This window comes from Pseudomonas sp. xss_2 (genome assembly GCF_043104195.1).
Taxonomy (GTDB): domain Bacteria; phylum Pseudomonadota; class Gammaproteobacteria; order Pseudomonadales; family Pseudomonadaceae; genus Aquipseudomonas; species Aquipseudomonas urmiensis.
In genome coordinates this window covers 1-57455 of the sequence record NZ_JBICKL010000056.1, presented here as the reverse complement: position 1 = coordinate 57455, position 57455 = coordinate 1, and the positions used below count along the sequence as shown (strand labels likewise).

Annotated in this window: 48 protein-coding genes and 1 pseudogene (1 of these 49 running past the window's edge); 28 read left to right on the top strand and 21 right to left on the bottom strand. The window is 62.2% G+C overall.

The window, feature by feature from the left end; all coding sequences use genetic code 11:
- Nucleotides 1-1074, bottom strand: partial view of a bifunctional alpha/beta hydrolase/class I SAM-dependent methyltransferase gene (locus tag ACF8K2_RS13590; protein ID WP_392465257.1) — the 5' portion only. 684 nt of this gene lie to the left of the window's left edge; the window shows 1074 of its 1758 coding nt (coding positions 1-1074); it begins with the start codon at nucleotides 1072-1074; the stop codon falls past the left edge of the window.
- A gap of 43 nt (nucleotides 1075-1117) precedes the next feature.
- Complete coding sequence (locus ACF8K2_RS13585) at nucleotides 1118-1723, bottom strand: CDP-alcohol phosphatidyltransferase family protein (RefSeq protein ID WP_186554279.1); 606 nt, start codon at nucleotides 1721-1723, stop codon at nucleotides 1118-1120.
- Between the two features lie 224 nt (nucleotides 1724-1947).
- Between ACF8K2_RS13585 and ACF8K2_RS13580 the strand changes: the two genes are divergently transcribed.
- Both ACF8K2_RS13580 and ACF8K2_RS13575 read left to right on the top strand, forming a co-directional pair.
- A complete protein-coding gene (locus ACF8K2_RS13580) occupies nucleotides 1948-2130 on the top strand; it encodes a type II toxin-antitoxin system HicA family toxin (protein ID WP_392465255.1) in 183 nt (60 codons plus the stop codon).
- Between the two features lie 46 nt (nucleotides 2131-2176).
- Nucleotides 2177-2584: a type II toxin-antitoxin system HicB family antitoxin gene (locus ACF8K2_RS13575; RefSeq protein WP_392465254.1), complete on the top strand. Its 408-nt coding sequence runs from the start codon at nucleotides 2177-2179 to the stop codon at nucleotides 2582-2584.
- A 22-nt stretch (nucleotides 2585-2606) separates the two neighbouring features.
- On the opposite strand, the gene ACF8K2_RS13570 is transcribed toward ACF8K2_RS13575, so the two are convergent.
- Nucleotides 2607-3491 (bottom strand): LysR family transcriptional regulator, encoded by an 885-nt coding sequence (locus ACF8K2_RS13570; protein ID WP_392465253.1) that lies wholly within the window; start codon nucleotides 3489-3491, stop codon nucleotides 2607-2609.
- A gap of 77 nt (nucleotides 3492-3568) precedes the next feature.
- Between ACF8K2_RS13570 and ACF8K2_RS13565 the strand changes: the two genes are divergently transcribed.
- Nucleotides 3569-4333 carry a sulfite exporter TauE/SafE family protein gene (locus ACF8K2_RS13565; protein ID WP_392465251.1) on the top strand — a complete coding sequence of 255 codons (765 nt, stop codon included), beginning with the start codon at nucleotides 3569-3571 and terminating at the stop codon, nucleotides 4331-4333.
- Here ACF8K2_RS13565 and ACF8K2_RS13560 read toward each other — a convergent pair.
- Nucleotides 4323-4637 (bottom strand): putative quinol monooxygenase, encoded by a 315-nt coding sequence (locus ACF8K2_RS13560; RefSeq protein WP_186554274.1) that lies wholly within the window; start codon nucleotides 4635-4637, stop codon nucleotides 4323-4325. The two genes, ACF8K2_RS13565 and ACF8K2_RS13560, sit on opposite strands and share 11 nt — an antisense overlap.
- Nucleotides 4638-4816: 179 nt before the next feature.
- Here ACF8K2_RS13560 and ACF8K2_RS13555 point away from each other — a divergent pair, with 179 nt between their 5' ends.
- The 3 genes from ACF8K2_RS13555 to ggt all read left to right on the top strand — a co-directional run bounded on the left by ACF8K2_RS13555 (nucleotide 4817) and on the right by ggt (nucleotide 8207).
- Nucleotides 4817-5407, top strand: coding sequence for an NAD(P)H-dependent oxidoreductase (locus tag ACF8K2_RS13555; RefSeq protein WP_186554273.1), 591 nt, complete (start codon nucleotides 4817-4819; stop codon nucleotides 5405-5407).
- Nucleotides 5408-5507: 100 nt separating this feature from the next.
- Entirely contained in the window at nucleotides 5508-6410 is a 903-nt protein-coding gene (locus ACF8K2_RS13550; protein WP_392465250.1) for a LysR family transcriptional regulator, read from the top strand.
- A gap of 129 nt (nucleotides 6411-6539) precedes the next feature.
- Nucleotides 6540-8207, top strand: a complete 1668-nt coding sequence (gene ggt, locus ACF8K2_RS13545; protein ID WP_186554271.1) for a gamma-glutamyltransferase — start codon at nucleotides 6540-6542, stop codon at nucleotides 8205-8207.
- A gap of 99 nt (nucleotides 8208-8306) precedes the next feature.
- Here the strand turns inward: ggt and ACF8K2_RS13540 are convergent, their stop codons facing one another.
- From ACF8K2_RS13540 to ACF8K2_RS13530, 3 genes and pseudogenes are all read right to left on the bottom strand, one after another.
- Nucleotides 8307-9020, bottom strand: a complete 714-nt coding sequence (locus ACF8K2_RS13540) for a methyl-accepting chemotaxis protein (protein WP_392465268.1) — start codon at nucleotides 9018-9020, stop codon at nucleotides 8307-8309.
- 141 nt (nucleotides 9021-9161) lie between these two features.
- Nucleotides 9162-10091, bottom strand: a pseudogene (locus tag ACF8K2_RS13535) (methyl-accepting chemotaxis protein); the annotation flags it as partial.
- A gap of 338 nt (nucleotides 10092-10429) precedes the next feature.
- On the bottom strand, nucleotides 10430-11323 hold the full coding sequence (locus ACF8K2_RS13530; RefSeq protein ID WP_186554269.1) for a neutral zinc metallopeptidase: 894 nt from the start codon (nucleotides 11321-11323) through the stop codon (nucleotides 10430-10432).
- Nucleotides 11324-11521: 198 nt separating this feature from the next.
- Here ACF8K2_RS13530 and pcaH point away from each other — a divergent pair, with 198 nt between their 5' ends.
- Entirely contained in the window at nucleotides 11522-12241 is a 720-nt protein-coding gene (gene pcaH, locus ACF8K2_RS13525; protein ID WP_186554268.1) for a protocatechuate 3,4-dioxygenase subunit beta, read from the top strand.
- Between the two features lie 11 nt (nucleotides 12242-12252).
- A complete protein-coding gene (gene pcaG, locus ACF8K2_RS13520; RefSeq protein WP_392465248.1) occupies nucleotides 12253-12858 on the top strand; it encodes a protocatechuate 3,4-dioxygenase subunit alpha in 606 nt (201 codons plus the stop codon).
- Between the two features lie 77 nt (nucleotides 12859-12935).
- Here pcaG and ACF8K2_RS13515 read toward each other — a convergent pair whose 3' ends face one another.
- The 5 genes from ACF8K2_RS13515 to ACF8K2_RS13495 all read right to left on the bottom strand — a co-directional run bounded on the left by ACF8K2_RS13515 (nucleotide 12936) and on the right by ACF8K2_RS13495 (nucleotide 18317).
- Nucleotides 12936-13373: a cupin domain-containing protein gene (locus ACF8K2_RS13515; RefSeq protein ID WP_392465247.1), complete on the bottom strand. Its 438-nt coding sequence runs from the start codon at nucleotides 13371-13373 to the stop codon at nucleotides 12936-12938.
- A 103-nt stretch (nucleotides 13374-13476) separates the two neighbouring features.
- Nucleotides 13477-14382, bottom strand: coding sequence for a LysR family transcriptional regulator (locus ACF8K2_RS13510; RefSeq protein WP_186554265.1), 906 nt, complete (start codon nucleotides 14380-14382; stop codon nucleotides 13477-13479).
- 60 nt (nucleotides 14383-14442) lie between these two features.
- A complete protein-coding gene (gene trmA / locus ACF8K2_RS13505; RefSeq protein WP_392465245.1) occupies nucleotides 14443-15528 on the bottom strand; it encodes a tRNA (uridine(54)-C5)-methyltransferase TrmA in 1086 nt (361 codons plus the stop codon).
- Nucleotides 15525-16820, bottom strand: a complete 1296-nt coding sequence (locus ACF8K2_RS13500; RefSeq protein WP_392465243.1) for an NCS2 family permease — start codon at nucleotides 16818-16820, stop codon at nucleotides 15525-15527. The genes trmA and ACF8K2_RS13500 overlap by 4 nt, the downstream gene beginning before the upstream one ends.
- 276 nt (nucleotides 16821-17096) lie before the next feature.
- Complete coding sequence (locus ACF8K2_RS13495) at nucleotides 17097-18317, bottom strand: MFS transporter (RefSeq protein WP_368972150.1); 1221 nt, start codon at nucleotides 18315-18317, stop codon at nucleotides 17097-17099.
- A 416-nt stretch (nucleotides 18318-18733) separates the two neighbouring features.
- Here ACF8K2_RS13495 and ACF8K2_RS13490 point away from each other — a divergent pair, with 416 nt between their 5' ends.
- Genes ACF8K2_RS13490 through ACF8K2_RS13480 form a run of 3 tightly spaced genes read left to right on the top strand, consistent with a single transcriptional unit; the run spans nucleotide 18734 to nucleotide 21356 of the window.
- Entirely contained in the window at nucleotides 18734-20176 is a 1443-nt protein-coding gene (locus ACF8K2_RS13490) for a cytochrome ubiquinol oxidase subunit I (protein WP_392465240.1), read from the top strand.
- 3 nt (nucleotides 20177-20179) lie between these two features.
- Nucleotides 20180-21187, top strand: a complete 1008-nt coding sequence (gene cydB / locus ACF8K2_RS13485; protein WP_186554260.1) for a cytochrome d ubiquinol oxidase subunit II — start codon at nucleotides 20180-20182, stop codon at nucleotides 21185-21187.
- 13 nt (nucleotides 21188-21200) lie between these two features.
- Nucleotides 21201-21356: a DUF2474 domain-containing protein gene (locus ACF8K2_RS13480; protein WP_186554259.1), complete on the top strand. Its 156-nt coding sequence runs from the start codon at nucleotides 21201-21203 to the stop codon at nucleotides 21354-21356.
- A 45-nt stretch (nucleotides 21357-21401) separates the two neighbouring features.
- Here ACF8K2_RS13480 and ACF8K2_RS13475 read toward each other — a convergent pair whose 3' ends face one another.
- A complete protein-coding gene (locus ACF8K2_RS13475; protein ID WP_392465238.1) occupies nucleotides 21402-22526 on the bottom strand; it encodes a methyltransferase in 1125 nt (374 codons plus the stop codon).
- Nucleotides 22527-22624: 98 nt separating this feature from the next.
- Entirely contained in the window at nucleotides 22625-23329 is a 705-nt protein-coding gene (locus ACF8K2_RS13470) for an autoinducer binding domain-containing protein (RefSeq protein WP_392465236.1), read from the bottom strand.
- 205 nt (nucleotides 23330-23534) lie between these two features.
- Between ACF8K2_RS13470 and ACF8K2_RS13465 the strand changes: the two genes are divergently transcribed.
- A complete protein-coding gene (locus tag ACF8K2_RS13465; RefSeq protein WP_392465234.1) occupies nucleotides 23535-24311 on the top strand; it encodes a ferredoxin--NADP reductase in 777 nt (258 codons plus the stop codon).
- 88 nt (nucleotides 24312-24399) lie between these two features.
- On the opposite strand, the gene mscL is transcribed toward ACF8K2_RS13465, so the two are convergent.
- Entirely contained in the window at nucleotides 24400-24819 is a 420-nt protein-coding gene (gene mscL, locus ACF8K2_RS13460) for a large-conductance mechanosensitive channel protein MscL (RefSeq protein ID WP_186554255.1), read from the bottom strand.
- 177 nt (nucleotides 24820-24996) lie between these two features.
- Between mscL and radA the strand changes: the two genes are divergently transcribed.
- The 8 genes from radA (at nucleotide 24997) to ACF8K2_RS13420 (ending at nucleotide 36212) form a co-directional block, all read left to right on the top strand.
- Nucleotides 24997-26364, top strand: coding sequence for a DNA repair protein RadA (gene radA, locus ACF8K2_RS13455; protein WP_186554254.1), 1368 nt, complete (start codon nucleotides 24997-24999; stop codon nucleotides 26362-26364).
- Nucleotides 26365-26436: 72 nt separating this feature from the next.
- A complete protein-coding gene (locus ACF8K2_RS13450; RefSeq protein ID WP_186554253.1) occupies nucleotides 26437-26940 on the top strand; it encodes an RNA polymerase sigma factor in 504 nt (167 codons plus the stop codon).
- A 68-nt stretch (nucleotides 26941-27008) separates the two neighbouring features.
- Nucleotides 27009-28010 (top strand): FecR family protein, encoded by a 1002-nt coding sequence (locus ACF8K2_RS13445; RefSeq protein ID WP_392465232.1) that lies wholly within the window; start codon nucleotides 27009-27011, stop codon nucleotides 28008-28010.
- A gap of 207 nt (nucleotides 28011-28217) precedes the next feature.
- Nucleotides 28218-30887, top strand: a complete 2670-nt coding sequence (locus tag ACF8K2_RS13440) for a TonB-dependent hemoglobin/transferrin/lactoferrin family receptor (RefSeq protein ID WP_392465266.1) — start codon at nucleotides 28218-28220, stop codon at nucleotides 30885-30887.
- 83 nt (nucleotides 30888-30970) lie between these two features.
- Nucleotides 30971-31588 (top strand): heme acquisition protein HasA, encoded by a 618-nt coding sequence (locus ACF8K2_RS13435; protein WP_186554250.1) that lies wholly within the window; start codon nucleotides 30971-30973, stop codon nucleotides 31586-31588.
- A gap of 169 nt (nucleotides 31589-31757) precedes the next feature.
- The gene (locus tag ACF8K2_RS13430; RefSeq protein ID WP_392465230.1) at nucleotides 31758-33521 is read left to right on the top strand and encodes a type I secretion system permease/ATPase; all 1764 of its coding nucleotides are present in this window, start codon (nucleotides 31758-31760) and stop codon (nucleotides 33519-33521) included.
- A gap of 5 nt (nucleotides 33522-33526) precedes the next feature.
- Nucleotides 33527-34873: an HlyD family type I secretion periplasmic adaptor subunit gene (locus ACF8K2_RS13425; protein WP_392465229.1), complete on the top strand. Its 1347-nt coding sequence runs from the start codon at nucleotides 33527-33529 to the stop codon at nucleotides 34871-34873.
- A gap of 4 nt (nucleotides 34874-34877) precedes the next feature.
- Nucleotides 34878-36212 carry a TolC family outer membrane protein gene (locus ACF8K2_RS13420; RefSeq protein WP_392465228.1) on the top strand — a complete coding sequence of 445 codons (1335 nt, stop codon included), beginning with the start codon at nucleotides 34878-34880 and terminating at the stop codon, nucleotides 36210-36212.
- Between the two features lie 108 nt (nucleotides 36213-36320).
- On the opposite strand, the gene ACF8K2_RS13415 is transcribed toward ACF8K2_RS13420, so the two are convergent.
- Both ACF8K2_RS13415 and ACF8K2_RS13410 read right to left on the bottom strand, forming a co-directional pair.
- On the bottom strand, nucleotides 36321-37838 hold the full coding sequence (locus ACF8K2_RS13415) for a nucleobase:cation symporter-2 family protein (protein WP_186554246.1): 1518 nt from the start codon (nucleotides 37836-37838) through the stop codon (nucleotides 36321-36323).
- A 260-nt stretch (nucleotides 37839-38098) separates the two neighbouring features.
- Nucleotides 38099-38467, bottom strand: a complete 369-nt coding sequence (locus tag ACF8K2_RS13410) for a PilZ domain-containing protein (RefSeq protein WP_392465225.1) — start codon at nucleotides 38465-38467, stop codon at nucleotides 38099-38101.
- 165 nt (nucleotides 38468-38632) lie between these two features.
- On the opposite strand from ACF8K2_RS13410, the gene ACF8K2_RS13405 reads away from it, so the two are divergent.
- From ACF8K2_RS13405 to yjiA, 3 genes are all read left to right on the top strand, one after another.
- Nucleotides 38633-40699 (top strand): carbon starvation CstA family protein, encoded by a 2067-nt coding sequence (locus ACF8K2_RS13405; RefSeq protein ID WP_186554244.1) that lies wholly within the window; start codon nucleotides 38633-38635, stop codon nucleotides 40697-40699.
- Nucleotides 40700-40716: 17 nt separating this feature from the next.
- Complete coding sequence (locus ACF8K2_RS13400) at nucleotides 40717-40914, top strand: YbdD/YjiX family protein (protein WP_392465223.1); 198 nt, start codon at nucleotides 40717-40719, stop codon at nucleotides 40912-40914.
- Nucleotides 40915-40991: 77 nt separating this feature from the next.
- Nucleotides 40992-41969 (top strand): GTPase, encoded by a 978-nt coding sequence (gene yjiA / locus ACF8K2_RS13395; protein ID WP_392465222.1) that lies wholly within the window; start codon nucleotides 40992-40994, stop codon nucleotides 41967-41969.
- Nucleotides 41970-42124: 155 nt separating this feature from the next.
- Here the strand turns inward: yjiA and glyA are convergent, their stop codons facing one another.
- Nucleotides 42125-43378, bottom strand: a complete 1254-nt coding sequence (gene glyA, locus ACF8K2_RS13390) for a serine hydroxymethyltransferase (RefSeq protein ID WP_392465221.1) — start codon at nucleotides 43376-43378, stop codon at nucleotides 42125-42127.
- A gap of 304 nt (nucleotides 43379-43682) precedes the next feature.
- Nucleotides 43683-47513 (bottom strand): EAL domain-containing protein, encoded by a 3831-nt coding sequence (locus tag ACF8K2_RS13385; protein ID WP_392465220.1) that lies wholly within the window; start codon nucleotides 47511-47513, stop codon nucleotides 43683-43685.
- A 250-nt stretch (nucleotides 47514-47763) separates the two neighbouring features.
- On the opposite strand from ACF8K2_RS13385, the gene ACF8K2_RS13380 reads away from it, so the two are divergent.
- The 3 genes from ACF8K2_RS13380 (at nucleotide 47764) to gdhA (ending at nucleotide 51739) form a co-directional block, all read left to right on the top strand.
- Nucleotides 47764-48171: a hypothetical protein gene (locus tag ACF8K2_RS13380; RefSeq protein WP_312151429.1), complete on the top strand. Its 408-nt coding sequence runs from the start codon at nucleotides 47764-47766 to the stop codon at nucleotides 48169-48171.
- Nucleotides 48172-48427: 256 nt separating this feature from the next.
- On the top strand, nucleotides 48428-50095 hold the full coding sequence (ettA, locus tag ACF8K2_RS13375) for an energy-dependent translational throttle protein EttA (RefSeq protein WP_186554239.1): 1668 nt from the start codon (nucleotides 48428-48430) through the stop codon (nucleotides 50093-50095).
- Nucleotides 50096-50398: 303 nt separating this feature from the next.
- On the top strand, nucleotides 50399-51739 hold the full coding sequence (gdhA, locus tag ACF8K2_RS13370; RefSeq protein ID WP_186554238.1) for an NADP-specific glutamate dehydrogenase: 1341 nt from the start codon (nucleotides 50399-50401) through the stop codon (nucleotides 51737-51739).
- 107 nt (nucleotides 51740-51846) lie between these two features.
- Here the strand turns inward: gdhA and ACF8K2_RS13365 are convergent, their stop codons facing one another.
- On the bottom strand, nucleotides 51847-53700 hold the full coding sequence (locus ACF8K2_RS13365) for a DUF4105 domain-containing protein (RefSeq protein WP_392465219.1): 1854 nt from the start codon (nucleotides 53698-53700) through the stop codon (nucleotides 51847-51849).
- Between the two features lie 77 nt (nucleotides 53701-53777).
- Entirely contained in the window at nucleotides 53778-54266 is a 489-nt protein-coding gene (locus tag ACF8K2_RS13360; protein ID WP_186554236.1) for a DUF3015 domain-containing protein, read from the bottom strand.
- A gap of 256 nt (nucleotides 54267-54522) precedes the next feature.
- Here ACF8K2_RS13360 and ACF8K2_RS13355 point away from each other — a divergent pair, with 256 nt between their 5' ends.
- Nucleotides 54523-56961 carry a Lon protease family protein gene (locus tag ACF8K2_RS13355; protein WP_392465217.1) on the top strand — a complete coding sequence of 813 codons (2439 nt, stop codon included), beginning with the start codon at nucleotides 54523-54525 and terminating at the stop codon, nucleotides 56959-56961.
- Nucleotides 56962-57124: 163 nt separating this feature from the next.
- The coding region (locus tag ACF8K2_RS13350) for a hypothetical protein (RefSeq protein WP_392465216.1) at nucleotides 57125-57455 on the top strand (331 nt) is incomplete at its 3' end.

Below are 57455 nucleotides of genomic sequence, written 5' to 3'. Positions count from 1 at the left end.
GTTGCGGTAGACGTAATCAAGCGTGCTGCCGGAGTCGAAGCCTGTGGCGAAGCCCAGCTTCACCCCTTCGGACAAGCCCTGGCCTAGACGCAGGCCAGCGCGGGTGGCGCGCCAGTACAGATCGCGAGGCGAGTTGCGCGGCAATGGCGCTGCCAGGCTTTCGGCTTCGGCGCAGCTGGCGCCGGTCTTGTCGGCATCGAGCAACGAGGGCGCCGCCACTGGCGAGGCAAAGCAGTGCTCGACGAAGCGGCTGATCCGCGCCAGGGCATGGGCGCGATCCCGCTCGCCGAGGGTGTCATGGAAAAAGCCGGGCAGCACATGCAGCTCTTTACGCGCGCTGCCCAGGCGTTGGAAGAACAGCTCTTGAGGCTTGCGCTCAACCACCAGATCAGCGCCGGAGACCAGCAGCTGGGTCGGTAGCTGGATCGCCTGGGCGTCGGCCACCACGCGGTCGGCCGCCTCATAGAGACCCAGCAGCATGGTCACTGAGATCGGCCGGCTGATCAGTGGGTCGGCCACATACGAGGCGACTCGCTCCGGGTCGTGGGTGAGCAGGCGTGGCTTGACGTAGCTGTTGACGAAGAAGTTGCCGCGCAGCGCTTTCAGCAGTTTCAGGCCAGGCCGGGCGAAGGGCACGTAGAGCTTGACCTTGAACGCTGGCGAGGCGAGCACCAGGCAGCGGACCTTGGGTGCGTAGTCGTGGGCCCAGGTGGCGATCAGGACTGCCCCGACACTCTGCGCCAGCACCACCATGTCTTGCTCTTCGATGCCGTGGCTGGCGTGAATATGCTCGATGAAGGTCTGCACGTCGCGCACGCTGCAGGCAAAGCCCGGGCTGTCGCCACGCGCCCCGGGCGACTGGCCATGGCCACGGGCGTCCCAGGCGAAGAAGTCGTAGCCCGGCATGTCCAGCTCATCGACCAGGTGGGCCAGGCGCCCACCGTGTTCGTGGCCGCGATGGAACATCACCACGGCGCGTCGTGGCTGATGCTCGTTACGCGTGGCGGGCCAGTAACGGTAATGCAGCTCGACGCCGTCATGGGTAGTGAAATGCAGCGATTGCGCTTGGCGCATGGCGAAAATCCTTGTCCGGCAGCAATGAGGGCAGCGAGGGGGCTCAGCGGGCTTCAGCCAACCCGCGACGTACCCGGTTGTAGAGGGTATAGAGCGACAGCAGCGCAATGACCAGCAGCAGGCCGTTGATCCAGGTCGGGCTGAGCAGGCCGAAGGCCACCCCAGCACCCAAAACGCCGAAGGCAAACGCCCGATCGCTCTTGCCCATCGGCCCGTCATAGCGCCGCGAAGCGCCGGCCAGCGGCCCCATCACCCCGGCGTATTCGCAGATCAGCGCGCTGATCACCACCAGCACCACCAGGGTTGGCGACACGCCAGCCAACAGCGCGAAGGGCAGGTACAGGGCGGCATCGGCGATCACGTCGCTGAGCTCGTTGAGGTAGGCGCCGAGCTTGGATTGCTGGCCGAACTCACGGGCGAGCATGCCGTCCACGGCGTTCAGTGCCATGCGCAGCAGCATCCATAGCGGAATCAGGACGAATAACCAGGTGACGTGCGCGAGCCAGGCCAACAGCACGCCCAGCAACACTGAAACCACTGCAGCACAGACGGTGACCTGGTTGGCAGTGACGCCGCGCTCGTACAGGCGCTGCACCGAAGGGCGCAGCAAGGCCTGAAAGCGTGGTTTTAGTTGATAGATGGAGGGCACTTGAAATTCCTTTTCGGGGTGCTCATCGAAGACGAAGCAGTAGGGATTGTGAGAAATCGGCCTATTAACAGCAAGTTTGATTTTTCTTACAAGCCCTGAGGTATAGAGCTATGGGTAATGCCGAGCCCGCCGCTCGTCGTCTTGAGTATGCATGGTGTGTACTGCGCTTTGTTCTTGTTAATTTAGGTGTGTACCATACACACTAACTGCCCAAGGAAGAATCAATGCGCAGTAGGGATGTGATCGAACTTATTGAGGCGCACGGGTGTTATCAGGTCGAGGTGAAGGGCAGTCATCATCAATTCAGACACCCCGTGAAGCGAGGCAGGGTTACGGTTCCCCATCCTAAAAGTGAGCTACCCAAAGGCACAGTGCACAGCATCTTGAAACAAGCAGGTTTGAAGTAGGGGCAGGCCCAAGGTCTGCAGGCTCGAAAATTTACGGAGAGGCGCAATGAAATTTCCGGTTGTGATGCACAAAGACGTTGAGTCGGACTACGGTGTGATCGTGCCCGATGTACCTGGCTGTTTTTCAGCAGGTGCGAGCGTTGCACAAGCGCTGGAGAATGTTCAGGAGGCCCTCGCACTGCATTTTGAAGGGCTGGTGGCCGATGGGGAGGCATTGCCGCAAGCGCAGGAAATCGATCTACATGTCGCAAATCCAGATTATGCCGGCGGGGTGTGGGCGGTAGTGGATTTCGATGTCACACCGTATCTCGGTAGGGCTGTACGGTTTAACGCCACGTTGCCGGAAAACCTCTTGCAGCGTATTGATGAGAAAGTAAAACGTGATCATCGCTATGCTTCACGTTCTGGCTTTTTGGCTTCGGCCGCATTGCGCGAGCTGGCACTGGCCCATTGATTTGCAACGATTGCAACGCTGCTTACCGCTTCACCAGGCGTTCAACCAGCTTTGTGGCAAACCCCGGTAAGGCAGCGAAATCTCGCGCGCACAGCTGCAACCGGCGATTGGCCCAATCTTCGCCTAGCGCCACCCAGCGAAGTGGCAATACGGCCTCCCAGCGGCGCACCGAAGCCAGCGGTACCACGCTCACCCCTGCGCCCCCAGCGACCATGCGAATGACCCCGTCGAAGCCCTCGGCGCGGACGCGTACCTGCATGCGCAGGCCCTGACGCAGGGCCTGCTCCTCCAGGTGCAGGGCCAACGCGCTTTGGCTGCCAAGGGCCACATGGCCGTGGGCGAGGCTGTCGCTGAAGCTGGGGGCGTGCTGCTCGGTCAGGGGATGCCCGAGTGGCATGATCAATACCAGCGGGTCGTCGCGAAAAGGGCGGGTTTGCAGATGCGCGCAGGGCGCGGCGGTTGAGATGATACCCAGCTCGGCCATGCCCTGAGTGATCGCCTGGACGATGCGCAGGCTAGGCAGCTCCTGGACTTCGACACTGACAGCGGGGCAGTCCACCAGGTAGGCGGCGAGCAGTTCGGGCAGATACTCGGTGAGCGCGGCGGTATTGCACAACAGGCGCACCTGGCCTTGCTGGCCTTGAGCGTATTGCGCCAGGTCGTACTGCAGTCGGTCGACCTGCTGGGCGATCAGCCGCGCATGCTGGAACAAGGCCTGGCCCGCTGGGGTCGCTTGCACGCCACGGCGGTTGCGCTCGAGCAGGGCGATACCGAGCGACGCCTCCATCGCTCGAATGCGCGCGCTGGCCGCAGGCAGCGACAGGTGGCTGCGCTGCGCGCCAGCGGTGATATTGCCGCACTCCAAGGTGTGCTGGAACAGCTTGAGGTCAGTCAGATCGAAATGCATGTGCCTCTGTCCTGGCAAGAGCCTGGCTGAGTATATGGCAGATTTTCAGGCACTGGCCGCCGCGGCAGTATTCGCCCATGGATACTTTGCTCGCGTTCTACAACGACATAGGCCCGGCACTTTCGCTGCTGGTGCTGGTGACTTTTCTTCTGGCTGGTACGGTGAAGGGCGTGATCGGCCTTGGCCTGCCAACGGTCGCCATGGGCCTTTTAGGTCTGGCTATGCCGCCGGCGCAGGCTGCGGCGCTGTTGATCGTGCCGTCGACCTTGACCAATCTCTGGCAGCTGGCAACCGGTGGGCACCTGCGGGCGCTATCACGGCGGCTGGCGGGCATGCTGCTGATGATCGTGCTGGGCACGCTGCTGGGCAGTGTCTGGTTGGGCATAAACAGTGGGCCGTGGGCGGCGCATGCCTTGGGTGGGGCGCTACTGGTGTATGCGCTGTATGGCCTGGTAGGGCCGGGCTTTCGCATCGCAGCGCCACGTGAGCGCTGGCTGGGGCCATTGTGTGGGTTGCTGACCGGTGTGCTGACGGCCGCCACCGGCGTCTTCGTCATGCCCGTAGTGCCGTATCTGCAAGGCCTGGGCTTGTCGCGAGAAGAAATGATCCAGGCCCTGGGCCTGTCGTTCAGCGTCTCGACCCTCGCCCTGGCAGTGGGCCTGAGCGGACAGGATGCCCTGGGTGGGCAGGCGTTGGGCGCTTCGCTGGTGATGCTGGCGCCCGCCTTGCTGGGTATGTTCGCTGGCCAGTGGCTGCGCCAGCGGATCAGCGCCCAGCTCTTCAGGCGCTGTTTTTTCATTGGCCTGTCAGTGCTGGGCGGGCATCTGCTGGTTAACGGCTAGCCGACGACGGGCTGAGCATTTCGATCATTTGGATATCGAAGTCGCGTTCCAGGTAGTCCATGCGCTGGGCGAAGAACTGCTGCATGTGCGGTAGGGCCGAGTGCACATCCAGCGCAGCCTTGTCGGCCCACACCTCGAAGAACACGAACAGGCTCGGGTCCTGCTGGTCACGCAGCATGTGGTACTCGATGCAACCAGGCTCCTGGCGGCTCGGTTCGACATAGCCACGGAACAGTTGCTCGAAGGCTTCTGCCTTCTCTGGGCGGGTCTTGGCTTTGAGGATAAAGGCGTATTGCTCACTCATGGGTTGGGCCTCTGAAGAAAGTGGTACGCCGATTTTAAAGCAACAATCAGAGTGCCATTTGTGAATTGCAGGCAAATGTATTTTGCTCCGCCCCTGCTGTTTCCCCCGCTCGCGAGCCCCTAATCTGCCGTCATCCCATTCGGTCGCCAGATCGACCCAGACACATTTAGAGGCCCACCATGAAAAAGATTCTCCTGCTCAATGGCGGTAAACGCTTTGCCCATTCCGATGGCCGTCTGAACGAAACCCTGCACGACCTGGCGCTCGCCTACCTGGACCGCGCCGGATACGACGTCAAGCAGACCTTCATCGATGGCGGCTATGACATCCAGGAAGAAGTCGAGAAGTACCTGTGGGCCGATGTGGTGATCTATCAGATGCCAGGCTGGTGGATGGGCGCGCCGTTTACCGTCAAGCAGTACATCGATGAGGTGTTCACCGCAGGTCACGGCAGCCTGTACGCCAGTGATGGCCGCACCCGCTCCGATGCTTCGCAAAAGTACGGCAGTGGTGGTCTGATCCACGGCAAGCAGTACATGCTCTCGGTCACTTGGAACGCCCCGCAGCAGGCTTTTGACGATCCGAGCGACTTCTTCGAAGGCAAGGGCGTGGATGCGGTGTACTTCCCGTTCCACAAGGCCAACCAGTTCCTCGGCATGACCGGCCTGCCGACCTTCCTGGCAGTGGATGTGATGAAACGTCCCGATGTGCCGGCGACCATGGCAGCCTACGAGGCGCATCTGGCCAAGGTGTTCGGCAAGGCCAACTGATGCGCTGATTGCTGAGGGGGCTGCACGGGCCCTCAGATCGCTTGCAGGGGGAGGCTCAACCGGCTATCTATCATCGCGTCATTCAAGTGCAGGCCGCCAAGTGAAAACCCGTTCAGAAGAACTCCAGGTATTCGTCACCGTCATCGATTGTGGTTCGATCTCCGCCGCCGCCGAGCAGATGGGCCAGACGCCGTCGGCGGTCAGTCGCACCCTGTCGCGCCTGGAAGGCAAACTTGGCACCACCTTGGTCAACCGCACCACCCGGCGCATGGACCTGACCGAAGAGGGCCGTTTCTTCCTCGAACGCTCGCGGACCATCCTCGAACAGATGGACGAGATGGAAGAGCGCCTGTCGATGAACCGGCAAACCCCTTCGGGCCGGCTACGCATCAATGCCGCAGCACCGTTCATGCTGCATGCCATCGTGCCGTGGATCGGCGAGTTCCGTCAGCAGTACCCCGGTATCGAGCTTGAGTTGAATACCGACGATTTGATCATCGACCTGCTGGAGCAAAGCACCGACGTGGCCATTCGCATTGGCGAGCTGGCCGACTCCAGCCTGCATGCACGCTCGCTCGGCTGCAGCCCGATGCAGATCCTGGCAAGCCCGGCGTATCTCGAGCGCCATGGCACGCCGCTCAGAGTCGAGGATCTGCACCAGCATTGCCTGCTCGGCTTCAGCCAGCCTGAGGTGCTCAATCAATGGCCGCTACGCCATGCCGAAGGCGATCGCTGGACGATCCGCCCCAGCCTGATCGCCTCCAGTGGGGAGACCCTGCGCCAGCTGGCGCTATCAGGTGAGGGCATCGTCAGCCTGTCGCACTTCATGACCCATGAAGACATCCGCGCCGGGCGCTTGCAGGTGCTGCTGAACGAGGCCAACAACGGCTATCGCCAGCCGATCCATGCGGTGTACTACCGCAACACCCAGCTGGCGCTGCGCATTCAGTGCTTCCTCGACTTCATCCAGCACAAGCTGGCGGGGTACGCCTGCTCTGCGTAATGGAAAAAACAGTGTTCTGAACGCGACAGTTTTGGCTGATTGGCGTCGTAATGCTCCTGGGTTGTTTGCTTAGTCGAAACGCTTCGGCCTTAATGACTGATCAACAAAAACAACACCAAGGAAGCGCACATGCGTCTTGTCATGTTCCAGTCCATGGCCCTCGGGGCCGCGATCCTGAGCTGTTCGTCGGCCTTCGCCGTCACCCTGGAGGGCGGCGCGGTGGCTGCCCCCGATCAATATGGCGCACAGGTGGCCGCCGATATCCTGAAAAAAGGCGGTAACGCCGTGGATGCCGCGGTAGCCACGGCCTTTACCCTGGCGGTGACCTACCCCGAGGCCGGCAACATCGGCGGCGGTGGCTTCATGACCCTGTTCGTCGATGGCAAACCGTACTTCCTCGACTACCGCGAAGTGGCGCCCAAGGCGGCGACACGCAACATGTACCTGGACGACAAGGGCGAGGTGATCGAAAACCTCAGCCTGGTCGGCGCCCGCGCAGCTGGCGTGCCCGGCACGGTGATGGGCCTGTGGGAAGCACATCAGAAGTTCGGCAAGCTCAAGTGGAGCGAACTGCTCACCCCCGCCATCGGTTATGCGCAAAACGGCTTCAAGATCGCCCAGAAGCAGTATCAGTACCGCGACGATGCCCAGGGCATGTTCAAGACCGCGACCAACTTCAATGACTACTTCGGCAACATGAAGGTCGGCGAGCTGTTCAAGCAGCCAGAACTGGCACAGACCCTCGAACGCATCGCCGACAAGGGTGTCAGCGAGTTCTACCAAGGCAAGACCGCCGACCTGCTGGTGGCGCAGATGCAGGCCGACAAGGGCCTGATCACCAAGGACGATTTGAAGGACTACAAGGCGCTGTGGCGCGATCCAATGGCCATCGACTGGCGCGGTAATGTGGTCTATACCGCACCGCCGCCAAGCTCTGGCGGCGTAGCTCTGGCCCAGCTGCTGGGGATCAAGGAAAACCGTGCCGCCGATTTCAAGGGCGTGGAGCAGAACTCGGCGCGCTACATCCACTTGCTGGCCGAGATCGAGAAACGCGTCTTCGCCGACCGCGCCGACTACCTGGGCGACCCGGCCTTTACCAAGGTGCCAGTGGACAAGCTGATCGCCAAGGACTACCTGGCCAAGCGCGCCGAACAGGTCAACCCCACTGCCATATCCGCGACCGACAAGGTCCGTCCAGGGCTGGAGCCGCACCAGACCACCCACTTCTCGATCGTCGATAAACAGGGCAACGCGGTGAGCAACACCTACACCCTCAACCTCGACTACGGCAGCGGTGTAGTGGTCAAGGGTGCAGGCTTCCTGCTCAACGACGAGATGGACGACTTCAGCGCCAAGCCGGGTGCAGCCAATGCCTTTGGCGTGGTCGGCGGCGAGGCCAACGCGATCGCTCCGGGCAAACGCATGCTGTCGTCGATGAGCCCAAGCCTGGTGACGCGCGACGGCAAGGTGACCCTGGTGATCGGCACCCCGGGGGGATCGCGGATCTTTACCTCGATCTTCCAGGTGATGAACAACCTGTATGACTACAACATGCCGCTGGACAAGGCCGTGGCCGCGCAGCGCGTGCATCACCAGTTGCTGCCCAAGGACACTATCTACTTCGACAGCTACGCGCCGCTCACTGGTGCGGTGGCTGAGGAGCTGAAGAAGATGGGCTATGTGCTGGAGGATCAGGGCTGGGAAATGGGCGATATCCAGGCGATCCGGGTGACGGGCGAGAAGATCGAGACCGCTTCGGATCCGCGTGGGCGCGGCGAGGGTCGGGTGGTCAAATAGAGCCCTTTAGGCAGGGCTGAAGTTATCGCGGGACAAGCCCGCACCTCCAGGGTCACACGACCCCTGTAGGTGCGGGCTTGTCCCGCGATGGGTTCGACGTCAGACGCGGAACTGGCTGACCAGCATCTGCAAGTGACCGCCCAGACGCGCCAGCTCAACGCTGGAGGCCGCGGTTTCATCACTGGCCGAAGCGGTCTGTTCCGAGACATCGCGCACGTTGAGAATGCTGCGGCTGATCTCTTCAGCCACGGCGCTCTGCTGCTCGGCAGCGGCAGCGATCTGTTGGTTCATCGACTGGATGTTCGACACCGTACGCGTGATGTTCTCCAACGAACCACCGGCTTTGCGCGCCAACTCGACACTGCTTTCAGTCAGGTTGCGGCTGCCGAGCATGGCATTGGCCACCTGCTGGGTGCCGTTCTGCAGGCTGGCGACCAGCTCTTCGATCTCTTCGGTAGACTTCTGGGTGCGCTGCGCCAGACCGCGCACTTCATCGGCGACCACGGCAAAACCACGACCCGCCTCACCGGCACGAGCAGCTTCGATGGCCGCGTTGAGGGCGAGCAGGTTGGTCTGTTCGGCGACCGACTTGATCACGTCCATGACGCTGCCGATCTTCTGGCTTTCCTGCTGCAGCAGGTTCATCGCTTCGGTGGAGCGGTGCACTTCTTCGGCCAGGCGTTCGATCTGGCTGATGGCTTCGCCCACCACCCGATCGCCCGCGCGCGCTTCGTCGTCGGCACCGGTGGCGGCGTGCGAGGCTTGCTCGGCGTTACGTGCCACTTCCTGCACGGTCGCGGCCATTTCATGCATGGCGGTCGCTACCTGGTCGGTTTCGACTTTCTGGCTGTTGGCGCCGGCGCTGGTCTGCTCGGTCACCGCCGACAGCTCTTCAGCGGCGCTGGCAATCTGGGTAACGCCATCGCGAATACCACCGATCAGCTCGCGCAGCGTGGTGCCCATGCGGCCGATGCTCTGTTGCAGCACGCCCAGCTCGTCACGGCGGGTGACGCGCAGATCGTGGGTCAGGTCGCCACCGGCGATGCGCTCCACGGCTGCCATGGTCTCACGCAGAGGGCGAGTGATCTGCCGGGTAATGATGACTGCTGCCAAGACACCCACCAGCAGCGCCAGCAAGGTGGCGATGATCTGCATGCTGCGGGCTTGGGCGCTTTCGATGTCGCGGCGCTCGATCTGGATCTTGTACAGCGCGTCGCTGCGCTTGACGATGTCGGCACCCTGTACAGTCATTTCGGCACGCGCCACGGCGATCGCGGCGACGGCGTCGCGGTACTCGCGCACAGCGGTCCGGTAGGCCTGCACACTGTCTTCGAACTGTTGCACGCGGGCGCTTTCGTTAGGCAGTTGGCGCTTGAGGTTGTCGACTTCTACCAGGGCCGCATCGAGCTGACGCAGGGCAGCCTGTTCGCTGGCGGCATCGCTGTCGGCAATGTAGCCGCGCACGTCTACTCGGACCTGGGCCAGTTGCTGGCGGGTTTTGCTGATGACCTGGTACTGGGCAAAGCGCACGCTGTCGTTTTCACCTTGGGCGAGCACGTCACGGCTGATGCTTTCAAGGATTTCATCGGCCTTGCTTGCCGCCTTGTTCATGTTCTCGCGATTGGCGAGGGTGGTCTTGTAGCCAGCCCGCATCTTGCTCAGCGAGGTCTTGTAGTCGCTGATGATCGCGCCCAGCTCATTGAGCAGCTTGACGTTCTCGGGGCTCTTGAAGGTAGTCGCCAGGTGCTGCTGCTGGGCGCTGAAGGCATCCAGCTTGGCCTGGGTGTTGGCCGCAGCGGTATCGTCGCCGTTGGCGATCATGTACTGCAGGCGCGCCACGCGCAGGTCGGTCAGGTCTTTATTGAGCTGACCGATGTCGCCCATCCAGTTACTGCGGTCGATCAGGCTGCCCAGGCTGTTCCAGCCCGTCAGGGCCAAGAGGCCGGTCAGCAGCAAGACCAGGCCAAAGCCCAGTCCGAGTTTGAGGTTGACGCTGATGTTGGCAAACCAGCTGTTCATGCACGCTCTCCAGAAAATGATTTCGCTCACTTGATCTGAATCGCTGGGCGTTATTCTTCCTGAGTGCCCGCTGATTCGTGCAGGAGTTATCGGCAAGATTGGCTGGAGCTGAAACGCTTTTTCCGCAGAATTGTAACCCTATGAAAACGTTTGCGTTTTCATCGGCAACTTCGCGGGTTTTCCCGCGAAGCAGTAGGCAGGGGTTAGAGGCTACGCGCGGTAAAGGTATCGCAGCGGTTCACATCGCCATTGGCAAAGCCGGTCTTGAACCAGCGCACACGCTGCGCCGAGGTGCCATGGGTGAAGGAGTCCGGCACCACGCGGCCTTGGCCCTGCTGTTGCAGGCGATCATCGCCAATGGCATTGGCGGCGTTCAGCGCCTCTTCGATGTCGCCAGGTTCGAGCCAGTTCAAGCGCTTCTGCGCCTGGTAGGCCCACACCCCCGCCAGGCAGTCAGCTTGCAGCTCCTGGCGGACCAGCAAGCCATTGTCGCCCTCCATTTTCTGCCCGCGCTGGCGCGCGGCCTGTACCTGCGAAGAGACGCCCAGCAGGGTCTGCACGTGGTGGCCGATCTCATGGGCAATCACATAGGCCTGGGCAAAATCACCGGCTGCGGCAAAGCGGCTTTCCATCTCGCGGAAGAAGCTCATGTCCAGGTATACCCGCTGATCGCCCGGGCAGTAGAACGGCCCGACTGCCGACGAGGCGAAGCCGCAGGCAGAATTGACCTGGCCGCTGAACAGCACCAGCTTGGGGTCGCGATACTGTTTGCCAGCCTGGGCAAACAGCGCCTTCCAGGTGTCTTCGGTGTCGCCCAGGATCGAGGCGACGAACTCGGCCTGCTCATCATTGGCCGGCGGCGCCTTGCCTTCCACACCAGCCGGGGCCGTCTGGGTTTGTTGTTGGTCCATCTGGCCGGCGATCTGGCCGAGGATCTGCAACGGGTCTTGTCCAGTCAGCCAGCCGATACCGACGATCAGCAAGATCGCGCCGAGGCCAAGCCCTTTACCGCCACCAAAGCGCATACCGCCGCCACCACCGCCTTCGCCGCGGGCATCGACCACGTTGTCGCTACGCCGGCCTTTTCGCCATTCCATGAAGTGTGCTCCAGCTTGAAACATGAGGTTAAAGATTAGTTCAGGGGACGGCGCTCTGACAGCTAATGCTGCATCCATAACCAAATGGTTATGTTATGGGCCGTTGATTTCAATATTCATCCCCCGCGACCTGCCGGAAACTGCAAGTCCGCCTGCCACGCACAGGCGCTCGCACAAGTCCAATAAGAGGAAAACGGCATGCCCGCCCAGGACACCAGCCGCTTCGTGATCCGTGATCGCAACTGGCACCCAAAAGCCTTTACGCCTGACTACAAGACCTCGATTGCCCGTTCCCCGCGCCAGGCGCTGGTGAGCATCCCGCAGTCGATCAGCGAGACCACCGGTCCCGACTTCTCTCATCTGCGCTTTGGTCAACACGACAACGACCTGCTGCTGAACTTCGACAACGGTGGCCTGCCAATCGGCGAGCGCATCATCGTGGCCGGCCGGGTCATCGACCAGTATGGCAAGCCCGTGCCCAACACCTTGGTGGAAATGTGGCAGGCCAACGCTGGCGGTCGCTATCGACACAAGAACGATCGCTACCTGGCCCCGCTGGACCCCAACTTCGGTGGCGTCGGCCGCGCCCTGACCGACAGCGACGGCTACTACAGCTTCCGTACCATCAAGCCCGGCCCGTACCCATGGCGCAACGGCCCGAATGACTGGCGCCCGGCGCACATTCACTTTTCGGTCAGTGGCCCGTCGATTTCGACCAAGTTGATCACCCAGCTGTATTTCGAAGGTGATCCGCTGATCCCGATGTGCCCGATCGTCAAATCCATCGCCAACCCGGCAGCGGTGCAGCAGTTGATCGCCAAGCTCGACATGAGCAACGCCAACCCGATGGATTGCCTGGCCTACCGCTTTGACATCGTCCTGCGCGGTCAGCGCCAGACCCACTTCGAAAACCGCTGAGGAGCGCCGACATGCCAATCGAACTGCTGCCGGAAACGCCCTCGCAGACTGCCGGCCCCTACGTACACATCGGCCTGGCCCTGGAAGCGGCCGGTAACCCGACCCGCCCAGAGGAAATCTGGAACCGCCTGGCCCGCCCTGAAGCGCCGGGCGAGCACATCCTGTTGATCGGCCAGGTGTATGACGGCAACGGCCATCTGGTGCGTGATTCGTTCCTGGAGATCTGGCAGGCCGATGCCGAAGGTCAGTATCAGGACGAGTACAACCTGGAGAACCCCTTCAACAGCTTTGGTCGAACCGCCACCACCTTCGACTCGGGTGACTGGACCCTGCACACGGTCAAGCCGGGCGTGGTCAACAACGCTGCAGGTGTGCCGATGGCGCCGCACATCAACATCAGCCTGTTTGCCCGGGGGATCAACATCCAGTTGCATACGCGGCTGTATTTCGATGACGAAGGCGAGGCTAACGCCAAGTGCCCGGTGCTGAATTTGATCGAACAGCCACAGCGACGTGAGACGTTGATTGCCAAGCGCTGTGAGGTTGATGGCAAGACGGCGTATCGCTTCGATATCCGTATTCAGGGGGAAGGGGAGACGGTGTTCTTCGATTTCTGATCCGCATTGGATCAGAGGGGGCCGCTGCGCTGTCCATCACAGCGCTTCGGCGCCCCGCCGCGTCAGAATCTGATGGTTCAACCCTTGACCGGATTGAGATCGAACGCATCCGCTTGGTACTGGAACAGCAGGCAATCGGCTGCGGCAGTACAACCACTCTCATGCACCAGATTGGCCGGCAGCTTGTAATACGAGCCAGCCGGATATTCGGTGCGCTTGCCATCGATCACCGCATAGAACGTCCCCTTCAGGACCACGGTCGGCAGCGTCTGACTGTGGGTGTGCAGACCGTTATCCACCCCTTTGTTGAATTTCACGAATGCAGAATAGGGGCCTTTGCCGAACAGATCGCCTTCGACGTTGGCGTAGCTGACTGCACCTTTAGTGCCGTCGACGTCTTTCCAAGTCAGCGCAGCGCTGTCCGGTACCGAGATGAGTTTTTCCTCGGCTGCGTGAGCGGTGGTGACGAAGGTGGCAAGGGTCAGGCTAGCGAGAATGGCATGCAGTGCTTTCATGGTGGAGCTCCTACGCACATTGAATGAGAGGCGCAGGTTAATTGATCAGGAGCGGCACAAATACGGCGTCAAGCAGCCAGAATTTGTGCATTTATTGCACTGGTTAATCAGCCCAACGTGCATGCGCGTAGTAGGCCTGCACGTAATCGAGAAATGCCCGAACCTTAGGCGCCAGGTAGCGGCTCTGCGGATACACCGCATACAGCGTACGCGCCGGCAATTGCCAGCCGTCCAGTACTGGCACCAGGCGACCGTCGCGCAGGGCATCGTGGACGATGAAGCGGTCGAAGCTGGCGATCCCCAGCCCACCAATTGCCGCCGCGCGCAGCGCCATGGGGGAGTTGGCGCTCAGCCGCCTGGGCATCAGCACTTCGCGTTGCTCGCCTTGTGGGTCACTTAGTTGCAGGCGCTGTGGGTGTGTCAGCCGGCTATAGCCCAGCAGTGGATGGTTGGCCAACTGCTCAGGTGAGGTCGGGCGGCCATGGCGCTCAAGGTAGCTTGGCGCTGCCACCAGTAGCACTTCACTCGCGGCCAGGCGTCGCGCCACCAGGCTTGAATCTGGCAGGTGATCGGTCACGCGCAGGCAGACATCGATCTCCTCTTCAAGAAGGTCGACGAAGCGGTCGGTGCAGTTGAGTTCGATCTGCAGGCGCTCATGGCGCTCGACGAAGTCGGGCAGCCAACGGCCCAGCTCCAGTTCACCAAAGGCCGTTGCAACGCTTAGGCGCAAGGTGCCGCTAGGTTGCTGCTGGTGCTCGGACAGCTCGAGGGTCATCGCCTGCATTTGTTCGAGGATCTGCACGCAGTGGCGATAGAACAGCGCCCCTGCTTCGGTCATCTGCAAGCGCCGGGTGGTGCGGTTGAGCAGTTGCGTGCCGAGCTGGCGCTCAAGGTTTTTCACCTGGCGCGACAGCACGGTATGGGACACCCCGGCCTGAACGGCGGCGGCACTGAAACTGCCGAGATCGACCACCCGGCGAAAGGTCTGCATGGCGCTTAGTTGATCCATCGGCACAGCACTCCTTGCAGCGTTCGCGGCGAGGCCATTGCGGCCTCGCCGGGTTGCGGGTCAGCGCCGAACCAGCAACACCCCGCTTTCCATATGATGGGTATAGGGGAACTGGTCGAACAGCGCACAGCATTCGATACGGTGGGTATCGTGCAGCTGGGCGATGTTCTGCGCCAGGGTTTGCGGGTTGCAAGAGATGTACAGGATGCGCTCGAAGCGACGTGTCAGCTCGCAGGTGTCCGGGTCCATGCCGGCGCGTGGCGGGTCGACGAACACCGTGCCGAAGTCGTAGCTTTTCAGCTCGATGCCTTCCAGGCGGCGGAACGGGCGGACCTCGTTCAGCGCCTGAGTCAGCTCTTCAGCCGACAAGCGCACCAGGCGCACGTTGTCCACGCCGTTCTCGTCGAGGTTATGCAGTGCGGCGTTGACCGAGGTCTTGCTGATTTCGGTGGCCAGCACCTTACGTGCGCGGGTGGCCAGGGGCAGGGTGAAGTTGCCATTGCCACAGTACAGCTCGAGCAGATCGTCGTCGCGCTCGCCCATGGCGTCGAAGGCCCAGTTGAGCATCTTCTGGTTCACTGCGCCGTTAGGCTGGGTGAACGCGCCTTCGGGTTGGCGGTAGCTGAAGGTGCGGCCAGCGACTTGCAATTGCTCGACCGCGTAGTCGCGGCCAATCACCAGGCGCTTGCCCTTGGAGCGGCCGATCAGGCTGACGCCGAGTTGTTCGGCAAGCACGCGGGCAGCGGTTTCCCAGGCCTCGTCGAGTGGACGGTGGTAGCACAGGGTGACCATCGCATCGCCTGCCAGGGTGGTCAGAAACTCCACCTGGAACAGCCGATTGCTCAGCGCCTCGCTGGCCTGCCAGGCCGCTTTCAGGCGCGGCATCAGCGCGTTGATGCGCTCACTGGCAATCGGGAAGTCGTCGATCAGGATCGCCTTGTGCTTCTCGCCTGGGGCGAACATCGCGTAGTGGCGCTGGCCTTCCTCACGCCACAGGCGGAACTCGGCACGCAGGCGATAGTGCTCGCGCGGCGAATCGAACACCGCAGGCTCTGGCGCATTGAACGGCGCCAGCAACTCTCGCAGGCGCTCGACCTTGGGCGTCAGCAGGCTTTCATAGGACGACGGATCGAAGACAGCACTCATGCGTTTAACCAGCCAAGCTTGATGACGAACAGGATGGAGAGGATCACCAATGCCGGGTTGAGCTCGTGGCGGCGGCCCGAGAGCAGTTTGATGGCGGTCCAGGTAATGAAGCCGAAGGCGATGCCGTTGGCGATCGAGTAGGTCAGCGGCATGGCCAGGGCAGTGACCATCACTGGCGCGGCTTCGGTGACGTCATCCCAGTTTATTTCCGCCAGCCCCGAGGCCATCAGCACGGCGACGAACAGCAGCGCCGGCGCAGTGGCGAAGGCCGGAACGCTGCCAGCCAGGGGCGCGAAGAACAGCGCCAGGAGGAACAGGATCGCGACCACGATGGCGGTCAGGCCAGTACGGCCACCGGCGCTCACGCCCGCAGCCGACTCGATGTAGCTGGTGGTGGTCGAGGTGCCAAGCAGCGAGCCGGCCATGGCCGCGGTGCTGTCGGCGATCAGGGCACGGCCCATCTTCGGCATGTGGCCGTCCTTGCCCATCAGGCCGGCGCGCTTGGCGACGGCAATCAGGGTGCCGGAGTTGTCGAACAGGTCGACGAACAGGAAGGCGAAGATCACGCTGATCAGGCCCACATCGAGGGCACCGGCGATGTCCAGTTGCAGGAAGGTCGGGGCCAGCGAAGGCGGCATCGACACCACGCCGGCAAAGGGCGTTACGCCGAGCAGGATCGAGGCCAAGGTCACGGCGAGAATACCGATCAGCACCGCGCCACGCACCTTCAGCGCTTCCAGGGCGACGATCAGGAAGAAGCCCAGCGTGGCCAGCACGGGGGCCGGATTCTTCAGGTCGCCCAGACCCACCAGGGTAGCCGGGTTATCGACGACGATGCCTGCGTTATGCAGGGCGATCAGTGCCAGGAACAGGCCGATGCCGGCGGCGATCGCCGAACGCAGCGGCAGCGGAATGCTGTTCACGATCCACTCACGGATGCGGAAGATCGACAGCAGGAAGAACAGCACCGCCGAGAGGAATACCGCACCCAGCGCCACTTGCCAGGTATGGCCCATGTGCAGCACGACGGTGTAGGTGAAGAAGGCGTTCAGGCCCATGCCCGGCGCCAGGGCGATCGGGTAGTTGGCGATCAGGCCCATGGTTGCCGAGCCGATCGCTGCGGCCAGGCAGGTGGCGACGAAGATCGCGCCCTTGTCCATGCCGGTCTCGCCGAGGATGCTCGGGTTGACGAACAGAATGTAGGCCATGGCCAGGAAGGTAGTGACGCCCGCGAGAATCTCGGTGCGCACATTGGTGTTGTGTGCTTTTAGTTGAAACAGCCTTTCCAGCATGCCCGCTCCCCAAGGCGCCCCCAGGCGCCGTGAATATATCGACCCCATCAGCAAAGCACAGACCGTACCGGATGCCGTGGTTTATGTGGGGCGGAAAAAAGCCGCGCATCATACCAGCATGGATGGCGGGGGCCTATGGCCGTTGGCAGGTCACCTGGCGGACCGACCGAGCAGGTAGCGTGGGAGCGGGCTCGCCCCGCGATGGTGCTGCTGGGTCTTTGGCTATCGCGGGGCAAGCCCGCTCCCACGCTTTCACGGGTTGCTTGCGCGAGCTGATCAGGAACTGTGCAACCGATCCCGATTGGCCAGGGTCGGGAACAGTTTTATCCACACCCCGGTCACCAGCAATGTGCCCACCCCACCGAGCACCACCGCCGGCACTGTGCCAAACCAGTGCGCAGTCACCCCGGATTCGAACTCGCCGAGCTGATTCGAGGCACCGATGAACAGCCCGTTCACCGCGCTCACCCGCCCGCGCATCTCATCGGGCGTCTCCAGCTGCACGAACGAACTGCGGATGACCATGCTGATCATGTCCGCCGCGCCCAGCACCACCAGCACCGCCAGCGAGAACCAGAACGAGGTCGACAAGCCAAAGGCAATGGTCGCCACGCCAAACACCCCGACCGCGGTGAACATGGTCCGGCCGACCTTGCGCTCGAACGGGAAGCGCGCCAGCCAGATCGACATCAGCAGCGCCCCCACCGCAGGTGCCGAGCGCAGCAGGCCCAGGCCCCATGGGCCGGTGAGCAGGATGTCCTTGGCGAACACTGGGAGCAGGGCGGTGGCGCCGCCGAGCAGTACCGCGAAGAGGTCCAGGGAGATGGCGCCGAGGATGTCCGGGCGACTGCGAATGAAACGGATCCCGGCCAGCAGCGACTCTAAGCTGGCGCGGCCACGCTGAGGCAGCTGTTGGCGGGCGTCGAGGCTCAGGGTGAGCAGGCAGGCAATCGCATACAGCGCCACGGTCGGGCCGTATACCCAGATGCTGCCAAAGGCGTACAGCAGGCCGCCAACTGCCGGGGCGACGATGGTCGCTGCCTGTGTCGCCGAGGCCGAGGCGGCCACCGCCCGTGGAAACAGTCCCGGTGGCACGACATTGGGCAGCAGGGCCTGGGTCGCTGGCATTTCGAACGAGCGGGTCGCACCGAGCAGGAAGGCCAGGATGAAGATCATCTCGCGGCTGACGTTGTCAGTCGCGCTGCCCACCACCAGGGCCAGGGCGATCAGCGCTTGCAGGCTTTGACACAGGGCGGCGACCCGGCGCCGATCGAAGCGGTCCGCCACATGGCCGGTGTGGAGCATGAACAGCACCCGTGGGGCGAACTCGACCAGGCCGACCAGGCCCAGGTCGAGCACGTTGCCGGTCAGTTGGTAGAGGTGCCAGCCGATGGCCACGGTGAGCATCTGAAAGCCGCTGGCGGTGAATACGCGGGCTAGCCAGAAGGCGAGGAAGGGGCGGTGTTGACGGAGCAACAGCGGGGCGGAATCAGACATCGGGAAACCTGTGGCCTCGGCGATAGGGGAGGGCCAGAGCGTATCATCTGTTTGTAACAAATAGTTGCCGGAGCTGGATTAGAGGGGAGCTGAGTTGCACATCTCATTGCGTCACGGCTTCAGCGTGCAGAAATGATCAGCCCAGCTCCCAACAGCTGCCTTGCCTATTCAACTTAAGGCGGGTGAGACAACGGGTCACGCGGCATTCAACCACACGGCTAGGGCGGCCATTCGGGGCTATGCTCACTGGCAACCGTTGACCTGGATCAATCGTTCCACAAGCAACGGTTTGGCCATCAGGCCTCAATCCCTGCGATCGAACAGAACAATTCCAACGCGCCGCACTCGATAACCGTGGGGGCAGTGGGCGACAGGGCCATGAGCCCGGACGCCGGATTATCTGAAGAGGAAGCACCATGTTCGGATTAGAAGCCCTAGAGCTCGCCCGAATCCAGTTTGCCTTTACCGTGTCCTTTCACATCTTGTTCCCAGCCATCACCATTGGCCTGGCGAGCTACCTGGCGGTTCTCGAAGGCCTTTGGCTGAGAACCCACGAGCAGGTCTACCGCGATCTCTATCACTTCTGGTCGAAGATCTTCGCCGTCAACTTCGGCATGGGGGTGGTCTCCGGTTTGGTCATGGCCTATCAGTTCGGCACCAACTGGAGCCGCTTCTCTGACTTCGCCGGGGCTGTTACCGGACCGTTGCTGACCTATGAAGTACTCACCGCGTTCTTCCTCGAGGCCGGTTTCCTCGGTGTCATGCTGTTCGGCTGGAACCGCGTCGGCCGGGGGCTGCACTTTTTCTCGACAGTGATGGTGGCCCTGGGCACCTTGGTTTCGACCTTTTGGATCCTGGCCTCGAACAGCTGGATGCAGACCCCGCAAGGCCACGAAATCATCGACGGTCGCGTGGTGCCGGTGGACTGGCTGGCAGTGATCTTCAACCCCTCGTTCCCCTATCGACTGATGCACATGGCCACCGCGGCCTTTGTCGCCACAGCGTTCTTCGTCGGCGCCTCGGCGGCCTGGCACTTGCTGCGCGGGCGTGACAACCCGGCGGTGCGCAAGATGCTCTCGATGGCCATGTGGATGGCGCTGATCGTCGCGCCGATCCAGGCGGTGATTGGCGACTTCCATGGTTTGAACACCTTGAAGCACCAGCCGGTGAAGATCGCCGCGATCGAAGGACACTGGGAGAACGTCCCCGGTGAGCCTACGCCGCTGATCCTGTTCGGTATCCCCGACATGCAGGCTGAAACGACCCGCTACAAGATCGAAATTCCGGCCCTGGGCAGCCTGATCCTGACCCACAGCCTGGATAAGCAAGTGCCGGCGATGAAAGAGTTCCCAGCCGAGGATCGACCCAATTCGACCATCGTGTTCTGGTCGTTCCGGGTCATGGTGGGCTTGGGCTTGCTGATGATCTTCGTGGGCCTGTGGAGCTTGTGGCTGCGTAAACGCGGCACCTTGTACAGCAGCAAACCCTTCCTCTACCTCACCCTCTGGATGGGGCCGTCCGGTCTGATTGCCATCCTGGCCGGTTGGTTCACCACCGAGATCGGCCGTCAGCCGTGGGTGGTCTACGGACTGATGCGCACCTCCGAAGGGGTGTCCAACCATAGCTACACCCAGCTCGGCGTGACCCTGGTGATCTTCGTGGTGGTCTACTTCGCCCTGTTCGGCACCGGCCTTGGCTACATGATGCGCCTGGTGCGCAAAGGCCCGCACACCGGCGAAGGCGATGCGCAGCCACCGGGCGGTCCTGGCCAGCAGCGCACACCCGCACGGCCATTGTCTGCCGCCGACGATAGCGCCGACGCCAACACCGACGCCGTCAGCCTGAACAAGGAGAGCTGAGTCATGGGTATCGATCTTCCGCTGATCTGGGCTGTGATCATCATCTTCGGCGTCATGATGTACGTGGTGATGGACGGCTTCGACCTGGGCATCGGCATGCTCTTCCCGTTCGTCAAGGCCGAGCGTGACCGCGATGTGATGATGAACACCGTCGCCCCGGTATGGGACGGCAACGAAACCTGGCTGGTGCTGGGGGGCGCGGGCTTGTTCGGCGCCTTCCCGATGGCTTATGCGGTAGTGCTGGAAGCGTTGTACCTGCCGCTGATCCTGATGCTGGTGGGCTTGATCTTCCGTGGAGTGGCCTTCGAGTTTCGTTTCAAGGCCAAGGATGACAAGCGGCACCTGTGGGACAAGGCGTTCATTGGAGGCTCGTTGGTGGCCACCTTCTTCCAGGGCGTCGCGCTAGGCGCGTTCATCGAAGGCTTCAAGGTAGTCGACCGTCATTACGCCGGCGGCTCGCTGGATTGGCTGACGCCATTCAGCCTGTATTCCGGGCTGGGTTTGATCGTCGCCTACACCTTGCTTGGCTGCACCTGGCTGATCATGAAAACCGAAGGCCCGCTGCAAAAGCAGATGCATGACCTGGCGCGCCCGCTGGCGTTGGTGCTGCTGGTGGTGATCGGTATTGTCAGCCTGTGGACACCGCTGGCTTATCCACAGATCGCCGAGCGTTGGTTCAGCATGCCTAATCTGATCTGGTTCATGCCTGTGCCGATCCTGGTCCTGGTGACCTTCTACGGGTTGCTCAAGGCAGTGGCACGCAATGCCAACTACACGCCATTCCTGTTGACCCTGGTGTTGATCTTCCTCGGTTACAGCGGGCTGGGCATCAGCTTGTGGCCGAACATCATCCCGCCCTCGATCTCGATCTGGGAGGCCGCCGCGCCGCCGCAGAGCCAGGGCTTCATGTTGGTGGGGACGCTGTTCATCCTGCCGTTCATCCTGGGTTACACCTTCTGGAGCTACTACGTGTTCCGCGGCAAGGTGACCCACGAAGATGGCTACCACTAGGGAGGGCTGCACGATGACGGGTAAACATGGCATCGAGGAGCAGAAGAGGCCGCTGTGGCAACGGCTGGGTTGGCTGGTGCTGATCTGGGCGGGCAGTGTGGCCGCGCTTGGGGTGGTGGCCTGGTTGATGCGGATGTTCATGGCCGCGGCAGGGTTGAGTACCCACTGAATGCAGGCCCTTGGGACCGCAACGCGGTCCCAAGGGCCTTTGGGTTTACTTGCGGGCCTTGAGGATGACGAACTTGGGCGTAGCCGCTACCTGCTCAACCCCACGGAACAGCCGCGCCAGCTTACTGTGATACCCCAGGTGCCGGTTACCCACGATGTACAGCGCGCCACCCACCACCAAGGCATCGCGCGCCTGCTGGAACATCCGCCAGGCAAGGAAGTCGCCCACCACCTGTTGCTGGTGGAACGGCGGGTTGCACAGCACCACATCCAGCGACTGCTTCTCCTGCCCAGCCAGACCATCGGCTGCGCGCACCTCCACCGGCCGATCGGCCAACGCCGCCTGCCAGTTATCCAAGGCCGACTGCACCGCCATGTACGACTCGTCGACCAGCGTGTACTGCGCCTCAGGATTAACCAGGGCACTGGCGATCGCCAGCACGCCATTGCCACAGCCAAGGTCGGCAACCCGAGCCTGGCCCAGATCACGCGGCAGGTGCGGGAGAAATGCGCGGGTGCCGATATCCAAGCCTTCGCGGCAGAACACATTGGCATGGTTGACCAGCTCCAGGGCTGGCGCATCCAGGCGGTAGCGCGTGGGATAAGGCGAGCTAGCCCGTGGTCGTTCTGCCACGGTGGCGGTCAGCAGACGGGCTTTTTTCTGCGCAAGCGACGCCTGCACCGGGCCGATGTACTTTTCCATCAGGTCGCCCGCTGCTCGCGGCAGGTGCTTGATCATGGCGGTGGCGATCACTTGTGCACCCGGGGCCAGATGGCCTTGAAGGCGAATCAGCTGCTCCTCGAGCAGCGCCAGGGTCTTCGGCACCCGCACCAGTACTCGGTCAAACGGCCCTTGCCAGGGCGCATTGGCGGGCACGAAAGGCACGGCGTCGAAGGGCTTGGCGTTACGCGCCAGGTTTTTTTCCAGGGCCACCCGCGCCAGGTGCGAATCACCGCTGCTGACCACCTGCATATCAGCGCACAGGCTGGCCGCCAGGGCGCCGAAGCTGTCGTTGAGCACCAGCACCCGGCAACCTCTCGGCAGCGCCTGGCTGGCCAGGTGCTCGAGCAGATACTCGTCGGCAGCGTCGAACGCTTGCAGGGGGTCGTTGGCCTGTTCCGGTTGGCGGATCAGGTCAAGTTCGGCAAAGGGGCTGGTCAACAAAGGCATGGCATGGGGCTCGGGTGCGAATCTGCCCGGCGCAGACCACGACGAGCTTGAAGCGCGCAATTCTACAGGGCTTTGCCCAAGCGGTGGGATGCCTGGTGTCAGAACAGCCCGCGGCTGGCGGCGATGGCGATGGCACCGGCCTTGTTGGAGGCGTTGGTCTTGGTAATCACGCTGCGGATGTGGAAGTTCACGGTACTGGTCGACAGCGACAGGATCCGAGCAATCACTGCCGCGGTTTTGCCGTCGGCGGACCACTTGAGCACTTCCAACTCGCGTTCGCTGAGTTTGGGGATCGGTGCCAGTGCAGCCAGGTGGTGTTCACTGAGCCGCTCGTGCAGGGTATGGCACAGCCAGACGATACGCGCGCTTTTGTCATAGAACTCAGTGGTGTCGATCTTGCCCTGCGGCCTGGCTACGCTCAACTGCGTTTCGTTATGCCGCTGGTCGTGCACCGATTGGCTCCAGCCATGGCGTAAGCCATAGGAGCACGCCGTACTGCGCAGTGTTGGCACTTCACGAAACAGATCGTCATGCCATAGCACCGGCAGGGTGGACTCATGACAGCGCTTGACGATGGGGTCCTGTTTGATCAGCTCAGCTTGCGTATAGAATGCGTTCCATTGCGCTGGGAAATTGTTGTACAGGAAGATTTGCGGTCGGTTAGCCGCAAGATGGATGTGCAAAGCCAAACCCATGTAGGGCATGCCCATATCCTGTACCAACGCCAACGCACGCTTGAACAACTGCTGCGGGTCGCGCTCGTCTAGCAGCTGTTGCAGCTGCTCCGGGTTCCATTGCGACATTGAAACGCTCCCTGATAGCTCCCTGGATCCAACTCCACTACCACCCGGCTCATTGTAGGAAAAGACCCAGCATTGCGTTGGGAATTTTTCGCTATAGCCATGTAAGCCTTGTATGACGCTCAGTTTGGCTTGCCCCTGCAAACAGTCGGTGTTCATCGCCGCCGCTTTGGGCGAAACTGTGCACACTTGATTCATGGAGCCCGTCATGACCGCCAGCGCCGACAAATTTACTCGCCAGACCTTGCTCGACGTGCAACCGCTGACGCCCAGCTTGTTCTCCTTGCGAGTCACCCGCGACGCAGGCTTTCGCTTTCGCTCCGGCCAGTTCGCCCGCCTGGGTGTGACCAAGGCCGATGGCAGCGTGGTTTGGCGGGCCTATTCGATGGTCAGCGCGCCGCATGATGAGCACTTGGATTTTTTCTCGATTGTAGTCCCAGGGGGCGAATTCACCAGCGAGCTGAGCCGTCTGGGCGAAGGCGATACGCTGTTGATCGACCGTCAGGCCTTTGGTTTTCTGACCCTCGATCGCTTCATTGGCGGTCGCGATCTATGGCTGCTGGCGACCGGTACCGGCATTGCACCGTTCATGTCGATCCTGCAGGACTTCGAGGCCTGGGAGCGTTTCGACAACATCAAGCTGGTGTATTCGGTACGCGAAGCCAATGAGCTGGCTTATCTAGAGGAGATCGCTGGCCTGGAACAGCGTGACTATCTGGCTGAGTTCGCTGGTAAGTTGCAGTTCATTCCGGTGGTAACCCGCGAGAAGCACCCTGGCGCATTGGATGCACGCATTACCACACTGATCGAAAATGGCGAATTGGAGCGGGCGGCGGGGCTTGAGTTTTCCCCTGAACATTCCCGCGTCATGCTCTGCGGTAACCCGCAAATGATCGATGACACGCGCAAGGTGCTCAAGGCACGCGATCTGCAACTGAGCTTGAGCAAGCGGCCGGGGCAGGTGGCGGTAGAAAACTACTGGTGAGAATCAGCTACAAGCGACAAGCCTCAAGCTGTTAGAAAAGCCAGGGCCGAGCTCGGCCCTGGTGTTTCGTTTCGGCTGGTAGCGGCGGTCAGGGCAGACGATTCTGATTCTGTGTCTTGAGCAGGTCGCGAATCTCGGTCAGCAGGGTTTCCTGCGGGGTAGGCGCTGGCGGGACGCTCGGCGCCACGGCTTCTTCGCGCTTGAGGCGGTTGATCACCTTGACCCCCATGAAGATGGCAAAGGCGACGATGAGGAAGTCGATTACGGTCTGGATGAACTTGCCGTAGGCCAGCATCACTGCCGGAACATCGCCTTCGGCCGCCTTGAGGGTGATTGCCAGGTCACTGAAGTCCACGCCGCCGATCAGCAGGCCCAGCGGTGGCATCACCACATCACCGACGAACGACGAGACGATCTTGCCGAAGGCTGCGCCGATGATGATACCGACGGCCATGTCGACGACATTGCCCTTGACCGCAAACGCCTTGAATTCACTGATCATGCCCATGTTGTGTTCCTTGTAACAAATGGATAAGTAAACGCAGTGTAAGCCACTTAAACGCTTCATGCGTGATGCTTGCAGCTAGAGACTGCGGTTAGATCGAATAGTTTTGTCGCATCCCGCGGCGTTCGAGACACGTCCAGCTCGGCTATCATGGCGGTTTTTTCCCAGGAGACTGCCCCCATGGCCAAGGCCAAGCGCTTGTATGGCTGCACCGAGTGCGGCGCGACCTTTCCCAAATGGGCCGGCCAGTGCGGTGAGTGCGGCGCCTGGAACACCCTGACCGAAACCATGATCGAGAGCGGCGGCGCGGCAGCGCCGAGCGGGCGCGCCGGCTGGACCGGGCAGCAGGCGCAGATCAAGACCCTGGCCGAGGTCAGCGTTGAAGAAATCCCGCGCTTCACCACCAGCAGCACCGAGCTCGACCGGGTGCTTGGTGGTGGCCTGGTCGACGGCTCGGTGGTGTTGATTGGGGGTGACCCGGGTATCGGCAAATCGACCATCCTGTTGCAGACCCTGTGCAACATCGCCACCGGCATGCCGGCGCTATACGTGACGGGCGAGGAATCCCAGCAGCAGGTGGCGATGCGCTCACGCCGCCTGGGGTTGCCGCAGGATCAGCTCAAGGTCATGACCGAAACCTGCATCGAAACCATCATCGCCACGGCGCGCGTGGAAAAACCGCGGGTGATGGTCATCGACTCGATCCAGACCATCTTCACCGAGCAGCTGCAATCGGCGCCTGGCGGGGTGGCGCAAGTGCGCGAGAGCACGGCGCTGTTGGTGCGCTATGCCAAGCAGAGCGGCACGGCGATTTTCCTGGTTGGCCACGTTACCAAGGAAGGCTCGTTGGCCGGCCCGCGGGTGCTGGAGCACATGGTCGATACCGTACTGTATTTCGAGGGCGAGTCGGACGGCCGCCTGCGTCTGCTGCGGGCGGTGAAGAACCGCTTTGGCGCGGTCAATGAACTGGGCGTGTTCGGCATGACCGATCGTGGCCTGAAGGAGGTTTCCAACCCTTCGGCGATCTTCCTCAACCGTACCCAGGAAGAGGTGCCAGGCAGCGTGGTGATGGCCACCTGGGAAGGCACCCGGCCGATGTTGGTCGAGGTGCAGGCGCTGGTCGACGACAGCCACCTGGCCAACCCACGACGAGTCACCTTGGGCCTGGACCAGAACCGCCTGGCCATGTTGCTGGCGGTTCTGCATCGCCATGGCGGCATTCCTACCCATGACCAGGACGTGTTCCTCAACGTGGTCGGTGGGGTGAAGGTATTGGAAACCGCTTCGGACCTGGCGCTGCTGGCGGCCGTCATGTCCAGCCTGCGCAACCGGCCGTTGGCCCACGGTCTGCTGGTGTTCGGCGAGATTGGCCTATCGGGTGAGGTGCGCCCCGTGCCCAGTGGCCAGGAACGCCTCAAAGAGGCCGCCAAGCACGGCTTCAAACGCGCCATCGTGCCCAAGGGCAATGCGCCCAAGGAGTCGCCGGCGGGCTTGCAGGTGATTGCCGTGACGCGTCTGGAACAGGCTTTGGACGCCCTGTTCGAGTAATCGGTCTTCTTGCAACTGATTCTCAATTGCCAGTAGCATACCGCCACCTTGCGACCAGCCTCTGGAGTATGTGTGGCGCAGTCCGATTTAAAACGCCTGTTCCTCAAGCATGCGAAAACCCTGCAGGGTCTGCTCTCGCGCAAGGTGCGCGATCCGCAGTTGGCCGCTGACCTGGTCCAGGAGAGCTTCCTGCGCTTGGCCGAGCAGCAACGCCTCGAGCAGATCGACAACGCTTCGGCCTACCTGTACCGGACTGCGCATAACCTGATGGTCGACCATGTGCGTCAGCAGCAACGGCGCAAGACTGATCTGGTCCCGCATGAGGCACTCGAAGGCATCGTCGAGGAACGCCCCGGCCTCGACGAACAGGCCGAGCGTGCGCAGCATCTGCAGCGTTTGCAGGCGATCCTGGCTGAGCTGCCCGAACGCACTCAGCAGGTGTTTCGCTTGAACCGCCTGGAAGGCATGACGCACGCCGAGGTCGCACGGCACCTGGAGATTTCCGATAGCTCCGTGCAAAAGCATCTGGCCAAGGCCCTGGCCTATGTGATGCAGTGCTTGCAGGAAGCGGAATGACCAACGGTTTACTGACAAACGCCTCCTCAGACGTCAGCCAAGACATAACCAGATCGCGAGAGAACCGTGTGAGCAGCCAGAACTTGCCAGAGCAAGCCATCCGCGAGCAGGCCGCCGAGTGGGTGGTGCTGCAAAGTGCCGGGCCGTTGACCACGGACCAGCAACAGGCACTTGAGCAGTGGTGTGCCAGCGATGCGCGGCATGCCCAGGCCTATGCGTTTGCCCAGGCGACCTGGGCTGATCTTGGCCAGTTGACGAGCGTGGCGGCGCCTGAAGCGGCGCGACGTGGGTCGGCGCCTGCAGCGCGCGCCCGGCCTGCGCGCGCCAGGCGCCCGCGTTTGCGCACGGCAGTCGCCAGTGCGGCGGTGCTGTTTCTAGCGGTGTTCACGGTCAATCAGGGGCCTGACTGGCTGCTCGATTGGCGCGCCGACTATGCCACTGCCACAGGTGAAGTGCGGCGCGTCACGCTGGCAGATGGCAGCCTGATCGAGCTGGACAGCCGCAGCGCGGTGCAGATTGCATTCAACGATCAAGAGCGGCGCATTCGGCTGTTGGCCGGCGAGGCGGTTTTCACCGCGGCGCCTGTCAGCGCAACCGAGCCGCGGCCATTTGTCGTCGAATACGCCGGCGCCACGACACGCGCCCTAGGCACCCGCTTCGTGCTCGGAGAGGCGGGCGCCGGGGGTTGGGTTGGCATGCTTGAGCACAGCGTGGCGGTTGACCTGCAAACGCCGCCCGCCCATGGCCAGGCCAGCCAGCGGTTGGAGGAGGGCGCGAGCTTGCGTTACGACCAGGCCCAGGGCGTTCGGCCTTGGCCGCAGCGCGATCTGCATCGGGCGACCGACTGGCAGCGTGGCGTGCTGGTGTTCGAGCGTCAGCCGTTGAGCGAAGTGGTCGAGCGGCTCAACCACTATCGCAGTGGCCGCTTGGTCGTCACCGATGCCGAGTTGGCCCGGCGTGAGGTGAGCGGGGTGTTTCGCCTGGACAACCTCGACGCTGCGGCGAGCGTGCTCAGCGATGAGCTCAAGGCCAAGCGTTTGGAGGTGGCGGGGCTGACGCTGATCTACTGAAATTGCGCCTGACAGAATTTATTTTGATTTTCCGTTACTGAGTTTTCCTACGCCGCACGTCTGATTGTTGAGATTGATTTTCATTACTAGAAAACAGCCAACAACAGACGAGCGACAACAGTGAGCACGCCACGACCACAACCTCAGCGACCCCTCGGTCGCCTCGCCTTGGCCACCAGCTTGATCTTTGGCGCTTGTGCCTTGCCGATGGGGATCGGCCTGGCACAGGCGGCCAGCGACAGCGGCGCGGCCAGCCGCCAACTGATTCAATTCGCCATCCCGGCCCAGTCATTGGACAGCGCTGTGCTGGCCTATGCCGAGCAGTCCGGGGTGCAGGTGTTTTTCGATAGCCGCAAGTTGGCTGGCTTGCGCAGTGAGGGGCTGCGCGGTGGCTACAGCGCCGAGGACGGTCTGCGCCAGTTGCTGCGCGGTGCGCCGGTGCGCTACCGCTTCAGCGCCGCCGGCCAGGTTGGCCTTGAGCGGGTCGAGGACAACGGCGAGGTGATGGAACTGGGCGCTACCCATGTCAACTCGAACCGCGAAGGCGATTGGGTCTACCTGACGCCACGTTCGACCAGCGTGATTACCCGCGAGCAGATCGACAAGCGCCCGCCACGGCATGCCGCGGACCTGCTCGAAGAAACGGCCGGGGTCTACACCGCGGTCGATCAACGCGATCCAGGCCTGTCGGTGAACATCCGGGGTGTGCAGGACTACGGCCGGGTCAACATGAACATCGATGGCATGCGCCAGAACTTCAACGTCAACGGCCACCAGCAGCGCAATGGCGTGATGTTCATCGACCCTGAGTTCATCAGCAGCGTGCAGATCGACAAAGGCAGCCAGTCGGGCATGGGCGGGGCCGGGGTGCTCGGTGGTATCGCCAGTTTCAATACCGTGCAGGCCAGCGAGTTTCTTGGCCCGGACAAAGAATATGGTGGGCGCATTCGTGCCGGCCACGGCATCGGTGAACTGGGCAATGGCACCTACTTCAATGGCAGTGCGGTGTTTGCCTTCGGCAACGAGGTCGGTGACGTCTTGCTCGGCGTCAGCGAGCGCCATTTCGGAGACTACCGCGCCGGCAGCAACGATACCGACAATCTTGGGACCCAGATCCGCCTGAAAGATCAATTTCCTCAAGCCTGGCAGGACTGGATCGACTCCGAAGTCGGTGACATGAGCAGCGTCACGCGTTCGCAGATGATCAAGCTGGGCCTGAATTTGCCGCTGGATCAACGCGTCCAGCTCAGTTACCTGCAAACCGATACCGACAGCAAGGATGCCTGGACCTGGCAAAGCGCGGACAGCAACTCCTGGTATTACCGCCGTTCGGCCAGCAATGACATCACGGCCAAGAACGTCGCGTTGGACTACAGCTATTCGCCAGACAACGATCTGATCGATCTCAAGGCCAAGCTGTATTACGTCACCACCCGCCAAGACCGTTGGAACGCCGGCAGCACCGCCAGCATTGGCAGTGGCAACTACTATGCGCCCTACACCGATCGTTTCCAGACCGACACCTGGGGGCTGCAGCTGGAAAACACCTCGCGCTTCTACCTGGGGCAGCGCGATAGCCTCAGCGTCAACTATGGCACCGAGATGTTCCAGGACACCTTCAAGCCAAGCAGCGAGATGGTTCCGGCACGCAGTAACAGCAGCAATCCCTTTGCTGGCGGGGCCAATCCTGAAGGCAAGCGGATCATGGCCAGCCTGTTCGCTGACCTGACCTACGAGCATGACGATTGGCTGACCCTGGATGCCGGTTTGCGCTATGACCGCTACCGCCTGACCGGCAAGACGGGCTTGACCACCTACATGTACCCCACCGGCATCACCCAGGTCGATCTGCTCAAGCAGCGCACCGAGCTGCTGTATGACGTCGACCAAGAGCAGGGGCGCTTTTCGCCGACCTTCGGCATTGGCGTCAAGCCGGGCCTGGACTGGTTGCAGCTGTATACCCGCTGGGGTCGAGGCTGGCGCCCGCCTTCGGTGACTGAAGCGTTCATGAGCGGCAAGCCGCACGGCGGTGGTAACGAGCTGGTTTATCCCAACCCGTTTCTCAAGCCGGAGACCTCGCACAACTGGGAGGTGGGCATGAATATCTTCAAGGAATCACTGTTTCGCAGCGGTGACCGCTTCGCCGCCAAGATCGCTTATTTCGACACGCGGATCGATAACTTTTCCTTCCTCGATACCAACGTCGATTTGCCAGGCACCGACGGCGCGACCGGGGTGTCGATGGGGCGCAGCGCCTACCAGAACAATTTGCAAGACACGCGCTTTCGGGGGCTTGAGTACTCCCTGGACTACGATACCGGGCGCTTCTACACCCGGCTCAGCTACACCCACATGATTGGCAGCAACGACTTCTGTTCAAAACAGCTCTACCTCGGTGGCGCGCAGAAGAAGAACATCAGCGGTACCGAAATCGTCGAGCTGCCCATTGGTGGCGGCATGACGATCCCAGTGCCCATGCCGGTCTACGACGCGGTGGCGGATGCCGACCTGGATGCCCAGACGCGCTGTGGCGACATCATGGGCAACGCCAGCTACATGCCGGCTGACCGTGGCTCGCTCACCGCCGGGCTGCGCTTTTTCGACAATACCCTCGATGTCGGGGCTCGACTGCGCTACAGCAAAGGCAATGGCGCCAATCTCGAAACTCATGGCTATAGCCAACTCGACCAAGCCCTGTGGCCGCAATACAAGGTCTGGGATCTCTACGCCAGCTATTGGGCGACCCCACAGCTGAACATTGCCCTGTCGATGGAAAACCTCACCGACCAGGCCTACTTCGTCGCCATGGGCGACTCCAACAACTTATCGCTGGCACGCGGTCGGACCTTGACCGGCATGCTCGAGTACCGCTTCTGATCCATCAGGTTCGCCCAATGAAGGGCAACACGAGGGCTTGGCAAGAGCCTTCGCTTTCAACTGCAATGCAATGAGGAATCGAAATGAGCGTTTCCGTTACTTATTCCGCCAGCTTCGCCAACATCACTGTCGATCAGTACTTCACGCTGTGGTCGACCGGCTTCAAGACTGCCGATCACAACGCCAGCAACACCGGTGGCTTCAATAATGGCTCGTTCGACGGTGACCAGTACGCGATCCGCGGGACCAATGGGTCGAACTATGCGGTGATTGCCGAAAGCGAAACCGCCAATGGCCTGCACTACGTGTTCAACCCGGCACTGCCCGCCAGCAACAACCTCAACCACTACCTGTGGGGCGAGTTGGATAGCGTTCAACTGGGTAATGGCCTGCAAGGTGGTGGTGGCAGCGATTACAGCCTGTCGACCTTTGCCGTCAGCTTCGAAGGCCTGGACCTGAGCGCCGCGCAAGGTGCCGGTCGTGTCGGTAACGACGTGCACAACGTCATCTACAGCCTGATGCAAGGCAATACCGACGCCCTGGAATCGGTGCTCGACAACCTGCTCGCCGACTACGGCGTATCCACCGACAGCACCTTCGCGGCGATCAGCTCGGCCCTGGCTGCTGGCCCGTCCAGCGCGCTTGCCGCCGAAGCTGTGGGGGTACAGGCGCTGCCAGAAGATCTGGCGCTGGCGGCCTGATCCCAGGCATGAAAAAGCGAATGGAGGGTGACCCTGCCATTCGCTGATCTGTTGCAGTTACCCCGCAACCGGTGTCTTTGCCGGGCCCAGGTTGCGGTGGTGCGAATTCTGTGGCGCCGACCAGGCGAAAGCAATCGCCGATCGACGCTTGCCATGAGGTTTCCATCAAATGCGAACCGCTCCCGCCGCAGCCAATGAAGTGCTGCAGGCGCTCAAGGCCTGTCGCGCCGGCTTGGCCAACGTCGCCCTGTTCACTGCGGTGATCAACCTGCTGATGTTGGCGCCAGCGCTGTACATGCTGCAGGTGTATGACCGCGTGTTGTCCTCGCACAACGAAATGACCCTGCTGATGCTCAGCTTGATGGTGCTTGGGCTGTTCGCGTTCATGGGCCTGTTGGAGTGGGTGCGCAGCCAGGTTGTGATCCGCCTCGGCACGCAGATGGACCTGCGCCTGAACCCCAGGGTGTTCGAGGCTGCTTATGAGGCGAGCCTTGCCGGCCAGCGCGGGGTGGCCGGGCAGATGCTCGCCGACCTCACCCATCTGCGCCAGTTCGCCACCGGGCAGGCGCTGTTCGCCTTGTTCGATGCGCCGTGGTTCCCGGTGTACCTGCTGGTGATGTTCCTGTTCAGCCCCTGGCTTGGCCTGATGGCCGTGGTCGGCGCGGTTGTGCTGATGGTGTTGGCTTGGGTCAATGAGCGGCTGACCCAGGCGCCGTTCGCCGAAGCCGGGCAGCTGTCCCAGCAAGCCAGCCAACAGGCCAGCGCCAACCTGCACAATGCCGAGGTCATCGAGGCCATGGGCATGCTCGGTGCGGTACGCGAGCGTTGGGCGCAACTGCATCATGGTTTTCTTGCCCGGCAGAACCTGGGCAGTGAGCGCACCGCAGCGATCACCGCCATGTCCAAAAGCGTGCGGCTGGCCCTGCAATCCTTGGTACTAGGCCTGGGAGCGTGGCTGGCGATCGAACAGCTGATCACCCCAGGCATGATGATCGCCGGTTCCATTCTGATGGCGCGGGTGCTGGCACCGATCGATCAGTTGATCGGCGCTTGGCGCCAGTGGGGCGCGGCGCGGCTGGCCTATCAGCGCCTGAGTGGAATGATGCAGGCGCAGCCGCCGCGCCCGGCAGGCATGCCGCTGCCGGCGCCGAGCGGCAAACTCACCGTCGAGGCGCTCGACGCACTGCAACCCGGCAGCAACAAGCCCTGCCTGAGCAACCTTGGCTTCGAGCTGCCGGCCGGAGAGTCGCTGGGCATCATCGGCCCATCCGGTTCGGGCAAGTCGACCTTGGCCCGCCTGTTGATCGGTGCCCAGGCGCCGGCTGCGGGCAAGGTGCGCCTGGATGGCGCCGATCTGCGTCTGTGGGACAAGCACGCGCTGGGCATGCATATCGGCTACCTGCCGCAGGACGTGCAACTGTTCGCCGCCAGCATCGCCGAGAACATCGCCCGGCTGGGCGCGGTGGATGCCCAGCAGGTGGTCGCTGCCGCGCAACTGGCCGGGGTGCACGAGATGATCCTGAAACTGCCGGCCGGTTACGACACCCAGTTGGGCGAGGGCGGCAGTGGCCTGTCCGGCGGCCAGCGCCAGCGCATCGGCCTTGCCCGGGCCTTGTATGGGCTGCCGGCGTTGATCGTGCTCGACGAGCCTAACGCCAACCTCGACGAGGCTGGCGAGCGGGCCTTGCTCGAGGCCATCGGCAAAGTCCGCGCACAGCGCCGCACGCTGATCCTGATCACCCATAAATCCGCACTGCTGGCCGGGCTCGATAACCTGCTGATGCTCAACAGCGGCCAGCTTCAGGCCTACGGGCCGACGGCGCGGGTGCTCCAGGATGCCCAGCGTTCACGCCCAACCGCAGCTGGGGTATCGAGCCCGGCGCCGCGCCCACCTGTTGGCCTGAGCATGAGCTACGGCCTGCCGAGATCTTGAAGACCATGACGGTACACGCTGCATTCATCCGCAAACCCGAGACACCTGGCGAGTCCGCTACTGTTTTGCGCCTCGACGAGCGTCGTCCGGCCAGGCTTGGCCGTTGGCTGGTCTTGGGCGGTTTTGGTGGTTTTATCCTGTGGGCCGCGCTGGCGCCGCTGGACAAGGGCGTACCGCTAAGTGGCACTGTGATGGTCGCCGGCAGTCGCCAGGCCGTGCAGCACGTCGCGGGCGGGGTGATCGAGCAACTGCTGGTGCGCGATGGCGACCGGGTCGGCGCCGGCCAGGTGCTGCTGCGCATGGACGCGACCCAGGCCGAAGCGCAGAAGGGCTCGCTGCAGGTGCAATACGTCAACGCGCGGGCCACTGAGGCGCGGCTGATGGCTGAGCGTGACGGCCGCTCCAGCGTTGATTTTCCTGAATCGCTGCGCGCCCAGGCTGCTACGCCGTGGGTGGCTAGCGTACTGGAGGCGCAGCGCCAATTGCGCGCCAGTCGCGCCCAGGCACTGCAGATGGAATTGGCCGGCATGGGCGAGGGGATCGCCGGCGCCGAGGCTTCGCTGCAAGGCTTGCAAGGCTCGCTGGCCAGCAAGCAGGCGCAGCGTGATGCGCTCGATGAGCAACTGCGCGGGCTGCGTGAGCTCGCCCAAGATGGCTACATCCCGCGCAATCGCCTGCTCGACAGCGAGCGCTTGCTGGCCCAGGTCAACGGCTCGATCGCCGAGGACCTGGGCAACATCGGCCGCACCCGCCGCCAGGTGCAAGAGTTGAAGTTACGCATTGGCCAACGCCGCCAGGAAAACCAGAACGATGTTCGTCAGCAGTTGAGCGAGATGCAGGCCAGTGCCGAAGACCTTGGCAATCGCCTGCGCAGCGCCGAATTCGAATTGGCCCACAGCCTGGTGCGCGCGCCGGTTGCAGGTACGGTTGTGGGGCTTAGCGTCTTCACCAATGGCGGGGTGATTGCCCGCGGCCAGCAGTTGATGGAGATCGTCCCCGGCGATGCGCCGTTGTTGGTGGATGCGCGGGCGCCGGTGGAGATGGTCGACAAGCTGCAACCGGGTTTAACGGTCGAGCTGATGTTCGCCGCTTTCAACCAGAGCAGCACGCCTCGGGTGGATGGCGAGGTGGCGCTGGTATCGGCCGACCGCTTGCTCGACGAAAAGACCCAGCAGCCGTATTACCAGGTGCGCATCAAGGTCACTGAACACGCCTTGCAGCAGCTGTCCGGCCTGGACATTCGCCCCGGCATGCCGGTGGAAGCGTTCGTGCGTACCGGTGAGCGCTCGATGCTCAACTACCTGTTCAAGCCGCTGGCCGACCGGGTGCATATCGCCCTGGCGGAGGAATGACCCGATGCGTTCGTTGTTGATCTTCGGGCCGTTGCTGATGGGCCTGAGCTATTCCGCGCACGCCTTGGACCTGGGCGATGCCTACGCCTTGGCGCTGCGTAACGATCCCACGCTGCACGCGGCCATCGCCGAGCGCGATGCCGGGGTGGAGAACCTGACCATCGGCCGCGCCCGGCTGCTGCCGAACTTGTCGTACCGCTACAATCGCGCGCGCAATGACTCCGAAGTCACCCAGTACAGCCCGCTGGGCGACAGCACCGTGCAACGGGACTATCGCAGCTACAGCTCGACCCTGACCCTGCAACAGCCGCTGTTCGACTACGCCGCCTGGAGTGAGTACCGTCGTGGTGTGGCCCAGGCGGCGCTGGCCGACGAGCGTTTTCGTGGCCGTAGCCAGGAGCTTGTGGTGCGCCTGTTCGGCGCCTACAGCGAGGCATTGTTCGCCAACGAGCAGATCGCCCTGGCCCAGGCCCAACGGCGCACCTATGCCGAACAGCTGACCCTCAACCAGCGCCTGCTCAAGGGCGGTGAAGGCACCCGTACCGATCTGCTCGAGACCCGTGCCCGGCTGGAGCTGGCCCAGGCCCAGGAGATCGAGGCGGGGGATAACCTCGATGCGGCCCTGCGGGCACTGGAGGCGATCATCGGCGAGGCGGTACTGGTCGAAGACCTGGCGCCCATGCTGGGTGATTTCCGTGTGCAGCCACTGCTGCCGACGCGTTTTGAACAGTGGCGCGATCTGGCCGTGGCGCACAATGCCGAGCTTGCCAGTCAGCGTCATGCGCTGGATGCGGCCGATCAGACGGTCGAGCAACAGCGGGCGGGGCATCTGCCGAGTTTGAGCGCCTATGCCAGCAAGGGGATTTCCAGCTCCAGCTCCGAGAGCACCTACAACCAGCGCTATGACACCGACAGTATTGGCTTGCAGTTGAGTGTGCCGCTGTTTGCTGGCGGCGGGGTGTCGGCGTCGGTGCGTCAGGCCAAGGCTCAGCGCGATGCGCTTGGCTATGAGCTCGATGCGCAGTTGCGCGATACGGTTAACCAGCTGCGCAAGCAATTCAACCTGTGCGCCAGTAGCACGGCGAAGATTCGTGCCTATGGCCTGGCGGTGAATGCCGCTGCGGCGTTGGTTGAGGCCACGCGCAAGAGCGTGCAGGGCGGTGAGCGGGTCAACCTCGATGTGCTGGATGCCGAGCAGCAGCTGTATGGCGCCCGGCGCGACCTGGCGCAGGCGCGGCATGACTATCTAAGGGCGTGGGTGCAGTTGCGCTATTTGGCAGGCGTGCTGGATGCCGGAGACTTGAGTGCGTTGAATCGCTATTTCGCCGGGCCTGCGTAGCAAGGACCTCGCGGGCGTGGACTTGGCCAGCGATAGCGTCATCAACATCCACAAAAAAGGGGAGCCGACGATGCGCATCGGCTCCCCCCTGACCGCTTCGATCAGCGATCAATGCTCGGCAATGGCCTTGCGCCGTGGCGCCTCGTCGCCATGCTCATCGGCTTCGAGCAGCGGCACTTCATTACCTTCGGCATCGAACAGCTTGCCATCCTTGAAGTAGTCGCCATCGCGCAATGCCGAGATGTCCGAGTACTGGATGGTGCGCTCGTAGGCAGCGGCAAATACCGACTGTTGGTCCGAGTTGCCCGTGGTGAAGTGGTTGAAGATCAGGTTGAGCAGAATCGCCATGATCGCCGCCGAGCTGATGCCGGAGTGGAAGATGGTCTCGAACCAGTTCGGGAAGTGGTGGTAGAAGTTCGGTGCGGCGATCGGGATCATGCCAAAGCCCAGCGAGGCGGCGACGATGATCAGGTTGACGTTGTTCTTGTAGCTGACCTTGGACAGGGTGCGGATGCCGCTGGCGGCAACGGTGCCGAACAGCACGATACCTGCACCGCCCAGCACTGGCGTCGGCACTGCGGCAATCACCCGGCCCATGATCGGCAGCAGGCCCAGCACGACCAGGATCACACCACCGGTAGCGACCACGTAGCGGCTCTTGACCCCAGTCACGGCCACCAGGCCGACGTTCTGGGCAAAGGCGCTCTGGGTGAAGGAGCCGAAGATCGGCGCGAGGATGCTCGAGGCCATGTCGGCGCGCAGGCCATCACCCAGGCGCTTGGAATCGACCTTGGTGTCGATGATGTCACCGACGGCGAGGATGTCCGCCGAGGTTTCCACCAGGGTCACCATGATCACGATGCACATCGACAGGATCGCAGCGATGTGGAAGGTCGGCATGCCGAAGTGGAAGGGGGTTGGGAAGGCGAACATTGGGCCTTCGGTGACCTTGCTGAAGTCAGCCATGCCCAGCGACCAGGCGATCAGGGTTCCGGCGACCATTGCCAGCAAGATCGACAACCGCGAGATAGCCGCGCTGCCCAGTTTGCTCAGTAGCAGGACGATGGCGAAGGTCGCCGCCGCCAGGCCGATGTTGGCCATGCTGCCGAACTCCGGCGAGGCGCTGTTGCCGCCCATCACCCAGCGTGCAGCGACTGGCATCAGGGTCAGGCCGATGGTGGTGATGACGATACCGGTCACCAACGGCGGGAAGAATTTGGTTATGCGCGAGAACACCGGGGTAATCAGAAAGCCGATCAGCGAAGCCGCCATGACCGCACCCAATACACCCTGCAGGCCACCGCCGCCTTCGCTACTGAGGATCGCGCCCATGGTCGCCACACCGGCGAACGACACACCCTGTACCAGCGGCAACTGACAGCCGAAGAACGGTAGGCCCAAGGTCTGCAACAGCGTCGCCAGGCCACCGGCAAACAGCGAGGCGGCGATCAGCAGGCCGATTTCTGCAGGGTTCAATCCTGCAGCCTGCCCCAGGATCAGGGGTACTGCAACGATCCCTCCATACATGGTCAGCACATGTTGCAGACCATAAGCCAGGTTGGCACCCAGACCGAGATTTTCGTCCTCGGGGCGTTGGGCGGGAGACGTGCTAGGGGACGTAGTCATGGAGCAGGCTCTCTGTTTATTGTTGTGCCGCTACTGTAGACACTTCCTACATTAGATGGCCACAAAAATTGTATACAATATTTTGATTGGAGCGCGCACAAGGGTGGCCGCAAACAGCGCGTTTACTGAATGCAGAATGCGTTCCAACTGGTCAGAGGCGGTGCAGGATGGATGTGTACAAGCGCCCAGACGCCCCGCAAGAAGCTGTCTGGGTAGACAGGAAACAGTAGGTGGGAAGTACGTTAGCTAGCTAAGAGATATCAATCTTCGATGAGTTCGCGCAGTTCACGCATCATTACGGTGCTGTCAGCCAGGTTCAATTCCACAAGACGGTGCAAATGGCTCATCGAATCGAGGTCGATGTGCAGGCAGACGAATCCGAGCCGGTCGGGTTCTTCGTGACGCAGTTCGACCTGCATGCGCAGCTGGGTCTGTTGGTCACTAAGATGGATGACTGCATCGAAGTCCTGCGTGGCATCGGCGTCCCACGGTTCAGGTCGTTGGATCAGCAGTCCTTTGAGCGACAAATCGAGCAATTTTACCGGCCAGCGTCGGTTGCCCTGGCGCAATTCAGTGGGCGCATCGAAGGCAATGCGCTGAAAGCGCCGGCGTTCATCGTGGTTGCTCATGGGAAAGCCCTCCGGAGTACATCCTGACTATAGTTAATTTCGTACCAGCATCAGGTAAAGCAAACGGGCAGCAAAGGCTCTAGACCAAAGCAAGTGTGGCAATGCGCGATGACACGCCCTAGACTCGATGGGCGGTCTTTCCAATCCACCAGCTGGAAGTAAACCATGAACAACAATAATAGCCTGCTACGCCACCTTCCGTGGCTGGCGCTGGCAGTCCTGGGAGCCTGTGCGCTGGGTGTGGTTGCCCTGCGTCGCGGCGAGGCGATCAATGCCTTGTGGATCGTGGTCGCGGCAGTGGCCATCTACTTGGTCGCCTATCGCTACTACAGCCTGTTCATCGCCACCAAGGTGATGCAACTGGACCCCCGTCGGGCAACGCCCGCGGTACTCAATAACGACGGTCTGGACTATGTCCCGACCAACAAGCACATCCTCTTCGGTCACCACTTCGCGGCGATCGCCGGTGCAGGGCCGCTGGTCGGTCCGGTGCTCGCGGCGCAGATGGGCTATTTGCCCGGTACGCTGTGGCTGATCGCGGGCGTGGTGCTGGCCGGTGCCGTTCAGGACTTCATGGTCCTGTTCATGTCCACCCGCCGCAACGGCCGCTCGCTGGGCGACATGGTGCGCGAGGAGATGGGCAGGATCCCTGGCACCATCGCCTTGTTTGGCTGCTTCCTGATCATGATCATCATCCTCGCGGTGCTGGCGCTGATCGTGGTCAAGGCCCTGGCCGAGAGCCCATGGGGCATGTTCACGGTGATGGCGACCATCCCGATCGCGATGTTCATGGGCATTTATATGCGCTACATCCGCCCGGGTCGTATCGGTGAGATTTCGCTCATCGGTGTGGTCTTGCTGCTGCTGTCGATCTGGCTGGGGGGCCTGATTGCCGCAGATCCGGTTTGGGGCCCGGCCTTCACCTTCACTGGCGTGCAGATCACCTGGATGCTGGTCGGCTACGGCTTCGTCGCGGCGGTGCTGCCGGTCTGGCTGGTGCTGGCGCCGCGTGACTACCTGTCGACCTTCCTCAAGATCGGCACCATCGTTGGCCTGGCCATCGGTATCCTGATCATTGCGCCGGAACTGAAGATGCCGGCCCTGACCCAGTTCACCGACGGCACCGGCCCGGTGTGGAAGGGCACGCTGTTCCCGTTCCTGTTCATCACCATCGCTTGCGGTGCGGTGTCTGGCTTCCATGCGCTGATCTCTTCGGGGACCACGCCCAAGCTGCTCGACAACGAAACCAATGCCCGTTACATCGGCTACGGCGGCATGCTGATGGAGTCGTTCGTCGCCATCATGGCCATGGTTGCCGCTTCGGTGATCGAGCCAGGCGTGTACTTCGCCATGAACAGCCCGGCCGCAGTAGTTGGCGCCGACGTCGCATCGGTGGCGCAGACTGTCAGCAGCTGGGGCTTCTTGATCACCCCTGAGCAACTCGAGGCGGTCGCCCGCGACATCGGCGAGCACACCATCCTGGCCCGGGCCGGCGGTGCGCCAACCTTGGCCGTAGGTATCGCACAGATCCTCCACCAGGTGTTGCCGGGTGAGAACACCATGGCCTTCTGGTACCACTTCGCGATCCTGTTCGAGGCGCTGTTCATCCTCACCGCAGTGGACGCCGGTACCCGTGCCGGGCGCTTCATGCTGCAAGACCTGCTGGGCAGCTTCGTGCCGGCGCTCAAACGTACCGAGTCGTGGGCGGCCAACCTGATCGCTACTGCGGGCTGTGTAGCGCTATGGGGCTACCTGCTGTACCAGGGCGTGATCGATCCGCTGGGCGGCATCAACACCTTGTGGCCGCTGTTCGGGATCTCCAACCAGATGCTGGCGGGTATCGCCCTGATGCTCGGCACCGTGGTGCTGATCAAGATGAAGCGTCAGCGCTACATGTGGGTCACCCTGCTGCCTGCGGTATGGCTGCTGATCTGCACCACCACTGCTGGCTTGATCAAGCTGTTCGATCCGAACCCGGCAGTCGGCTTCCTGGCCCTGGCCAACAAGTACAGCGTGGCGCTGGATGCCGGTCAGGTGCTGGCGCCGGCCAAGGACATCGGCCAGATGCAGCACGTGATCTTCAACGCCTACACTAACGCTGGCCTGACGATCCTGTTCCTGCTGGTGGTCTTCAGCATCCTGTTCTTCGCCCTCAAGGTTGGCTACCGCGCCTTGGGTCACAAGGAGCGCAGCGATAAAGAAACCCCATTCCAGGCTTTGCCTGACGCGTAAACGAGAGGATTGCAGCTATGTTCAACGACCTGGGTCGACTGGGTAAGTACCTGGGGCAGGCTGCCCGCCTGATGGTCGGCATGCCCGACTACGACAACTATGTCGAGCACATGCAGGGCAAGCATCCGGAAAAGCCGGTGATGAGCTACGAGGAGTTCTTCCGAGAGCGCCAAGAAGCCCGTTACGGTGGCAAGTCGGGGCCTAAGTGCTGTTGAACCAGCGGCAAGCGTGAACCTGTGGGAGCCTGGGTAACCGGCTCCCACTTTCATTTTCGGCTTGAGGAGATTTCTGCGTGCAAGCGCCCATTCCCGTAACTGTCCTGACCGGCTTTCTCGGTGCCGGCAAGACCACCCTGCTCAAGCACATGCTCAAGGCCGAGCATGGCCTGAAGCTGGCGGTGATCGAAAACGAGTTCAGCGAAGCCGGCATCGATAGCCAACTGCTGGGCGATGAGCCAGTACAGGTCATGACCCTGGCCAACGGCTGCGTGTGCTGCACCATCCACACCGACCTGACCAAGGCCTTGTACCTGCTGCTCGAGCGCCTGGACGCTGGTGAAATCGCCTTTGACCGGCTGGTGATCGAATGCACCGGCCTAGCCGATCCTGCGCCGGTGGCGCAGACCTTCTTCATCGACGAGGAACTGCGCGAGCGCTACATCCTCGACGGCATCATCACCTTGGTCGATGCCGCGCATGCCGAGCTGCACCTGACCCAGGCCATCGCCCAGGCGCAGGTGGGTTTTGCCGATCGTCTACTGCTGAGCAAGACCGATCTGGTCGAGCCGCAGGCGGTGCAAGCACTGCGCGAACGGCTGGCGCGGATCAACGGTCGAGCGGGCATCCGCGTGGTTGAGCATGGCCGCATCGATCTGGCCGAACTGCTCGATGTGCGCGGCTTCAACCTCAATACCGATTTGGGTGTGAGCCTCAAGCCAAGCTTGCGCCCGGTGCTCAAACCGGCCACCCCGGACCGCATCTCGACCTTGGTCCTGCGCACCGAAACCGCGCTGGATATAGACCGCCTCAGCGACTTCATGAACGAGCTGCTGGAAACCCATGGCAAGCAACTGCTGCGTTATAAAGGCGTGTTGAACATCGTCGGAGAACAGCGCCGGCTGGTGTTCCAGGGCGTGCTCAAGCTGTATGGCTTTGACTGGGATGCTGAGTGGAAACAAGGGGAAGCGCGGGAGAGCGTGATGGTGTTTATTGGTGATGAGTTGCCGGAGGAGAAGATTCGTACAGGCTTCGACGCATTGAGCGCGGACTGAAGCTGCAGATCGCATCAAGGCTGCCTGGCGCATGCCGGTAAGTTTTGTAACGCACTTCAGGTTCTGCACTTGGCGCAAGCTCAACAAAAAACCGCTACCAGTTACCTGGCAGCGGTTTTTTCATACCCGACGATCAGGCCGTCGGATAGGCGCTCTTAGTTGCCGTAAACCGGCAGCTTCTTGCAGATAGCCTTGACCTTCTCACGCACGGCGTCGATCACCGCTTCGTTGTTCAGGTCGGCGAGGATGTCGCAGATCCAGCCGGCCAGCTCGCGGCACTCGGTTTCCTTGAAGCCACGGGTGGTGACGGCTGGGGTGCCGAAACGCAGGCCCGAGGTGACGAATGGCGAACGTGGGTCGTTCGGCACCGAGTTCTTGTTGACGGTGATGAAGGCTTTGCCCAGTGCGGCATCAGCGTCCTTACCCGAGATTTCCTGCTTGATCAGCGACAGCAGGAACAGGTGGTTTTCAGTACCGCCGGAAACCACGTCGAAACCGCGCTCGATGAACACGCTGGCCATGGCCTGGGCGTTCTTCACCACTTGCTGCTGGTAAGCCTTGAACTCAGGCTGCAGGGCTTCCTTGAAGCAGATCGCCTTGGCTGCGATGACGTGCTCCAGCGGGCCACCTTGGGCGCCTGGGAATACTGCCGAGTTGAGCTTCTTCTCGATGTCGGCGTTGGCACGGGCCAGGATCAGGCCGCCACGTGGACCGCGCAGGGTCTTGTGGGTGGTGGTGGTGACCACGTCGGCGAATGGCACTGGGTTCGGGTAGACGCCAGCGGCGACCAGACCGGCGACGTGAGCCATGTCGACGAACAGGTAAGCACCGACCTTGTCGGCGATTGCGCGGAAGCGTGGGAAGTCCAGCACCTGCGAGTAGGCAGAGAAGCCAGCAACGATCATCTTCGGCTTGTGCTCGACAGCCAGACGCTCGACTTCGTCGTAGTCGATCAGGCCGTTGCCGTCGATGCCGTACTGGATGGCGTTGTACAGCTTGCCGGAGGACGAAACGCTGGCGCCGTGGGTCAGGTGACCGCCGTGGGCCAGACTCATGCCCAGGATGGTGTCACCGGCCGACAGCAGGGCCAGGTAGACTGCGGCGTTGGCCTGGGAACCGGCGTGTGGCTGGACGTTGGCGTAGTCGGCGCCGAACAGCTGTTTGGCGCGGTCGATGGCCAGTTGCTCAACTACGTCGACGTACTCGCAACCACCGTAGTAGCGCTTGCCTGGGTAGCCTTCGGCGTACTTGTTGGTCAGTACCGAACCCTGGGCTTCCATGACAGCTGGGCTTGTGTAGTTTTCCGAAGCGATCAGCTCGATATGCTCTTCCTGACGCTGAGCTTCTTGCTCCATGGCGGCAAACAGATCGGCGTCGTACTTGGCAATGGTCAAATCACGGCTGAACATGGCGGTCCTCAAGGATCGGGGCAGAATTGGGTGTGCATTCTAACCGATTGATTCGCCCCTGGCATATGAAGTGGCGTCATGTCGCGGACCAATGGAGTTCATGTGGCACGCCGCGCCCCGCCTGGGTTGGCTGGGGGCTGGAGTTGACTTTAAGGTCCGCTTTTTCGGCGCAGATTTCAGCCGCAACACCGTACCTGTGGGAGCGGGTTTACCCGCGAAGCAGGCAACGCGATGGATGGCACCGGCTTCGCCGGTGTTCGCGGGTAAACCCGCTCCTACAGGGATCGCGCCAGTTGACGTGGGATCACTGGAACATGAACAGCGTCTCGTTACTGAACTGCGCCTCGAACTGATTGGCCGGCATCGGCCGGCCGAACAGGTAGCCCTGCACCTCGTCGCAGCCATGCTCGCGGAGGAACTCCAACTGCTCATGGGTCTCCACGCCTTCGGCGATCACCGCCAGGTTGAGACTGTGAGCCATGGCGATGATGGCGCGGGCGATCTGCGCGTCCTGTTCGCCTTCGGGCAATCCATCGACGAAGGTGCGGTCGATCTTCAGCACATCGATAGGGAACTGCTTGAGGTAGTTGAGCGACGAGTAGCCGGTGCCGAAGTCGTCGACCGCGATGCTCAGCCCCAGCTTTTTCAGGCTGTCGAGGATCTGCATCGCCTCATGCACTTCGCGCATCAGGATACTTTCGGTCAGTTCAAGCTCCAGGCACGCCGGCGGCAGGCCGGTTTCTTCAAGGATGGTGGCGATCCGCGTGCCGAGCTGACCATCGGAGAACTGCCGCGCCGAGATGTTCACCGAGACCTTGGGTACCCTAACCTTTGCCAGGTGCCAGGCCTTGAGCTGGCGGCTGGCCTCGCGCAATACCCAATCGCCAACGTCGACCACCAGGCCGAGCTCTTCGATCACCGGGATGAAATCCCCCGGCGGCACCAGGCCACGCCGCGGATGCCGCCAGCGCAGCAGCGCCTCGGCGCCGGTCAGGCGTTTGCCATCACCGCTGAACTGCGGCTGGTAATAAAGTATGAACTCGTTCTGCTCCAGGGCGTGACGCAGGTCGCTCTCCAGCTCCAGGCGCTCCAGGGCGCTGGCGTTCATCTCGGTCTGGTAGAACTGGAAGTTGTTCTTGCCGCGCTCTTTGGCGTGGTACATGGCGGTGTCGGCGTTCTTCATCAGCTGGCTGAGTTCGCTGCCATCCTGCGGGCTCAGGGCGATGCCGATGCTGGCAGTGACGAAGAACTCGCGGTTCTCCAGGACGAACGGCCGCACCAGGCTGCCGAGGATATTCTCGGCCACATGAATGGCGCGGTTCAAAGCCTGCTCGCGCGAAGCCTTGGGTTGTAGCAGCAGGGTGAATTCGTCGCCGCCCATGCGCGCCACGGTGTCGTCGTTATCGACGCATTCAAGCAGACGCTGGGCCATGTCCTTGAGCATGCGATCGCCTGCGGCATGGCCGAGCGAGTCGTTGATCGGCTTGAACCGGTCAAGGTCGAGGAACATCAGCACCACCCAGGATTTTTGCCGTTCGGCTTGCTGCAGGGCGGTATACAGCCGGTCCTGGAACAGCGTGCGGTTGGGCAAGTGGGTCAGGGCGTCGTAATACGCCAGGCGGTGGATGCGTTGTTCGCTGGCCTTGCGTTCACTGATGTCGGTGAAGAAGCACACGTAGCTGGCCAGGTCGCCCTCGTCGTCGAGCACTGCAGTAATCCCGACCCAGGCCGGATAGTGCTCGCCATCGCGGCGCTTGAGCCACACCTCGCCCTCCCAGCTGCCACGCAGGTGCAACTGCTTGAGGATATAGCCCAGGTGCGCATCCTGTTGCTCTTCGACGGTGAGCATGCCCGGCAGTTGGTCGAGCACCTCATCGACCGCATAGCCACTGACCCGGCTGAACGCTTCGTTGGCCTGGACGATATAGCCGGCCGGGTCGGTAATGAGGATGGCCGAGGTCGAGTGCTCGAATACCGTGGCGGCCATGCGCAGGTCTTTTTCGGCTCGGCGCTGCTGGCTGATGTCGCGGCCCACGCCGAGAACGCCTTCGAAGCGCTCGTGCTCATCCCACACCAGCACCAGGCGCAGTTCGATGGGGATCTTGCGGCCATCGGCGCGCAAGCAGTCGAATACAAACAGCTGGGTGGGCAGTTCGCGGCGCAGTTTGGCCAGCTGCTCAGCGTCATCAAGGACCTTGCTGACCCGCTCCATCAGGCTATAGATGCCCGTCAGTTGAGTTGGATTGGCGACGATCGATTGCCAGCCGTTATCGAAGATCCAGTCGGCCTGATAACCCAGTACCGCCAGCACCGAGGGGCTGACGTAGTTGAGCTGCAGTTTGCTGTCGGTAGAGAAGATCACGTCGCTGATGCTTTCGGCGAGCATGCGGTAGCGCTGCTCGCTGTCACGCAACGATTCGCTGGCCTCGATCTGCACCGTGACGTCCTTGCCTACGCCGATGATGCGGGTGACCTGGTCATCGCTGTCGCGGGTCAGCACCTGCTCGCGGATGTCGTAGCAGCGCCAGTTGCCATCCCGGTGGCGGAAGCGCAGCTGGCAGTGCAGCGATTGGCTATGCCCGCTGTCGCGCTGTAGCTGGCGCAGCTCGCGATAATGCGCGGCGTCTTCGGGGTGTAGCAGCAGCTCCCAGAAGCGGTCGCCCATCTGCGCCAGTTCGGCGCGGTCGTAGCCCAGGGTCTGGCCCAGGTGGCGGTTGCTGAAGATCATCCGCTGGCTGGCTACGTCCTGCACATAGAGCTGGTCGGGCACGGTGCGCACTACGTCCGACCAGAAACTCTCGCGCTCGAGCAACGACAGCTCGACCTGTTTGCGGCTAGTGATGTCGCTGATACTGAGGATCACCGCCTGGTAGTCGCGGCGTTGCAGCGGCAGGCGCGACATCAGCCACAGGTGCAGCTCGCCGCCCAGGGGCGCGGGCAGGCGCACTTCCAGTTCGAGCAGCATGCGCTGCTCGATCAACGCATCGATCAGTTGCATGCCAACGCTGTCGCGGCCATCGCCAGTGCCTTCGATCAGCCGCTGCCAGGCGCCCTCGTTGCACTGGACATTGAGCAACTGGCGGGCGACTTCATTGATCTCGGTGATCTTCAGTTCTTGCAGCAGCGAGCGGCGCAAGCCAGGGTCGAGCGCCAGGCTCTGCTTGAGGGCGGCATGATTGCGCAGGTGATAGCGGTCGAGTTGTCCGGGCAGGCTGGACAAGTCCAGCACGCACAAGGCCACGCCCGTGCCCTCGAAGATTTCTTGATAGCGTCGCCGGTCTTCCTGCAAGGCGCGCTGACGACGGCGCATGTTGATCAGCGCGAGCAACGGCAGCAGCGCGCAGATCAGCACCAGCAGGCATTTGCCGATCAGTGCGGGCAGTAGTTTCTGCTGCGCCTGGCCGACGTCATACAGACCGCGCAGTTGCCAGGTGCTGTTATCGATGAATGCCAGCATCACACTTTGTAGCGGCTGGTCACTGACTGGGGTCGGCCCATGGCGTTCGAGCACTTCGCCACTGCGGCTGTTTTCCAACAACCAGAGTGGGTGATCGGGACCGTCCAGGTGCGCCGTCAGTTGCAGGTAGTAGTCTGCCGACAGGCGCAGTAGCCAGTAGCCGCGGCCCTGTTCGGCAGGTTGGCGCAACAGCAGATAGATCAAGCTGTTGTCGGGCGAATTGGTGAAGAAGTAGCTGCGTCCTTGATTGAGATGGAGTAGCTCGTCAATCATCTGGCGGTCGGGACTGCCCTCGAAGCTGTCGCTCAGAACCCGTCCGCTGCTGTCCAACCAGGCCAGATGGCGCAGGCCAGCCAGGCGCCCTTGCAAGGTTGCGCGCAGCGATGGCAGCGCTTCGGGCGTCGGCGGTTTGACATAGGGCTGCACCAGGTTCACCGCCTGCTGCGCTTTGAGTGCCATGTTCAGGTTCAGGTGATCGGCCAGTTCAGCGCTCGCTATCAGGCTGTGTTGGCGCAGATCGGCCTGGGTATGGCGGAACTGGGCGAACAGCTGCCACAGCAGCAGGCCCAGTAAAACCAGCGCCAGCAAGGCCAAGGTGCCCTTGAGCGAACCACGCAGGGAGGCGGTCCCGGCAGTGGGGGCAGGGCGCAAGATTGACGGTTGGTTGAGATTGGTCAAGCGGTGGTCCTGCGATTGGGCTGGCGATGGCAGGGACGGAACATGCATGGGCCGTGCCTGTGCCTGAGCACGGCGCGCACTATAAATCTGCAGACATGGAGCCGGCTAGCATGCCTGCAAATATGGCAAAGTGCCAGTGTGCAGTCGGGTTGCCGACGGTCGTGCTTGGCTGGGGCTGGTCGGCAAGTCCCTGCAACCTGTGCGAGAATGCCGGCCGCTTCATTGTCAACGCTTCTGGAGATGTACGGTTTTGGTTACCCACTATTCCACCAATGGCCTCGATTCCGCCTGCGGGCGCAGCAGTCAGACCCTGGTCAGCACTGTCGTGGCCGATGACGTATCTTGCAAGTCCTGCCAGCGCACGCTGAGCAAAGCTGATGCCGCTGCCGCTACTGTGCGCAAGAGCCCGTCGTTGGCTGAACTGCGTAAGTCGGCGAAGGCGGTTGCCGAGCCTGCCGCTGTTGCTGGCGCCGCTGCTGGCGCACCTGTGGCCAAGCCGGCCGCCGCCAAGCCTGTCAGCAAGCCTGTGGTTCAGCCTGTCAGCAAACCCGCGGCGACGCCTGGCTACAATGCCAAGGCTGCGTGGGCTGCGCGCCTGGCCGAGCAGGCCGGCAACCGCCTGCCGCGTGGCGTGCAAGCGAAGCAGCGTCAAGCTTAAGCCCGCTAGCAGCCTGTTGCGCCCTGATCGCGGGGCAAGCCCGCTCCCACGCAACCGCCATTGGCTGTCGTGGGAGCAGGGCACGCAATTTTCTCGCGGACCGGCTTCGCTCCGGTCCGCCATCCGGCCATCTGTATAACGTCACGACTTGGCGTAGAATGGTCGACTTTGTTCAATGACACCCCGTAAACACATCCCCCTGGCATCAGCCAGGTCGTACGTCGATGTCTTTACCTATCTGATAGAGGGCTTGGTTTTGGCTCAATACGTCTACACCATGCATCGGCTGAGCAAGGTCGTGCCGCCGAAGCGGGAAATCCTGAAGAACATTTCCCTGTCGTTCTTCCCTGGCGCCAAGATTGGCGTGCTCGGCCTCAACGGCTCGGGTAAATCGACCCTGCTGAAAATCATGGCCGGCGTCGACAAAGAGTTCGACGGCGAAGCCCGGCCGATGCCGGAGCTCAATGTCGGCTACCTGCCGCAGGAGCCGCAGCTGGACCCTACCAAGACCGTGCGTGAAGTGGTCGAGGAAGCGGTCAGCGTGATCAAGGACGCCCAAGCGCGTCTGGACGAGGTCTACGCCGCCTACGCCGACCCGGATGCCGACTTCGACAAGCTGGCCGCCGAACAGGCCAAGCTCGAAGCGATCCTGCAGGCGGCCGACGGCCATAACCTGGAGCGTCAGCTGGAAGTCGCCGCCGACGCCCTGCGCCTGCCGGCCTGGGACGCCAAGGTCGAGCATCTGTCCGGTGGTGAAAAGCGCCGTGTGGCCCTGTGCCGCCTGCTGCTGTCGGCCCCTGACATGCTCCTGCTCGATGAACCAACCAACCACCTGGACGCCGATTCGGTGGCCTGGCTGGAGCGCTTCCTGCACGACTTCCCGGGCACCGTGGTGGCGATTACCCACGACCGGTACTTCCTCGACAACGTCGCCGGCTGGATCCTCGAACTGGACCGCGGTGCGGGTATCCCGTACGAAGGCAACTACTCGGGCTGGCTGGAAGCCAAGTCGGATCGTCTGGCGCAGGAATCCAAGCAGCAGAGCGCCCACGAGAAGGCCATGAAGGAAGAGCTGGAGTGGGTGCGCAAAGGCGCCAAGGCTCGTCAGTCGAAATCCAAGGCCCGTCTGGCTCGCTTCGAAGAAATGCAGTCGCAGGAATTCCAGAAGCGCAGCGAGACCAACGAGATCTACATCCCGGCCGGTCCGCGCCTGGGCGACAAGGTCATCGAGTTCAAGAACGTCACCAAGGGCTACGGCGATCGCGTACTGGTCGAGAACCTCTCGTTCGCCATGCCTAAAGGCGCCATCGTGGGTGTGATCGGTGGTAACGGTGCCGGTAAATCGACCCTGTTCCGCATGCTGATGGGCAAGGAGCAGCCAGATTCGGGCAGCATCGAGATCGGTGAAACCGTGCAGCTGGCCTGTGTCGACCAGAGCCGCGAAGATCTTGACGGCAACAAGACCGTGTTCCAGCAGATCTCCGACGGTTCCGACCAGATCCGCATCGGCAACTACGAGATCCCGGCGCGCACCTACGTTGGCCGCTTCAACTTCAAGGGCGGCGACCAGCAGAAGTTCGTCAAGGACCTCTCCGGTGGTGAGCGTGGCCGTCTGCACCTGGCCCTGACCCTGAAGGAGGGCGGTAACGTCCTGCTGCTCGACGAACCGTCCAACGACCTCGACGTCGAAACCCTGCGTTCGCTGGAGGAAGCCCTGCTGGACTTCCCGGGCGCCGCCATCGTGATTTCTCACGATCGCTGGTTCCTGGACCGTGTGGCTACCCACATCCTGGCATACGAAGACGACTCGAACGTGGTGTTCTTCGAAGGTAACTACACCGAGTACGAAGCCGATCGCAAGAAGCGCCTGGGCGATGCTGCTGCCCAGCCGCATCGGGTACGGCACAAGAAGCTGGCGCAGTAAGCTGGTTTTAGTTGCACAACAATGGGGCCCTTCGGGGCCCCATTTTTGTGCCTGTTGCAAGCGCTGCGTTGGAGCGGGGGTTGGCCTGCGATTGCGCTTTAAGGACTACGTGGTCGTTAGTTCTGCTGCTATCGCGGGGCAAGCCCGCTCCCACGATGGTGTCTGTGGTTTTGTATACACTTATATAAAACGCACCAAATAATTTCATAAAAACGACATTTCGCCCTGTTCCAGTGCGATTGCTTCTTGGTAAAGTCGGGAAAAAACCAATAAGTCCAATCCTCTCTTGGTGAGATGTCTAGCATGATCGAATCCGTCGACGACTTCCTCGCGCGTCTGCAACAACGCGACCCTGCCCAACCCGAATTCCACCAGGCCGTGGAAGAGGTCCTGCGCAGTCTGTGGCCTTTCCTCGAAGCCAACCCGCATTACCTGCAAGCCGGTATTCTCGAGCGCATCGTCGAGCCGGAGCGCGCCATCCTGTTCCGCGTGTCCTGGGTCGATGACCAGGGCAAGGTCCAGGTCAACCGCGGTTACCGCATCCAGATGAACAGCGCCATCGGCCCGTACAAGGGGGGCCTGCGTTTCCACCGCTCGGTGAACCTCAGCGTGCTGAAGTTCCTGGCCTTCGAGCAGACCTTCAAGAACTCCCTGACCTCGTTGCCCATGGGCGGCGGCAAGGGCGGTTCGGACTTCGATCCGAAGGGCAAGAGCGATGCCGAAGTGATGCGCTTCTGCCAGGCGTTCATGAGCGAACTGTACCGCCACATCGGTGCCGACCTGGACGTACCTGCTGGCGATATCGGCGTGGGTGCGCGCGAAATCGGCTTCATGTTCGGCCAGTACAAGCGCCTGGCCAACCAGTTCACCTCGGTGCTGACCGGCAAGGGCATGACCTACGGCGGCAGCCTGATTCGTCCAGAAGCCACCGGTTACGGCTGCGTGTACTTCGCCGAAGAAATGCTCAAGCGCCAAGGCCTGCGCATCGACGGTCGCCGAGTCGCCATCTCCGGTTCGGGTAACGTCGCTCAGTACGCTGCACGCAAGGTCATGGACCTGGGCGGCAAGGTCATCTCGCTGTCCGACTCCGAAGGCACCCTGTTCTGCGAAGCCGGCCTGAGCGATGCGCAGTGGGATGCTTTGATGGAGCTGAAAAACGTCAAGCGCGGGCGCATCAGCGAGCTGGCTGATCAATTCGGCTTGGAGTTCCGCAAGGGCCAGACCCCGTGGACCCTGGCCTGCGACATCGCCCTGCCGTGCGCGACGCAGAACGAACTGAACGCCGAGGACGCCCATACCCTGCTGCGCAATGGCTGCATCTGCGTGGCCGAAGGCGCCAACATGCCGACCACCCTCGACGCTGTGGATATCTTCATCGAAGCGGGCATCCTCTATGCCCCGGGCAAAGCTTCCAACGCCGGCGGTGTGGCCGTCAGCGGCCTGGAAATGTCGCAGAACGCCATGCGCCTGCTGTGGACTGCCGGTGAAGTGGACAGCAAGCTGCACAACATCATGCAGTCGATCCACCATGCTTGCGTGCATTACGGCGAAGAGGCCGATGGCAAGGTCAACTACGTCAAGGGCGCGAACATCGCGGGCTTCGTTAAAGTGGCCGATGCGATGCTGGCGCAGGGCGTGGTTTAACACGCGATTGCGTCAGGGCCTCCAGGCGCATGCCTGGGGGCGTTAGCCAGCGCCGCCCTTGCGGCGCATCGCAGGCTTGGCCAGCTCCTGCAGTGATAGACGCCAACTCAGTAGTGATACCACTTGAGCTCCAGCATCACCTCGTTCTGCGCTGAAGCCACATGGCTGAACTCGCGCTTGGCACTCAAGCGCAGCCCCAGGTCCTGGCTGATTTCCCACTGCTGGTTCAGGCTCACACTGCGTCGTACCTCACCATTGGTGAAGTAATCGCCCTTGGCCTCCAGGGTCAGGTTGCCCAGGCCATTGCGCCACAGCAGCCCACCATTGAAGCCTGCAGCCGGTGAGATGAATTCGGCGAAGTCGTTGTGATGCTCGACCCGCACCGTACCCAGGGCAAAGCCGAGCAAGCCATCGGCCAGCTGCCATGTCCCACCAGCACCGCCGTTGACGTGACTCACCAGCACTTCGTCATCATGCTTGCCCGGCACCCGCTCAAGCCCCCCGGCCACCTGCCACGACAGTGGCTTGAGCAGCTCGTTACGCGGTGTCAGCGAGCGAATGGTCGCCAAGTCCAGGCGCTGTACCTGCCAGTCGTTGCCTTCGTATTGGCGCAGCTTGAGCTGAAGAATCTCGATCTGCGCGCCCAGCGGGAAGCCGTAGGCGTTGTCGTTGAGGTCGTGATAGGCCATGCGCAAGCCGTACTCGGCAAAGGCACGGTCGTCACGGCTGCCCACGCCCAGTTGCCAGGTGCGCGACTGGTGGCCGTTCTCTGGCAGCCCAGGGCGCGCGATCTGCAGCGGCGGCGGCGGATTGCGGTTGATCGCCCGCAGCAGCTCGAAACTGCGTTTGGCCTGGCCTGGATCGCGCTCCTGGCCGTTGGCACGGTAGCGCTCCAGGCGATACGCAGCGTCCTGCACCAGCGCCTGGCGCTGACGGGGCAGGGCGGTAAAGTCGGGGTTTTGCAGGTGTGCGGTGTCGGCACTTAGCGCCAGCACCTGTTGTTTCTCCTGATGATCGAGGGCATCTGCCCGCGCCAGCAATTCGCGCTCACGCGAGGGGCGGTAGCGCACACCGGAGACCAGCCCCGATTGCTTAACCGCCTTGACCGTATCGGTCGGGATCGCCGTCAGCGGGAACTGCGAAGTCAGGTCCAGCCCTGGTCGGGCTACCTGCAGCAGCTCCAGCAGGCGATAGGAGCAGTTTTCGTCGAAGAAGAAGTAATCGAACTGGATCTGCTTGAGCTCCCAGACATGCTCGACCATGCGCCCGGTTTCTTGTGGGGTCAGGTCCAGCTGGTACTCCCACAGGTCGCGGTTTTCCAGGCTGCGGTATTCGGACAATTTTTCCTGGTAGGGCATCAGCGCGAACAACCCGGGATAGCCGCCCATCAGCCCTTTCCAGGCATACAGGATGCTGTTGTCGCTGCCTTCGATATAGGCGCCGAAGTTGATCGCGTAGCTCAACAGGGTGGTGTCGTCATCGCGGGTCTTGGCCTGGTCGATGCGCAGCAGGGTGTGGCCGAACATCGACGACGGGCTGTTCAAGTAGGCCGCCGGGAAGATCAACACCGCGCTATGCGGGTCGACCGACTGGTACCACTGGCGATACTCCTGGCAATCGGGCTGCGGCAGGTCTTTGAGGTCAAGCTGCTCGCGCAGCCAGCGGGTGCGCGCCGGGAACACGCACTGGGCGTGTTTATCGCCAAGGCTGGCCGGCGCATACAACGCCTGCACCGTCGCTGCCAGCTCACGATCAGGGTGGTGGCCGCCGTCCTCGGCAAGGAAGAAGTTTTTATCGTCGACATAGCTGCGCCAGCCGCCAAGCTTGCCGGTCTCATAGTGACCAAGGGCGATCCAGTAGGGCGTCGCCGCCAGCTGTTGCAAGCGTGCCGGGTCAACCTGGGGCGCAGCGTGAAGCTCGGCGCTGGCAAGCAGCGTCAAAAGGGCAAGGCGTTTGAGCATGTCGGGCAACTACGTCTGAATGATGCCGATGGTGGAATGCCAAACCCGCCCCGAAACCGGGGCGGGAAGGGCTGGACTCAAGCCTCGGTGGCGTACTTGGCCAGTTGTGGGTCGCTCTTGAGCACGGCAAGGGTGTTGCTGTGCACGGTTTCGGCGGTGACATCGGCGCTGGAGAAGATCTCGCCGAAGTGCTGGTGGGTGACCGCGGCAAAGTGCGCACGATCTTCAGGCGCTACACCGAGGACCACGGCATAGGTGGTCAAGGCTTCGCCCTGGCCCTGGGCCATGTCTTCGGAAAGCTCGTTCATCATGCCGTTCATGGCAAACCAGGACTTGCCGCCGTAGGTCAGCGAAGCCTTGGTCGAACAGCCGTTGGTGCCGGAAGTCATACCGAACGTGGCGTTGCCGGACGTGCCGTTGGTGGTGGAAGCCAGGAAGTGGGCGGGAGTGCCGCGCTGGCCTTCGAACAGCATGTTGCCCCAGCCGCAATTCGGGCCGCCTGGCGCTTCGGCCATGGCGTTGAGCGAGACGACGGTGAACAGGGTACCCAGAAGAATCCGTTTCATAGCTTTGTTCTCTTTCTCAGTAGACGTACCAATGGTCAGGGGTTCTGGCAACGCCGTTGCCAGGTCGGGAAAGCAAACCGCCAACCCGCGCAAGGTTGGAGTTTAGGCACGATCCAAAGGTTGCGTGGCTTATTGCGAAAAATTGCATCGCTAATCGCCGTATCCTTGCTGCGACATAAAGTCCCAGTGAGCCTTGCAAGGCGCGGGCAGGCAGCGCCAGAATGCCTTCATCGCCCCGCCGAAGTAAGGAAACCCAATGCCCGATCCTGTCGCTGCGCGCCTGCGTCTTGCGCCTGAAGCCCTGACCCGGCGTTTTTCTCCTGAGCAGTTTGCTTTTACTCATACCGACGATCTGGAGCCGTTTCGTGGAGTCCTGGGCCAGGAGCGTGCTGTCGAGGCCCTGCAATTCGGTGTGGCCATGCCGCGCCCTGGTTACAACGTGTATGTGATGGGCGAGCCGGGCACCGGCCGCTTCTCGTTCGTCAAGCGCTACCTCAAGGCTGAGGGCAAGCGCCAGCAGACCCCGGCTGACTGGGTCTACGTCAATAACTTCGAGGACTCGCGCGAACCCCGTGCGCTGGAGCTGCCGTCGGGCACCGCCAGCGAATTCATCAGCGACATGGGCGGTCTGATCGACAACCTGCTGGCGACCTTCCCGGCCGTGTTCGAACACCCGTCCTACCAGCAGAAAAAAGGCGCCATCGACCGCGCCTTCAACCAACGCTACGACCGCGCCCTGGATGTGATCGAACGGGCGTCGCTGGAAAAAGACGTGGCGCTCTATCGCGATGCCAGCAACGTCGCCTTCACCCCGATGAGCGAGGGCAAGGCGCTGGATGAGGCCGAGTTCGCCCAGCTGCCGGAGGAGGTGCGCGAGCGTTTCCACGAGGATATCGCCGAGCTTGAAGAGCGCCTCAACGAGGAGCTCTCCAGCCTGCCGCAGTGGAAGCGTGAGTCGAACAACCAGCTGCGCCAGCTCAACGAAGAAACCATCACCCTGGCGCTGCAGCCTCTGTTGGCCCCGCTGTCGGAGAAGTACGCCGAGAACGCGGCCGTCTGCGCCTACCTGCAATCGGTGCAGCTGAACCTGCTGCGCACGGTGGTCGAGCAGTTGGTCGATGACAGCAAGACCGATGCCGTGGCGCGCAAGATGCTCGAAGAACAGTACGCGCCGAGCCTGGTGGTCGGCCATCACATCAGCGGCGGCGCGCCGGTGGTGTTCGAGCCACACCCGACCTACGACAATCTGTTCGGGCGGATCGAATACAGCACCGACCAAGGCGCGCTGTACACCTCCTACCGCCAGCTGCGTCCAGGTGCGCTGCACCGGGCCAATGGCGGTTTCCTGATCCTTGAAGCCGAGAAGATGCTCGGCGAGCCCTTCGTCTGGGATGGCCTCAAGCGCGCCTTGCAATCGCGCAAGCTGAAAATGGAGTCGCCGCTGGGCGAGCTGGGCCGGGTGGCCACGGTGAGCCTGACGCCGCAGGTGATCCCGCTCAACGTCAAGCTGATCATCATCGGCTCGCGTCAGCTGTACTACGCCTTGCAGGATCACGACTCGGACTTCCAGGAGATGTTCCGGGTGCTGGTCGACTTCGACGAAGACATGCCCATGGTCGACGAGAACCTGGAGCAGTTCGCCCAGTTGCTGCGCACCCGCACCAATGAGGAGGGCATGGCGCCGCTGACCAGCGATGCGGTAGCGCGCCTGGCCACCTACAGCGCCCGCTTGGCGGAGAACCAGTCGCGGCTGTCGGCGCGCATCGGTGACCTGTTCCAACTGGTCAGCGAAGCCGACTTCATTCGCCAGCTGGCCAATGACGAGATGACCGACGCCGGGCATATCGAACGCGCCCTCAAGGCCAAGGCCACCCGTACCGGGCGGGTTTCGCAGCGAGTGCTCGACGACATGCTTGCTGGGATCATCCTGATCGACACCGAAGGTGCAGCGATCGGCAAGTGCAACGGCTTGACCGTGCTTGAAGTGGGCGATTCGGCGTTCGGTATGCCGGCGCGGATTTCCGCCACGGTATACCCGGGCGGCAGTGGCATCGTCGACATCGAGCGTGAGGTCAACCTGGGCCAACCGATCCACTCCAAAGGGGTGATGATCCTCACCGGTTACCTGGGCAGTCGCTATGCCCAGGAATTCCCCCTGGCGATTTCGGCGAGCATTGCCCTGGAGCAGTCCTACGGCTATGTCGACGGCGACAGTGCATCGCTGGGTGAAGCCTGCACGTTGATCTCGGCGCTGTCGCGCACGCCACTCAAGCAGTGCTTTGCTATCACCGGCTCGATCAACCAGTTTGGCGAGGTGCAGGCGGTCGGCGGGGTCAACGAGAAGATCGAGGGCTTCTTCCGCCTGTGCGAGGCGCGTGGCCTGACCGGTGAGCAAGGGGTGATCATTCCCCGCGCCAACGTCGCCACCCTGATGCTCGATGAGCGCGTGCTGCAAGCGGTGGAGTCGGGGCTGTTCAATGTCTATGCGGTGAGCCAGGCCGATGAAGCGCTGAGCCTGTTGGTCGGCGAAGAGGCGGGTGTGCCGGATGACAAGGGCGAATTCCCCGAGGGCAGCGTCAACGCACGGGTGGTTGAGCGGCTCAGCGAGATCGCCGAGATGATCAGCGAAGAAGACATCAAGGACGCAGAAAAGGAGCGTTTGGAGGAGATGGTGGCCCAGGCTAAGCCTGCGTAAGTCAATAAATCGGCGCTGGCGGCCATGTGCTACCGTTCAGCGCCGGTTTTCCATCTTTTTGCGGCTTTCTTCTATGCTGGAACTTAAGGATGGCTACAGCGTTCAGGATGGAAACAGCCTGGTGATCGAAGGCTGAACTGGGCTTTTCAGAGGGGACGCGGCCATGCGCAACCTCAGCCTCACCCGCCAGTGCCTGGGCCTGGTGACCCGCATCGAATGCAGCATCCGTCCGCTTGCCGGCGACAATGGCATGTGGACGTTGCTGTTCGCCGCCGGCATGGCCGGCGAACAACCCTCGGCAATCAAGGCCCAGGGGCCCTTCCATGGGCCATTGGTAGCTGAGTCGGTGCTCAACGCCATCGTCGACAGCCTGACCTTGCATGGGTATCAGGTGGCCGAGGATCCGCAGATCTGGTGTCTGCACTTGCAGGCGCAGCTGCGCAAGATCAACGGCGAGCGCTGTCGAAATCTTGGGGATTATCAATTCCACCCAG

Excerpts from the sequence above, each read along its gene's own strand:
- ACF8K2_RS13420 (WP_392465228.1), top strand. The coding sequence starts at position 34,878 with ATGCGTTCGTTGTTGATCTTCGGGCCGTTGCTGATGGGCCTGAGCTAT.
- pcaH (WP_186554268.1), top strand. The coding sequence starts at position 11,522 with ATGCCCGCCCAGGACACCAGCCGCTTCGTGATCCGTGATCGCAACTGG.
- ACF8K2_RS13430 (WP_392465230.1), top strand. The coding sequence starts at position 31,758 with ATGCGAACCGCTCCCGCCGCAGCCAATGAAGTGCTGCAGGCGCTCAAG.
- ACF8K2_RS13440 (WP_392465266.1), top strand. The coding sequence starts at position 28,218 with ATGGGGATCGGCCTGGCACAGGCGGCCAGCGACAGCGGCGCGGCCAGC.
- trmA (WP_392465245.1), bottom strand. The coding sequence starts at position 15,528 with ATGAGTGCTGTCTTCGATCCGTCGTCCTATGAAAGCCTGCTGACGCCC.
- ACF8K2_RS13465 (WP_392465234.1), top strand. The coding sequence starts at position 23,535 with ATGACCGCCAGCGCCGACAAATTTACTCGCCAGACCTTGCTCGACGTG.
- ACF8K2_RS13575 (WP_392465254.1), top strand. The coding sequence starts at position 2,177 with ATGAAATTTCCGGTTGTGATGCACAAAGACGTTGAGTCGGACTACGGT.
- ACF8K2_RS13410 (WP_392465225.1), bottom strand. The coding sequence starts at position 38,467 with ATGAGCAACCACGATGAACGCCGGCGCTTTCAGCGCATTGCCTTCGAT.
- mscL (WP_186554255.1), bottom strand. The coding sequence starts at position 24,819 with ATGGGCATGATCAGTGAATTCAAGGCGTTTGCGGTCAAGGGCAATGTC.
- ACF8K2_RS13580 (WP_392465255.1), top strand. The coding sequence starts at position 1,948 with ATGCGCAGTAGGGATGTGATCGAACTTATTGAGGCGCACGGGTGTTAT.
- ACF8K2_RS13540 (WP_392465268.1), bottom strand. The coding sequence starts at position 9,020 with ATGCATGAAATGGCCGCGACCGTGCAGGAAGTGGCACGTAACGCCGAG.
- ACF8K2_RS13365 (WP_392465219.1), bottom strand. The coding sequence starts at position 53,700 with ATGCTCAAACGCCTTGCCCTTTTGACGCTGCTTGCCAGCGCCGAGCTT.
- ACF8K2_RS13425 (WP_392465229.1), top strand. The coding sequence starts at position 33,527 with ATGACGGTACACGCTGCATTCATCCGCAAACCCGAGACACCTGGCGAG.
- glyA (WP_392465221.1), bottom strand. The coding sequence starts at position 43,378 with ATGTTCAGCCGTGATTTGACCATTGCCAAGTACGACGCCGATCTGTTT.
- ACF8K2_RS13560 (WP_186554274.1), bottom strand. The coding sequence starts at position 4,637 with ATGAGTGAGCAATACGCCTTTATCCTCAAAGCCAAGACCCGCCCAGAG.
- ACF8K2_RS13490 (WP_392465240.1), top strand. The coding sequence starts at position 18,734 with ATGTTCGGATTAGAAGCCCTAGAGCTCGCCCGAATCCAGTTTGCCTTT.
- ACF8K2_RS13510 (WP_186554265.1), bottom strand. The coding sequence starts at position 14,382 with ATGGATCAACTAAGCGCCATGCAGACCTTTCGCCGGGTGGTCGATCTC.
- ACF8K2_RS13470 (WP_392465236.1), bottom strand. The coding sequence starts at position 23,329 with ATGTCGCAATGGAACCCGGAGCAGCTGCAACAGCTGCTAGACGAGCGC.
- pcaG (WP_392465248.1), top strand. The coding sequence starts at position 12,253 with ATGCCAATCGAACTGCTGCCGGAAACGCCCTCGCAGACTGCCGGCCCC.
- ACF8K2_RS13565 (WP_392465251.1), top strand. The coding sequence starts at position 3,569 with ATGGATACTTTGCTCGCGTTCTACAACGACATAGGCCCGGCACTTTCG.
- ACF8K2_RS13495 (WP_368972150.1), bottom strand. The coding sequence starts at position 18,317 with ATGTCTGATTCCGCCCCGCTGTTGCTCCGTCAACACCGCCCCTTCCTC.
- gdhA (WP_186554238.1), top strand. The coding sequence starts at position 50,399 with ATGATCGAATCCGTCGACGACTTCCTCGCGCGTCTGCAACAACGCGAC.
- ACF8K2_RS13355 (WP_392465217.1), top strand. The coding sequence starts at position 54,523 with ATGCCCGATCCTGTCGCTGCGCGCCTGCGTCTTGCGCCTGAAGCCCTG.
- ACF8K2_RS13555 (WP_186554273.1), top strand. The coding sequence starts at position 4,817 with ATGAAAAAGATTCTCCTGCTCAATGGCGGTAAACGCTTTGCCCATTCC.
- ACF8K2_RS13405 (WP_186554244.1), top strand. The coding sequence starts at position 38,633 with ATGAACAACAATAATAGCCTGCTACGCCACCTTCCGTGGCTGGCGCTG.
- ggt (WP_186554271.1), top strand. The coding sequence starts at position 6,540 with ATGCGTCTTGTCATGTTCCAGTCCATGGCCCTCGGGGCCGCGATCCTG.
- ACF8K2_RS13400 (WP_392465223.1), top strand. The coding sequence starts at position 40,717 with ATGTTCAACGACCTGGGTCGACTGGGTAAGTACCTGGGGCAGGCTGCC.
- radA (WP_186554254.1), top strand. The coding sequence starts at position 24,997 with ATGGCCAAGGCCAAGCGCTTGTATGGCTGCACCGAGTGCGGCGCGACC.
- ACF8K2_RS13570 (WP_392465253.1), bottom strand. The coding sequence starts at position 3,491 with ATGCATTTCGATCTGACTGACCTCAAGCTGTTCCAGCACACCTTGGAG.
- ACF8K2_RS13500 (WP_392465243.1), bottom strand. The coding sequence starts at position 16,820 with ATGCTGGAAAGGCTGTTTCAACTAAAAGCACACAACACCAATGTGCGC.
- ACF8K2_RS13480 (WP_186554259.1), top strand. The coding sequence starts at position 21,201 with ATGACGGGTAAACATGGCATCGAGGAGCAGAAGAGGCCGCTGTGGCAA.
- ACF8K2_RS13415 (WP_186554246.1), bottom strand. The coding sequence starts at position 37,838 with ATGACTACGTCCCCTAGCACGTCTCCCGCCCAACGCCCCGAGGACGAA.
- ACF8K2_RS13435 (WP_186554250.1), top strand. The coding sequence starts at position 30,971 with ATGAGCGTTTCCGTTACTTATTCCGCCAGCTTCGCCAACATCACTGTC.
- ACF8K2_RS13360 (WP_186554236.1), bottom strand. The coding sequence starts at position 54,266 with ATGAAACGGATTCTTCTGGGTACCCTGTTCACCGTCGTCTCGCTCAAC.
- ACF8K2_RS13530 (WP_186554269.1), bottom strand. The coding sequence starts at position 11,323 with ATGGAATGGCGAAAAGGCCGGCGTAGCGACAACGTGGTCGATGCCCGC.
- cydB (WP_186554260.1), top strand. The coding sequence starts at position 20,180 with ATGGGTATCGATCTTCCGCTGATCTGGGCTGTGATCATCATCTTCGGC.
- ACF8K2_RS13515 (WP_392465247.1), bottom strand. The coding sequence starts at position 13,373 with ATGAAAGCACTGCATGCCATTCTCGCTAGCCTGACCCTTGCCACCTTC.
- ACF8K2_RS13475 (WP_392465238.1), bottom strand. The coding sequence starts at position 22,526 with ATGCCTTTGTTGACCAGCCCCTTTGCCGAACTTGACCTGATCCGCCAA.